Here is a 53,020-nt window from a genome sequence, read left to right on the forward strand (position 1 = left end):
GCACGATTCCGGGCCGCTGGATCGCCTCCATCGTCTATCCCGATGCGAAGCCCATGGAGACGTTCACCGCAACGGCCGGATCGGACCGCCCGCCGCCGGTAAAGTTCTGACGGAATGAGTGGCAGTACGGCATGTCCCCTCCCCTTGCGGGGAGAGCCAGCCGCAGCAGCGGCCGGGTGGGGGTGCCGGCGATGAACTGGACCAGGGTGGCACTCTCACCTCCCTCTCCAGCTCTCCCCCACAAGGGGGAAGAGGGCAGCACAGCGTTTCTCATAGCTGTCATCGCGCTCTTCACCCTCCTCTCCTCCTTTCCCGCCCTCGCCCAGACCTTCCCGCCGCTGACCGCCCGCGTGGTCGATGCAGCCAATCTCCTCAAGCCCGAGGAGCGGGCAGCGCTTGAAGCAAAGCTGAAAGCTCATGAGGACAAGACCACGGATCAGGTGGTGGTCGCGACCCTGCGCTCGCTGGGAGGCTATGAGATCGAGGATTACGCCAACCGCCTGTTCCGGCACTGGCAGCTCGGCCAGAAGGGGAAGGACAACGGCGCGCTGCTTCTCGTGGCGCCGCAGGAACGCAAGGTGCGCATCGAGGTGGGTTACGGGCTGGAGGGCGCTCTCACCGATGCCCTGTCGAAGATCATCATCACAACGGCCATCGCGCCCCAGTTCCAGAAAGGCAATTTCGCGGGTGGCATCGATGCGGGAGTCGACGCCATGCTGTCGATTCTCACGGGCGATGCGGAGGAATGGCAGCGGCGGGCGCAGGTGCGTGAGGACAGCACCACCGCCATCGATCCGGTCATCGCCTTCGTCATCCTGCTGATCCTGTTCTTTCTGATCGCGCGCCAGATGGGGGCGGGCCGCAGGCGCGGCATCCGGCGAGGCCGCCATGGTCCTTGGATCGTCACCACCGGCGGGTGGGGAGGTGGCGGTGGAGGATGGTCCGGCGGGAGCGGCGGCTTCTCCGGAGGAGGTGGCTCGTCAGGCGGCGGCGGCGCTTCGGGGAGCTGGTAGATGATTTCAACCGACGAACAGGCCCGTCTGGCCGGGGTGATTGGCGACGTGGAGCGCGAGACCTCCGGCGAGATCGTGCTCGTGATTGCCGAACAGGCCGGGCACTACCGCGCCATTCCCCTGCTCTGGGCAATGCTCGCGGGGCTTGTCACGCCCTGGCCGCTGATCTGGCTCACGGGCATCAGCACCTCGCGCATCTTCCTGATCCAGCTTGGGGTGGCTCTCGCATCGAGCCTTGTCCTCTCCTGGCCGAAGCTGCGCTTCGCCCTCGTGCCGCGCTCGATCAAGCATGCCCAGGCCCACGAGGCGGCCTCGCGCGAGTTCCTGCGGCGCGGGATGACCCGCACGCGGGAGAAGACCGGGGTGCTGATCTATCTGGCGCTGGCCGAGCACCATGCGGAAATTCTGGCCGATACAGGGGTCGCGGATCGGGTCGATCCGAGCATCTGGGCCGGTATCGTGGCGGACCTGACGGCCGCGATCCGCAACGACCGGATGATCGAAGGCTTGGAGGAGGCCATCCGGCGCACGGGCGCGATCTTGGCCCAGCATGCTCCTCCCCACCTCGACGACGTGGACGAGCTGCCCAACAAGGTCATCCTGCTGGATTAAAGGCCTGGGCCCTTCGCGGCCCCCAGGATAAGGCCGGGCCGGGCTGCATCGGTGCCTTGCAGGAGCACCACATAGGCGTCGCCGCCCTTGCGGGCCATGTCGAGCGGCACGTCGAAGCGGGCGGAGCCGCCGCGCCATTCGCCGACCCGGTTCAGGCCGCGCACCACATTAGCGTAGGTGATGGTCTTGCCGCGGTTCTCGCCGCGCTCGATCGGCACCGTCTGCGATCTCAGCACGGGCAGGATCCAGATCTCGGCCTCGCGCTGGGTGGTGTCGGGCGTCTCCTCGACGGTGATGGTGACCGTGTCGTTCTGCTCATCGATGACGACATTCACCGGCAGGGTCTTGCGCCCCTTCGTGGTGACCTGAATGGCCTTCTCGACCTGAGCCCGGTCGGACCCGATGGAGGACTTCTTGCCGTTGACGATCATCTGCGGCGTGAAGACCTGCCGGTCGCTGCGGGAATGGGCATAGGCCTTCTGGCGCTCGGTGAAGGCCACATGGGCGAGCGTGTCCTTCCAACCCAGATAGTCCCAGTAATTGACCGGCAGCGACAGGGCGACGATGTCCGGCTGGCGGGAAAATTCGACCAGAAGCTCATCCGCCGGCGGGCAGGAGGAGCAGCCCTGGCTCGTGAAGAGTTCGACCACCGCGCGGGGTGGCTCCGCCCAGGCGGGCTGCAGGAAAGCGGCGAATGCAAGGGCCGCCAGGGTCGCTTTCAATTGGGATACCATGATGCCGCCATGGAACATGAATTCCGCCTCAAGGTGAACTCACGTTACCTTGAGCGGTTGCAGGCACCCGCCAACGACGATGCATCCACAGCCATTGTTCCGGGTATTCCCGCACCCATTCCTCCACAACGGAGGTCATGGCCTGCATGGCGCCCTGCACGTTGATCTGGCCGTCCGGGTCGCGCGGCAGATCGAGCGGCGGCGTGAGCTGCAGGCGGAAGCGGTGGTTCGGCAGCCGGATCACCCGCACCCCATGAACCGGGCAGTCGAAGCGGCGGGCGAATTTTCCCAGGATCGGGTTCACCAGGGCCGGGCGGCCCATGAAGTTCACGATCACCCCGCGGGTGAAATGTTGGTCGATGAGCATGCCCAGATGCCCGCCCTTCTCCAGCGCCCCCTGCATAGCGAAGGCCGCGCCCTGGCGGGCCGCTTCGAGATTGCCCATGGTCTCGCTTCGGATCTCGTGCAGCACGCGGGCGATGGCCGGATCGTTGGGTGCCCGGAACACCGCCGTGGTGTCGAGCCCGAAGCGGGCGGCGCAGATCGCCGGCAGTTCCCAATTGGCAAGATGGGCCGAGAAGATGAGGCCGGGCTTGCCGTCGTCCCTCAGGCTGAGGAAGTGGTCGATGCCGTCGACCTCGGTGCGGCCGGGGACATCGCTCTCCGGATCGAAGTCGAACAGGCGCCCGAGATGCGGGTATTCGCCGGCCGTGCGTCCAAGATTGTCCCAGGCGGCCATGGCGAGCGCCTTAACCTCAGCCCCGGACTTCTCTGGATGGACCGCACGGATGTTGTTCAGCGCAGTCTTGTGTGCCTTGAGAAGGGGGCCGAAGGTGCGGGTGATGGCAGCGCCCACCGCGCCGGAGCGTTCGGGACCCAGGGCGCGCGCCAGGCCGAAGACGCCGCGCACGACGCCGACCATGATCGTCTCCGTGAGGCGTGAGACGAGGCTGCGGGGGCGGTGGGGCTGCTGCACGTTGTCGGGATCCTGGCCTGAAAAGAAGCTCCCCGGGTCTTTTCGCGGAGAGACGGTTTCGTCAAGGTCTGCGGTCGCGGCTCATTGGCCGAGCGGCCGGCTTCCGGCTCAGAACGTCACGAGCACCTTGCCGAAGACCTTGCGGCCCTCGAGCCGCTCGAGGCCTTTCTGGAACTCGTCCAGGGGGAAGACCGCGTCGATGACCGGGCTCATGCCTTGGGCCATCTTGTCGAGCGACTGGCTGATGTTCTCGATCCGGCAGCCGAAGGACCCGAAGATCCGGTATTGCTGCTGGAAGAGCTGCATCAGATTCATGGTGGTGGAGACGCCCGAGGTCGAGCCGCAGGTGACGAGGCGGCCGCCACGCTTGAGGCAGAGCAGCGAACCGTTCCAGGTCTCCGCGCCCACATGCTCGAACACCACGTCGACGCCCTTGCGCTTGGTCAGTCGCCGGACCTCGCCCTCGAAGCGCTCGGTGCGGTAGTTGACGACGTAATCGGCGCCCAGGGCCTTCGCCTTCTCGCCCTTCTCGTCGTCGCCCACCGTCGTGTAGACGGTGCAGCCGATGGCCTTGGCCATCTTGATCGCCGCCGTGCCGATGCCGGAGCCGCCCGCATGGACGAGGATCGACTCGCCGGGCTCGAGCTTGGCGTTGTCGAACAGCATGTGCTGCACCGTACCGAAGCCGATGGGTGCGCAGGCCGCCTGCTCGAAGGAGACGCCCTGCGGCACCGGGATCACGAGGCGCTCGGGCCGGTTGATCAGCTCGCGGGCGAAGCCGTCGATGTGAAAGCCCATGATGCCGGCGACGTTCTCGCACAGATTGTCCCAGCCCTTCCGGCAGGCGCTGCAATGGCCGCAGGTCTCGGCGCCGTACATGGTGACCGGGTCCCCCGCCTTGAACCGGGTGACGCCCTCGCCGACCGCCGCGATCTCGCCGGAAGCCTCGACGCCCACGGCCTGGGGCATCTTGCGCTTGGCGAACGCCATGCCGCGAAAGCCCCAGACGTCGAGGAAGTTCAGCGCCAGCGCCTTCACCCGCACCTGCACCTCGCCGGGCGCGGGCGGCGGCGGGGCGTCGATCTCGGTGAGGCGAAGGTCACGGTCGCCGAAGAGCTGGAGGGAGCGCATAAGCTGAAATCCTTGTCGTCGTCATCCCCGGACCTGTTCCAGGGATCTCCGTCTTGCTGGACAAAGACGTGGATGGCCGGGACAAGCCCGGCCATGACGTGGAGAAACTGTTTGCGGGGGCTTAAAGCGCGCTGGGGCGGATGGCAAGGTCCGTGGCCTCGACGCCCTATCGACCTGCTCAGTCACGGATCGCAGCCAAGTATCGCTCGATGGAGCGGGTCATCGCCCCCTTTCCGTCCTGTGAGATATGCCGCTGTGCGGAGGTCCCGAAGATCCGCTCGAACGGGTAAGGAGCGACGGCCGCGCCGATCCGCTCCACGGCGGCGCGATTGAGCGGAATGGCGTTGGGATAGCTGCGCATGAAGCTGACGTGGCGGCGATCCTGGAGAACCGAGATGCTGTCCCCCACGAACAGATCGCCCCGGCCCTCCGCGCCGCCTGCATGATGCAGCACCGTGCTGCCCTCGAAATGTCCGCCGGTGCGGATCAACGTGAAGCCTGATGCGATCTCCAGGGCTTCGCCCGACCAGAACCGGATTGCCTGGTGCCGATTCATGACCCACGACCGGTCATTCTTGTGCAGATAGACCGGCACACCGTCGAACGCTTCGCTCCACTCGCCCATCGCGGAGTAGAAATGCGGGTGCGAGATCGCAATGGCCTTGAGGCCACCCATGCGGCGGATGCGCTCGACCGCCTCCTCCGTCACGAGGGATATGCAATCCCACAGGATGGCGCCACTTCCCGCGGGTATCGCGAGCGCCCGTTGCCCAATGGCGAAATCAGGCTCGATCCCGATGCCGACAGGTCCTCCCTCCTCGTTGAAGACGTTGCGATGCCTCGCCCGCAATTCCTCGCAGGTCGTCCATTTCTGTCCGGACCAACGCACACACTGGCGCTCGTCCTCGCAGATCGGGCAGGACGGTGGTGGCGCGGCCGTCTCGGCGAATTGGGTGCCGCACTGGATGCAGATGAACCGGGTCATGGAGACTCCTGCAGAGCACGAGGTGAACTGCTTGACACTCAAGGGGCACGACCAGGAGTGACAAGCCGGATGAACGTTTCCTCGGCCTTTCCGGAGAGATATAACGATACAGGATTTGCACCAAGGATCAGCACATGCGTTCAGTCTTGGCAATACTTACCGGAACCCCCTCGTGGGTTTGGGGCGTCCTCGTGCTGATTGTCTACCTGGGCATGACGGCCTTGCACCCTGGCAGGAGAAGCCCTGTCGGTCTCAGCCTTGCGCCAGGGATCTTTCTGACGGTGGCGCTCGGCATGCTCCTCAGTTCGACGCGTCTTGGCGATATTCTCCCGCTCTGGCTGACGGGATGTCTCCTGGGCATCGGGATTGGCGCCGCCTGGGCCATGGTTTTGCGGATCGGCATCGACCGGTCGCAAGGGATCGTCAGCATGCCCGGCACCGCGTTCTGGCTCGTGACCGGCCTCATCCTGTTCGGGATGCGCTATTCCATCGAAGTCTACTTGGCTCTTAACCGCAATCTAACCCAGGAACCCCTTTGGATTCTTATGCCCTACATCATCGTAGGTCTCGGAGCCGGAATGAGCGTCGGCTGGTGGGCTGCCCTGATGACGCGCTATTTCCGCACCACTGGAGCGTGATGGAAAAGGAACCATTCCTGTCTAGCGATCCCGGGTCGGCTTTACCGTCCGGGATGACCGGGTTCTACCGGTGCACGCCCAGCATCGAGGTCAATCCGCCGTCGATGGGCAGCACCGCGCCGGTGATGTAGGCGGCGGGCTCGCTCAGGAGGAAGGCGGCAAGGCCTGCGATCTCCTCAGGCTTCGCGAAGCGCCCGGCCGGGATCTGCTTTTCCATGTTGTCGCGATAAGCGGCGTAAGGCGCCATCATGTCCGTGTCGATGAAGCCGGGTGCGATCACATTCACGGTGACGCCGCGCTTTGCGGTCTCCACCGAGAGCGTGCGGCAATAGGAGATCAGCGCGCCCTTGGAGGCCGCATAGGCTGCGTTGCCCGGATTGCCCTGGAGCGCCGCCACCGACCCGATGGCGACGATGCGCCCGGCCTTGGCGCGGATCATGCCGCGCATGAGCGCCTTGGCGATGCGGGTGAGGGACCAGAAGTTCACCTGCATGGCGGCTTCGGCCTTGTCCTGCTGCATCATGGCGGCGAGCGCGTCATAGGGCTGGCCGGCATTGTGGATGAGCCCGAAGAAGCTCTCGCCCTCGATGCTCTCGCAGAAGGCCTCGAGGGCCGCCTTGTCGGCGAGATCGATCTCATGGGCCGTGATGGTGCGGCCGGCATTCGCCTGCATCAGCTCGTCGGCGAGTGCCTTCGCGGCCTCGCCTGAGGAGCGGTAGGTGAAGTCGACATCGTGGCCGGCCGCCACCAGCGCCCGCACGATGGCAGCACCGACGCCCTTGCCGCCGCCCGTCACCAGAACCCGTGTCATATCTCAAGCCCCTTTCGGCTCGGCCCCGAAGACGAGGCAGGTGTTCTGGCCGCCGAAGCCGAAGGAGTTCGAGAGCACGTAGTTCACTCCAGCATCGCGGGCGACGTTCGGCACCACGTCGAGGGGAATGGCCGGGTCCAGCACCTGATAGTTGATCGTCGGCGCGATACGGCCGGTGCCGATAGTCATGAGCGACATCACGGCTTCCACCGCGCCGGCGGCCGTGAGCGTATGGCCGATCATCGACTTGTTCGACGAGATCGGAAGGTTCGCCATGCGCTCGCCGAACACGGCGGTGCAGCTCATGGCCTCCATCTTGTCGTTCTCCGGCGTCGAGGTGCCGTGGGCGTTGATGTAGTCGATGTCGTCCGGCGCGAGGCCCGCATCGGCCAGAGCCTCGCGGATCGCCGTGATGGCCGGCATGCCGTCGGGCGAGGAGCGGGTGCGGTGGAAGCCGTCGCCCTTCTCGCCGCAGCCGAGCACATAACCGAGGATTTTTGCGCCCCGCGCCTTAGCAGACTCCGCATTCTCCAGCACGAGGGCCGCGCCGCCCTCGCCCATGACGAAGCCGTCGCGGTTCTTGGAGAAAGGTTTCGAGGCGCCTTCCGGGTTCTCGTTCTGGGTCGAGAGCGCCGAGAGCAGGGAGAAGCGGATCAGCGATTCGGGGTTCACCGAGCCGTCCGTGCCGATGCAGAGCGCGGCATCGGTCTCGCCGCGGCGGATTGCCTCGACGCCGAGCTGGATCGCCGTGGCGCCGGACGAGCAGGCAGTCGAGAGCGAGATCGGTGAGCCCCTGGTGCCGAAGCGGTCAGCCACCCGGTCGGCCACCGTGCCGAAGATGAAGAGATCATGCCACGGCCTGAAATCGCCCGATGCGGCTGCCTTCAACAAGTCCTTGTAGGTGACGTCGCCGTCCTGGCCGGAAGCCTTGGCCAAAGCCTCGCGCTGCGGCCATTCCATTTCCACCGGCGGCACGGCGATGAACAGCGCGCCCGGGAAATCGCTGGACGCCAGACCCGACTGGCCCACCGCTTCCTCGGCCGCCAGCATGGCGAGCCGCTCGGACAGCATGGGGGCGCAGAAGGGCTCCACATCGACCGAATCGATGGTGCCCGCAATGGTGGTGCGCAGGCCTTCCGTCGGGAAGCGCTCGATGCGGTGGATGCCGGATTGTCCGGCCGTCAGGGCGGCCCAGGTGTCATCCTTGCCCTGGCCGAGGGACGTGACCACACCCATGCCGGTGACGGCGACGAGCGGGCGGCCCTGTTTGTCGCGAAGCGCCATAGCCTTCTCCTCAAGCCTTGGTGAGCCGGATGGCGCCTTCGCCGCGCCAATGTCCGATGGAGGTGACGAGCGCCTCGCTCGGTCCGCCCCCGGCGATCAGGCCGGCGGCCAGCGCGACGCCGATGGGCGCCTGGGCTTCCATGGTGTGGCCGACGAGATCGCCGGTCGCATGGATGGCAGCGCCGGGCGCGATGTCCTTGAGCGCCGCCCGTTCCTCGTCGGTGATGCCCTTGATGCCGGTGGCGCCTGAGATCACCAACTCGGGCCTGGCACCGAGCTGCCGCGACAGGCCATGAAGCGCGCCTTCGACGCTGCCCGGCTGACGGCGGCGGCGGTCGGAGGCGACGCCCGCGATGGCAGCGAGCGGCTTTGCGCCGCGCGCGGCGGCGTGTTCGCGGGATTCGAGCACCAGGAAGCAGCCACCGCTGCCCAAAATCATGCCGCCCTCCGCGGGGCGCTCCCAGACGGGAGCATAGGGCTTCTTCCAGAGGAAGCCGCCCATCTCGTAGATGAGGAGCACGTCGGGGCGCTCAGCGTTGTAGGAGCCGCCGACGAGGAAGATGTCGTCCTGGCCCGACGCGATGCGCTCGCGGGCGATGCGGATGGCATCGACGCCGCTCGATTCCTCGCCCATGAAGGTGCGGGAGGCGCCTGTGACGCCGTGTACGATGGAGATGTTGCCGGCGAGCAGGTTGGAGAGCTGGGCCAGGAACAGGGTCGGACGCAGGTCGCCCATGAGGCGCTCGTTGAGGAACACGCCGGGGTTGTCCGCCTGGCGCAGCCCGGTGAGGATCTGCCCGTCGACGGCATAATCCCGCTCGCCGCCGCCGGCCGAGACGATGAGCTGCATGCGGCTTTTCAGAGCCGCATCCTCCTTGGCGCCGGCCGCGTCGAGGGCGAGGCCCGCCGCATAGCAGCCGAGCTTCTGCCACGGCTCCATCTGCCGCTGGTCGGATTTCTTCGGGATCTGCCGGTCCCATTCGAGCGGGATCGCCGGGTGAACCGGGAAGGGCTCGAAACTGGCCGCATCCGTGTTCGGGGCACCGCCGGCAAGCGCCGCCAGGTGTGCCTCCAGGCCTTCTCCGGCCGAGGAGACGAGGCCCACTCCCGTAATGACGACATCCCGCATCAGACACTCTCCTCCAGGAGGCCGATGCGCTTGGCTTGTGTGCGCATCAGGCCGTCCATGCCTTCCGGGAAGGGCATGATCCGGAAGCGCAGCTCCGCATCGCAGATCGGCTTGCCCTCGGCCGTGATACTGGCCTTGGTCACCGCATAGCCCGAGCCTTCATGCTCCAGCTGCGCCGTGACGCTCAGCACCGTACCCGGTCCGACGAAGGTGCGAAAGCGCGCCTTGTCGACGCCCATGAGGAACGGCATGTGGGTGAAGCCCATGAGACCCAGCACGAGATAGCCGGAGGCCTGGGCCATGGTCTCGGTGAGGAGAACGCCGGGCACGAGGGGGTGGCCGGGGAAATGCCCTTCGAAGACGGGGCTTTCCTGGGGAACGACGGACGATACCTCGATCCGCTTGGTCTCGCGGTCGAGGCTCGTCACCTGGTCGATCATTTCAAAATATTCGAGGCGCATCCGGATCCCCTACCCTATCGCCCGGGGCGAGTTCAATGGGAAGAGAATCCATGAGGCGGGGCGCTTGATGGATCGCCTCTTCGACTGGGCCCGCCTCGGTATCGTCGTTCGATCAGGACTGCTTGGCGGCCACCAGCGCGTCGATGCGCGCCACGAGGTTCTTCAGGACGAAGTACTCCTCGGCGGGAGCCTTGCCCTCGTTCACTTCCTGGGTCCACTGCTCCAGGGGCAGCTTGATCCCGAACGCCTTGTCGATGGCGAACGCGATATCGAGGAAGGCGAGCGAGTCGATGCCGAGGTCCTCGATGGCGTGGCTCTCGGGGGTGATCTGCTCGCGCGGGATATCGGCCGTTTCTGAAATGATGCCGGCGACGGTCTCGAAGGTGGACGCCATGACGCCGCTCTCCTGAAATGCTTGTTGGTCTCAACGATGCGGCGCCGGCGAGCTTGGGAGGGCCGGTGTCCAGACGCTCTTGTCGTTGACGAGGGTTGTTTCGAAGCGCACCCCTTACACGACAGGCGCCGGACCGGCAACCGATTGGTTGCATCGGGCCGAATCGGCCTTAGCCGAGGAGCAGGAACTTTCCCTGCGGCAACGGCATAGGAAGCAGCCGATTGATTATTCGGCCTCCATCGTCGATAAGGGCCGCCTTCGGGCTTGAACCGAATGATCTTACATCAGAAGCGATTGCTGGATCGACGTGCTCAACAGGTTCCTCAAGCCTGAAGTCCGCTATGCCCGCCGCATGGCCCGGATCGCCCGATGGGACAGACCCATCGAGGGCCTGTCCGGGCGCTTGCGCGCCTGGGCCCATATGCTCATTGCCGATCACGGCGTGTTCCGGCTCTTCTACCTGAACAAGCACCCGGTCACGGACCGGCTCTGGCGCTCGGCCCAGCCGGCACCGCACCAGATCGCCGCCCTGAAAGCCGAAGGCATCAAGACGATCATCAACCTGCGCGGCGGCCGGGAGCACGGCTCGTGGCAGCTCCAGAAGGAGGCCTGCGACCGGCTCGGCATTCATCTGGAAGAGTTCGTGGTGCGCTCCCGCGGCGCGCCGGACCGCGAGACCCTGCTCTCCGCCAAGGAATTCTTCGACACCATCGAATACCCGGCGGTTCTGCACTGCAAGTCTGGGGCCGACCGGGCCGGCTTCGTGGCCGCTCTCTACCTCGTGGTCTACGAGGGCAAGTCCATCGACGAGGCCCAGCGGCAATTGTCCATGCGCTACGGGCATTTCCGCTTCTCGAAGACCGGCATCCTGGACGCGTTCTTCGACCTCTACCGCCGCGACGGCGAAGCCAAGGGCATTCCGTTCCTCACCTGGATCGAGACCCGGTACGACGCAGACGATCTGGAACGGAATTTCCGTTACGGCTTCTGGTCCCATCTCCTCGTCGACAGGATCATGCGGCGCGAGTAGGGCCGTCCGGCGGCCTCGCTGACCCGCTCCCGTCTCTGGGCTCTCACTCTGGAAGAGCCGAGGTCAGGACACTGCCAGGCTGGCCTCGCTGTCGTCGGACAATTGCAGGCGATGCAGCCGGGCATAGGCTCCCGCCTTGGCGATGAGGGCCTCGTGCGAGCCTGTCTCCGCGACCCGGCCTTTGTCCATCACGACGATCTTCTCCGCATTGCGGACCGTCGAGAGGCGGTGGGCGATCACCAGGGTGGTGCGGCCCTTCATCAGCTTGCGGATGGCATCCTGCACCAGCCGCTCCGATTCGGAATCCAGGGCGCTCGTCGCCTCGTCGAGGAGCAGGATCGGCGCGTCCTTCAGGAAGGCGCGGGCCAGCGAAATGCGCTGGCGCTCACCGCCCGACATGCGGCCGCCTCCCGGCCCGACCACCGTGTCGTAGCCCTCCGGCATTCTCATGATGAAGTCGTGGGCCGCCGCCGCCTTGGCGGCATTCACGATCTCCTCGTCGGAAGCACCGGACCGTCCGAAGGCGATGTTGGCCCGGATCGTGTCGTCGAAGAGGATCACGTCCTGGCTCACCACCGCAACAGCCTGCCTAAGGCTCGCCAGGGAGACGTCACGCACGTCCTGCCCGTCGATCAGCACGGCGCCCCGGGTCGCATCGTAGAGGCGCGGCACCAGGGACAGGAGCGTCGACTTGCCCGAGCCGGAGCGGCCGACCAGGGCCGTCGTCTGTCCGGCTTCGGCTAAGAGACTGACATGGTCGAGGGCCGCCGCCTCTCCGTCATAGGAGAAGGACAGGTCGGCAAACCGGATCTCGCCGCCGGTCAGCCGCAAGGGCTCGGCCCCCGGCTTGTCCTGGATCCGGGGCGCCTGATCCATCACGTCGAAGGTGCGGTGAAGGGCTGCCGCCGCCTCCTGAACGATGGCATTGAGGTTGCCGAGCGCCCGGACCGGATGCGCCGCCATGACGAGGGCGCTGACGAAGCCGGTGAAATCGCCCACGGTGCTGGCGCCGGAGAGGATGCGCTGGCCGATCAGCATCAACACGATGGCCACAGCAAGGCCGCCGCCCGTCTCCAGCACCGGATCCATCCGCCCGCGGGCATTGGCCGCTTTCATCTTGAGATCGCGGACGTCGTCGAAGGTCGTGGCCGCCTTGGCTTTCAGGTAGCGCTCCAGTCCATAGGTCTTGGCAATGCGGGTGCCGGCGAGGCTCTCGGTGATGAGACTCGCCATCACGCCGGTCTGCTCCTGGGTCGAGGCGGCGACCCGGCGCAGCCTCCGGCCGATCTTGTTGACCGGGTAGGCGAAGAAGGGCGCGATCACGGCCGCCACGATGGTCAGAACCGGGTCGATCCAGAGCATGGCGGCGATCAAGGCGATGAGGGTCGTCGTCTCGCGCAGGAACACCGTTGACAGGCGGGTGAGCGCCTCCCGGATGAAGGAGAAATCGGTGGTGAAGCGCTGGGTAAGGGCCGCCGGGCTCTCGCGGTCGATCTGAGAGAGATCGGCCTCGATCATGTGACCGTAGAGAGCCGTCTGCATGTCGGCCTCGATCCGTGTTACCACCTTGTTGGTGAGCACGGTGAGCGCGAGCAGCGAGAAGCCCTTCACGGAGGTCACGGCGATTACGAAGAGCGGGGCCAGCATGATGGCCCTGGCGTCCTTGATGTCGAAGGCGTCGAAAGCCGCCTTGATCAGGACCGGGTAGAGCCCCGTCGCGCCGGACACCAGGGCCACCAGCACGAGCACCACGGCCAGCGTCTTCCGGTGCGGACGCATCCAGTCCCGCCAAAGACGGCTGATCAAGGGAAGGGTGTCCCCCCGAAGGATGTTCTTGGACGCCATGGACTCTGCGAAGTTCCCGATTGGAGGCTCGCGGTTAGCATGTGAACCATTCGGCCGCAAATCATTCGAAATGCTTGCAGGGCCTCAGCGCTGCTTTGCCGCTTCCAAGTCCCCTTCGCCTGCGCGCCTACGGGCGCGCAGGGCGGTTCGGATTGGCCTCTCCGCTCCCGCTAGACCGCCCGCAGGTGCCGGATCGGTCGTCCTGGGGCGATCATCTCGGCGGCCGCGATGATGCCCTGCGCATCGATGCCGAAATGGCGGTAGAGGTCCTTGACCGTGCCGGTCTGGCCGAAATGCTCCACGCCCAGCGAGCGGGTGCGGTGGCCCATGACCGAGCCCATCCAGGCCAGCGTCGCCGGATGGCCGTCGATCGCCGTCACCAGACCGCAATGGGGCGGCACGTCGGCGAGCAGGCGCTCCACGTGGGAGCGGGCATGGACGAGACCGCGCTCGCGGGCGCGCTGCGCCGCCGTCCAGCCGGCATTGAGCCGGTCGGCCGAGGTGATGGCGAGCAACCCGATGTCGCGCCGGTCCTCGGCCATGAGACCCACCGCCTCAATGGCCTCCGGCGCCACGGCGCCCGTATAGGCAACGACCACCTGAGCATTCGGGCCGGGCTTCCGCAGCCAATAGGCGCCCGCCATGATGTCGTCGGCCAGCTCCGTGGTCATCTCGCGTTGCGGCTGTTCGAGGGGGCGGGTGGACAGGCGGAGATAAACCGAGCCGCCGGTCTCGTCGCGCAGCCAGGTTCTCTCGTCAGGCTCGCCGCCCTCGCGCTGCATGTAGTCGAAGGCCCAGCGCATGATGACCGCAAGCTCGTCCACGAAGGCGGGCTCGAAGGAGGCCAAGCCATCCTGGGCCATGCCGACCAGCGGCGTGCCGATGGACTGGTGCGCGCCGCCCTCCGGCGCCAGCGTCACGCCGGAGGGCGTCGCGACGATCATGAAGCGGGCATCCTGGTAGCAGGCGTAGTTCAGGGCATCGGCGCCGCGATAGATGAACGGATCGTAGAGGGTGCCGATGGGCAGGATGCGCTCGCCGAAGAGGGAGTGGGACAGGCCTAGGGCCGACAGCACGATAAAGAGGTTCATCTCGGCGATGCCGAGCTCGATATGCTGGCCCGACGGCGAGAATTCCCAGTTGTAGGTCGAGGGAATCCGCTCCTTCTTGAAGGTGTCGACCAGGCTCTCGCGGGCATAGAGTCCGCGCCGGTTGACCCAGGCGCCGAGATTGGTCGAGACCGTCACGTCCGGCGCCGTGGTGACGACCCGCGAGGCGAGCGGATTGTCCGAGCGCGCCAGCTCGTTGAGGATGAACCCGAAGCCCTGCTGGGTCGACATGGTCAGATTGGCCGGAAAGGCGAGCTTTTCGGGCACCGGCACCTGGGGCGCCGTATAGCGGCGGGTGCCCTTCTGGATGAACGGAACCCCGTTGAGGAAGCGCTCGACCTCGGCCTGCGGCGTTTTCAAGCCTTCGAACTTGTCCCATTCATGGCCGGGGCGCACCCCTTGCGTCTTCTGCCAGGCCTCCATCTGGGAGGGCGTCAGCATGCCGGAATGGTTGTCCTTGTGGCCGGCGAGCGGCAGGCCGAAGCCCTTGATCGTATAGGCCAGGAAGCAGACCGGCCGGTCGTGCTGGCGCGCTTTCTCGAAGGCGTCGAGCAGGCTCGGCAGGTCGTGGCCGCCGAGATTGGCCATGAGCTCGGCCAGCTCCTCGTCCGAACGTTTCTCGATGAGGCGGGTGACCGGCCCCTGGTCGCCGAGATCGTCGAGCAGGCGCTTGCGCCACGCGGCGCCGCCCTGATAGGTGAGGGCGGAATAGAGCTGGTTGGGGCAGGAATCGATCCAGTCGCGCAGTTTCTCGCCGCCGGGCTCCTTGAAGGCCGCCTGCATGAGCGAACCGTGCTTGAGCACCACCACGTCCCAGCCGAAATTGCGGAAAAGCGCCTCGAAGCGCTGCCACAGGCCCTCGCGAATCACCGCATCCAGGCTCTGACGGTTGTAGTCGATGATCCACCACGTGTTGCGGATGCCGTGCTTCCAGCCCTCGAGCAGGGCCTCGAAGATGTTGCCTTCGTCCATCTCCGCATCGCCGACAAGCGAGATCATGCGGCCTTCAGGCTTGTCCTTCATCCAGCCATGGGCCTTCACGTAATCCTGCACGAGGCTGGCGAACAGCGTTTGGGCGACGCCCAGCCCCACCGAGCCGGTGGAGAAATCCACATCGTCGATGTCCTTGGTGCGGGACGGATAGGACTGTGCGCCCTTGTAGCCGCGGAAGTTTTCGAGCTTCTCGCGGGTCTGCCGGCCGAAGAGATACTGGATGGCGTGATAGATCGGGCTCGCATGGGGCTTCACCGCCACCCGGTCCTCAGGGCGCAGCACTGAGAAGTAGAGGGCCGCCAGGATGGTCGAGAGGGACGCGGAGGAGGCCTGGTGCCCGCCGATCTTCATCCCGTCTTCGTTGGCGCGCAGGTGATTGGCGTTGTGGATGGTCCAGGTGGACAGCCAGAGCACCTTGCGCTCGAGTTCCTTCAAGATGCTCAGGTGCCGCGTATCCGCCATGTCGTCCCTCCCGGTTCTTTCGAGATATATGCCGGAAGCTTTTCCGACGCGAGGCCTAAGGCTTGGGAGCGGCTGGCAGGAGGTAAAAAACGAAAAGCCCGCCGATTGGCGGACCTTCGTATATCTCTCGATCTTGAGAGAAATTGGAGCGGGCGAAGGGATTCGAACCCTCGACCCCAACCTTGGCAAGGTTGTGCTCTACCCCTGAGCTACACCCGCGCTCCGCGATGCCGAAGCATCGTTGCGAGGCCCGTGATGTGCCCCAAAACGACGCGCTTTGCAAGAGGGTTGGGGCGATCTTTTCGAAGGAAGCCTTGAGCCTGCTTCATCCGGTCGCTAGAAGCCAGGCAGGTTACGGAGGCTTGCTTGTCCCATCTCTCCCCTCAAGAACTCCTGAAGCGCCTGCAGGAACTCGGCATCGAGGCCGAGACCGTTGAGCACGAGCCCGTGTTCACGGTGGCCGAGTCGGCCTCCGTCAAGGAACGGATTCCGGGCGCCCATTCCAAGAACCTGTTCGTGAAGGACAAGAAGGGCCGGTTCTTCCTGATTTCCGCCAAGCACGACACGGCCATCGACCTCAAGCGCATGCACGAAGTCCTCGGCGCCTCCGGCCGCCTGTCCTTCGGCTCCGCCGAGCAGCTGCGCGCGCTATTGGGAGTGGAGCCCGGCTCGGTCACTGCTTTCGCCGTGGTGAACGACACGGACGGCAAGGTCACGATGGTGCTCGACGCCAACCTCATAGAGCACGAGCGGGTGAACTTTCACCCCCTGGTCAATTCCATGACCACGGGCGTGTCGCGGGAGGATCTGGTCGCGTTCCTGCGCGCCACGGGCCATGATCCGCTGATCCTGCGCCTGCCGGAGCCGCCGGCGGAATTGCCAGACAACGCTTAAGCTCCCATTTAAGGGAAGTTCTTCTTCCGCCTCCACCCTTCGAGGATCGCATGCTCTCCGACAACCCCGCCCCCTCCGACGATCTGGTGAAGGACACCACCACGGCTAATTTCCGCCAGGACGTGCTGGCCGAGTCCATGCAGCAGCCGGTGCTGGTGGATTTCTGGGCGCCCTGGTGCGGCCCCTGCAAGCAGCTGACCCCCGTCCTGGAAAAGGCCGTGCGCGCGGCCGGCGGCAAGGTGAAGCTCGTAAAGATGAACATCGACGAGCATCCGCAGATCGCCGGCCAGCTCGGCGTGCAGTCGATTCCCGCCGTGTTCGCGTTCCAGCGCGGCCAGCCGGTGGACGGCTTCATGGGCGCCCTGCCGGAGAGCCAGATCAAGGGCTTCATCGAGCGCCTGGTCGGCCCGCTCGGCCCCAGCGCCGTTGAAGAGATCCTGGCGGAGGCCGACCGCCTGACAGCCGCGGGCGACATGGGCGGAGCCGCCGAGCTCTACGCCGCCGTGCTCTCGCAGGATCCCGAGAACGTCGCGGCGCTCGCAGCCCTCGTGAAGCTCCATGTGGAGGTAGGCGATCTCGAGGGCGCCAAGCGCTTCCTCGCCATGGCGCCCCAGGCGAAGGCGGGCGATCCGGCGATTGCCGGCGCCCGCGCGGCCATCGAACTCGCCGAGCAGGCGGGCTCGCTGGGGGACCTTGCGGACCTGCAGCGCCGGGTCGAGGGCGATCCCATGGATCATCAGGCGCGGTTCGATCTCGCCATCGGGTTGAACGCCCGCGGGCGGCGCGGAGAAGCTGTCGACCACCTCCTTGAAATCGTCCGGCGCGACCGCAATTGGAACGAGGACGGCGCGCGCAAGCAGCTCGTTCAGTTCTTCGAGGCCTGGGGCCCGATGGACAAGATGACGCTGGCAGGGCGGCGGAGGCTCTCCTCGCTCCTGTTCTCCTGACGCGTCCCACAGATTGGGGAGATCGGAATGGGAATGAACGCGGCGTACCGAGGGCCGGAGGATTGCCCGTCGGTCATCCCGGTCTTTCCCCTTCCCGGCGCGCTTCTTCTTCCGCGCGGGCAGATGCCGCTCAACATCTTCGAGCCGCGCTATCTGGCGATGGTGGATGAGGCGCTGAAAACCGACCGCATCATCGGCATGATCCAGCCCGATGCGGACAACGATCCCAACACGACGGTGCCGAAGCTCTATCGGGTCGGCTGCGCCGGCCGGATCACCCAGCTGGCGGAGACCGGAGACGGGCGCTATCTCATCACGCTGATCGGCATCGCGCGGTTCCGCATCGACGAGGAACTGCCGCCGATCGATCTCTTCCGCCGCTGCCGCGTGAATTTCGAGCCCTTCGCGTCAGACTTCACGGCCCGCGCCGGCGAGAACGAGGTCGACCGGGCCGGCGTGGTGAAGGCCCTGCGGGACTTCGTCGATGCCGTGCATGTGAAGGTCGATTGGCGCGGGATCGAGGAGGCGCCCAACGAGGCCCTCGTGAACGCTTTGTGCATGATGAGCCCGTTCGGCGTGCGCGAGAAGCAGGCGCTGCTGGAAGCGCCCAATCTCAAGTCGCGGGCGGAGGTGCTTATCGCGCTGACCGAGATCGAGCTCGCCCGCAGCGGCGCCGGCTCCGACTCGACCATGCAGTAGGAATTTCAACGATGGTTCCCGATACACCCGAGACGCCCCAGGCAGACACGCCACCGGCCGTGGAGGCAACGCGGATCGACCCCAAGCTCCTGGAGCTTCTCGTCTGCCCGCTCACCAAGGAAACGCTGGAATACGACGCGGCCCGCCAGGAACTCATCAGCCGCCGCGCCAAGCTCGCCTACCCGATCCGTGACGGCATCCCGATCATGCTGCCGGAAGAGGCGCGGCCGCTGGGGGATTGAGGCCCCAAGCCTTGTTCATCGAACACGGTGGCGCTAAGGCTGCGAGAGCAATCAATCCTGGCCGGATCGCGGAACCGCAATGCCTCATCTGACGCTGGAATTTACAAGAAACCTGACCGGGTTCGATGCCCAGAAGGCCTTGCTTCACATGAACAAGGCAATTTTCGGCTCAGGGCACTTTGACGAAGTCGACATCAAAAGCCGCGCAATCCCGATCGACTGCTTCGTGATCGGAACCTCGCCAGAAAACCGAGGGTTCATTCATGCAAGGCTGGCTCTCATGAGCAACAGGCCTCCAGCGGTCAGGCACGCCTTGTCGACGATGCTGTTGCAGGAATTGAGCGGCCTCGTGCCTGAACATCCAGGACTTCATGTTCAGATTTGCGTCGAGATTCTAGAGATCGAGAGGGATACCTACTCCAAGCATGTCTTGGAGGCATCGTAGAGCAGGCTTCTGGCTTAAACATGATGCCCTGAGCGATCCGACACCGCCTCCGCCAGCGCCAGAACGCGCCTCGCCATCTCGGCATGCAGCCGCTCCACCATACGACCGTTGAGACTGATGGCCCCCTTGCCCGCATTCTCCGGCCGCTCGAACGCCGCTACGATGGCGCGGGCGCTCGTGACCTCGTCCGGTGACGGCGCGAAGATGTCGTTCGCCGCTGCGATCTGATCCGGGTGGATCAGCGTCTTGCCGTCGAAGCCGCAATCGCGGCCCTGCCCGCACTCTGTGCGAAAGCCGTCCGGGTCGGACAGGCTGTTATAGACCCCGTCGAGGATGTCGATGCCGTGCGCCCGCGCGGCGGCGAGCGCCGTCATGAGCCAGGGCAACATCGCGGCCCGTCCGGGCAGCAGGCGCGCACGGGTGTCCTTGGCGAGATCGTTCGTGCCCATGACGAGGCAGTCGAGCCGCGTGTCGACGTCGCGCGCCGCACTGGCAATCGCCTCCGCATTCAGGATCGCAAGCGGCGTCTCGATCATGGCCCAGACGCGGATGTGCTCAGCGGCGCCCAGCCTGCGCAGACGCAAACCCACCGCAGCGAGCGTTTCAGTGGACGACACCTTCGGCACGAGGATCGCGTCGGGCCCCGCCGCAACGGCCGCCCCGAGATCGGCCTCGCCCCACGGCGTTTCGAGGGCGTTGACGCGGATCACCAGTTCCCGCTTCCCATACCCGCCCGCCTGCACCGCCGCGCAGACCCGCTCGCGCGCCTCCGCCTTCACGTCCGGCGCCACCGCATCCTCGAGGTCGAAGATCACCACGTCTGCGGCGAGCGTCTTCGCCTTCTCGACGGCTCGTGCATTGGAGCCCGGCATGTAGAGCGCGCTGCGGCGCGGGCGGATGGCGGTCATGGCTTTTCCCCTGAACGGCAGATCGGTTGTAATCATGGCTGAACGTGAAGAACAGTGTCATTCCCGGCCGGAGCGCAGCGGAGGGGAAGGTAATCCATAGCTGCAGCGCGTATGAGTGGATCCCCTTCCCTCGCTTCGCTCGCCGGGGATGACAAGTGGAGCAGAAAGAATGTGGGTTGCAGGTGTCGACGGTTGCCGGGCCGGGTGGATCGGGGTGCTCATGCGGGCCGACAATCCGTATGAGCACCGCATCATGACGGCGCCGACCTTTGCCGCTATCGTCGATGCGCCCGAAAGGCCCGAGGTGATCGCCGTCGACATGCCCATCGGCCTGCCCGAGCGCACGGAAGGCTCGGGGCGCCTGCCGGAGCAGTTGATCCGCCCGCTGCTTGAGCAACGGCAATCCTCCGTCTTCGCCATTCCCTCGCGCCGCGCCGTGGAGGCCGAGGATTATAGGGAAGCCTGCGCGATCGCCGCCGCCACGTCCGAGCCGTCGCGAAAAGTCTCGCGCCAGGGCTTTGCGATCTTTCCCAAGATCCGTGAGATCGACGCCCTGCTGCGCGCCCGGCCCGTTCTGATGACGCGCATCTACGAAGTGCATCCGGAACTCGCCTTCTGGGCCTTGAACAACGCTCAAGCCCTCGACCAGCCGAAGAAGGTCAAGGGCACCCCCTATGGGCCGGGCATGGACCTGCGACGCAGGCTTCTCAGCCGATCCGGCCTCCTGCCCGAGAGCCTGATCCACGCATCACCGCCGCGCTGCGCGGCCGCGGACGACCTGCTCGATGCGCTGGCGGGGTTGACCGTGGCGCTGGATATCGCGAGAGGTGGAGGACAACCCTTTCCCGACCCGCCCGGCCGCGACGCCCACGGCCTGCCGGTCGGCATCTGGACCCTGCGCAGATCATGACCATCACCCGCGCCGAGATCGAAGCCGCCCATGCCCGCATTGCCCTGCACGTGCGTCGCACGCCCGTCCTGAACCAGACGGGGGCCTTCGGCCATGACGGGCCGGTGAGCCTGAAGCTCGAATTCCTGCAGCACGCCGGCTCGTTCAAGACGCGCGGCGCCTTCAACGCCCTCCTGTCGCAGGAGGTGCCGTCCGCCGGCGTGGCGGCCGCCTCCGGCGGCAACCACGGCGCCGCGGTAGCCTATGCGGCCAAGCAGCTCGGCGTGAAGGCGCGCATCTTCGTGCCGGAGATCTCGAGCCCCGCCAAGATCGCCGTCATCCGCTCGCACGGCGCCGAGGTGGTGATCGGCGGCGCACGCTACGCCGATGCCCAGGAAGCCTGCGACCGCTTCGTTGCGGAGTCAGGCGCCCTGCGCATTCATCCTTTCGCCGCGGAAAGCACGATGATCGGCCAGGGCACCGCGGCGCTGGAATGGGAGCAGGACGGCCCCGCCCTCGACACGGTGCTCGTGGCGGTGGGCGGCGGAGGCCTCATCAGCGGCGTCGCCAGCTGGTGGGCCGGCCGGGTGAAGGTGGTGGGTGTGGAGCCGGAAGGCTCGCGGGCGCTGCATGCGGCGCTGGAAGCCGCAGGGCCGGTCGACGTCGATATCGACTCGGTTGCCGCCGATTCGCTCGGCGCCAAGAACACGGGCGATCTGGTCTATGCCGTCTGCCGCGAGGCGGTCGATCACGTGGCCCTCGTCGGCGACGCGGCGATCCGCGATGCGCAAAGGCTGCTCTGGCGCGACTACCGCATCGCGTCCGAGCCCGGCGGTGCGGCGGCTCTGGCGGCGCTGATCTCGGGATCCTACAAGCCGCGCCCGGGCGAACGTGTCGGCGTGCTCTTGTGCGGCGCCAATGTCGAGCTCGCCCGCCTCGCGGAGATCGCTTCCTGAGGAGCCGGGTCTTCCCCCGCAATCGTCTCTCATCCGCAGGTCTGTTGCCGTGAACCTTGTCGACCTTGCCGCCCAGAATCTTCTGTCGCCGATGGTGCTGTTCTTCGCACTAGGCTTGGCGGCGGCGCTTGCCCGTTCGGACCTGACGATCCCCGAGGCGGTGGCCAAGACGCTCGCGCTCTACCTGATGCTGTCCATCGGCTTCAAGGGCGGGGTGGAAGTGGCGGCGAACGGCATCACCCTGCGCATGCTCGGCGTGATGGGCATGGGCATCGCCCTGTCCTTCGCCCTTCCCGTCATCGGCTTCCTGGTTCTGCGCGCGGTCTCCAGCCTGTCCAGGGTGGATGCGGCCGCGGTGGCGGCCCATTACGGCTCGATCTCCATCGTCACCTTCATCGCGGCCACCGAGATCGTGCGCGGGCAGAACCTGCCCTTCGAGGGCTACATCGTCGCCGTGGCGGCCGTCATGGAAACGCCCGCCATTCTCTCCGCCCTGCTGCTGGCCCGCAGCGGCCAGCCGGCCAGAAACGGGAACGAGGGGCTGGGGTCCCTTCTGCATGAGGTCGGCCTCAACGGCTCGGTGGTGATGCTGGTGGGCTCGTTCCTCATCGGCTGGGCCACGGGCCCCAAGGGTTTGCAGATGATCGCTCCGTTCATCGTCGATCCGTTTCGCGGCGTGCTGTGTCTTTTCCTGCTCGACATGGGTCTCGTGGCAGGACGCGGCATGCGCGAAGGGGCGCGCCATCTCTCGCCGCCGGTCCTGGGCTTCGGCATCGTCATGCCGCTGATCGGCGCGGCGCTCGCCACCCTGGCGGTCTGGCCGCTGGGCCTCTCGCTGGGCGGCGCAGCCCTGTTCGTCACGCTTGCGGCTTCGGCCTCCTACATCGCCGTCCCGGCCGCCATGCGCCTTGCCCTGCCGGAGGCGAAGCCCGCCATCTATCTCACCCTGTCGCTCGGGGTGACCTTTCCCTTCAATCTGTCCATCGGGATTCCTCTCTATCTGGCCCTGGCCGGACTCGTGACAGGGTAGACATCTTCTCGAAGGAAGAAACGGCCATGCAGACCCATCCGAAGAAGCGCATCGAAATCGTCGTCGAGTATCCGGCCCTGCGGCGGCTCCTGGATCGCCTCGACCGGTCCCAGGTCACGGGCTACACCGTGATCCCCGCGCTGGCTGGCCGCGGACATGACGGCCCCTGGAGCAGCGAGGGGCTCGCAGGCGATGCGGGCCGCATGATGATGGTGATCTGCATCACCGATCCCGCCCGGCTCGACCCGGTCCTGGAAGAGGTCTATGCGGTGGTGGCCCGCCACATCGGCATCGTCACAATCTCCGACGTGCAGGTCATACGTTCGGATCATTTCTGAAAACCCCAGCCGGTTGAGGCTTCGGGCCCAGGGGCTTATAAGCCCCCGTCCCATAGGAGCGACCACATGTTCCCGACCCGCCTGACCGAAGGCTACCGCGCCTTCCTCGACGAGCGTTTCCCGCGCGAGAAGAACCGCTTCGAGGCACTCGCCGAAAAGGGCCAGTCGCCGGAGGTGATGGTGATCGGCTGCTGCGACAGCCGCGTGTCGCCGGAGGTGATTTTTGACGCGAGCCCCGGCGAGCTCTTCGTGGTGCGCAACGTGGCCAATCTGGTGCCGCCCTTCGAGACGGGGGGCGATTATCACGGCACGTCGGCGGCGCTCGAGTTCGCCGTGCAGGCGCTCAGGGTCAAGCACATCGTCGTCCTGGGACACGCCCGCTGCGGCGGCGTGCGCGCGTTTGCCGACGAGACCGCGCCGCTCTCGCCGGGCGATTTCATTGGCCGCTGGATGAACCTGATCAAGCCCGCCGGCGAACGGCTCGGACCTCCCAATGGCGATCTCGACGAATACCTGCCGCGGCTCGAACTTGCCGCCATCGAGAACAGCCTCAAGAACCTGATGACGTTCCCGTGCGTGCGCATCCTGGTGGAGCGCGGCAAGCTGCAGCTCCACGGGGCCTATTTCGGCGTGGCCACCGGCGTGCTGATGGTGCGCGATCCCGAGACCGGTGAGTTCAGGCCGGCGGTGGAAGACATGCCGGAGCGCGTGTCGATGTTTTCCGCCCGCGAGGTCAAGGGATAAAGACCGTCTCAAGTCTTCTCAGGGTAAAATGAGCCCGTTGCAGTGCGCCTGTTACGTGGTATCAGGCATGTGTGTCGGTGCACCCCATGGCAAAGATCATCCGTGGCGCCATCTATGATGAGGCACAGGTTCCTGGAAGGAGCGATCGCACAGTGGGCAAGCCCGTACCGTTTCCGGAAGAAGGATGGATTCGGACGGTCGCCCGCCAAAGCCTCCCGACGCTGCGCTCGCGCCTGATCCTTCTCACCCTCGTCCTGCTGATTCCGGCGCTCGCGACCGCGGGCTTCATCGTCTATGCCGGATATCGTCATGATCGCGAGGAGGTCGAGAAGCATCTTCAGGAAACCGCCAGAGCCCTGTCCCTCGTCGTGGATCGCCAGTTCGGGCAGGCGGAGGCTCTGCTCTGGGCCCTGTCGACATCGCCCCAGCTCATCGAGAAGGACTACGCCGAGTTCGATGCCCGGGCACGGGCGGCGATCCGTCTGCCGGGCACCTGGATCGTCGTTGCGGATGACCGGGGCCAAGTCGTCAACACGCTGCTCCCGCCCGGCAGCCCTCTGCCGGTGATCGAGAGCAAGGATCATCGCAAGGGCCTGACAGCCGGGACGGTGAGGATCAGCAATCTGTTCACGGGCTTCATGGCGAAGCAGCCGACTGTTGCCCTCGACACCATCGTGACGGCCAGGGACGGGTCCGAGCTTTACGTCAGCATCAACATGCTGGCCGGCTCGGTCAGCCGGATTCTCGCGGACCAGAATCTGCCTCCCACATGGATTGGCGCAATCATCGACCGTAATGGGATGGTGGTGGCACGGAGCCGGGATGCCGATCGGTTCGTGGGCAAGCCGGCCACTCCGGATAATGTGAAGCGGGCTGGGGCCGGGGTGCCGCAGGGTGTCTTCGAGAGCGTTTCCCTGGACGGGGTCTCGACCCTGCTGGCCCTGTCCCGCTCCCCCGGCTCGGGATGGTCGACGATCCTGGCGGTCCCCCGGTCGGAGATCACGGCAGCCCCCTGGCGCTCGGCCCTTTACCTCGCCGGGGCCGGTGGGTTCCTTCTGGCCCTCGGAGCCATCATGGCGTGGCTGGTCGGCCGCAGCATCGCGACCCCGGTCGAGGGGCTTGTCGCGCAGGCACACCGTCTCGGACGCGGCGAGCCGATCACGGCCGATGAGAGCGGAATCGCGGAGACCGACCGCGTCAGCAAGGCGCTCGTCTCGGCCTCCTTGGAACTTCGGGAGCGTGAGGCGGCCCTGCGGGAGAGCGAAGCCCGCCTTCGCGCCACCCACGAAAACGCAGCCCTGGGCATCGCCGAGATCGACCGGGACGGCCGGTTCATCTCCGTCAATGAAGCCCGGTGCAAGCTCACGGGCCACTCCCGCGAGGAGCTGATCGGACAGCACTTCGCCTATGTCACCCAGGCGGGCAGCCTGAAAAGCGATCTGGACCTCTTCGCGCGCCAGGTTGCGGGCGAACTGGACACCTATACCACCGAGACCCAGTTCACCCGCAGGGACGGCAGCCGCCGCTGGGCCCGCGTGACCAGTACGGCTCTCAAGGACGCATCGGGCAATTTCCTCTACGCCGTGCGGGTGGTGGAGGACGTGACGGAACGTCGGGAGGCCGACAGGCGCCAGAAGCTGCTCATCGACGAGTTGAATCACCGCGTGAAGAACACGCTGGCGACAGTTCAATCGCTCGCATGGCAGGCCCACCGTACGGGCATTTCGCCTCAGGAGGCGCAGGAGCGCTTCCAGGAGCGCCTGCTGGCGTTGTCACGCACGCACAACCTTCTCAACGAGACGCACTGGGAGGGAGCCTCCCTCAGAACCATCCTTGAGACGGAACTCAGACCCTACATGACGGCTCCGGGGCGCATCGGGATCGCCGGGCCGGAGGTGCATCTTGCGCCGAAGGAGGCCGTGGTCCTGGGCATGGCGTTCCATGAGCTCAGCACCAACGCCGTCAAGTACGGCGCCTTGTCGACAGCTGCCGGCAGAATACAGGTTGACTGGAGGATCGACGGGTGGGGCGAGGAAGCCGTCCTGACGGTGGACTGGTGCGAGCTGGATGGGCCCGCGCTCAAGATCCAGCCGAGTCCGGGCTTCGGTTCACGCCTGTTGCGGCAGACGATCACCCGGGAACTCGCAGGGCAGCTGGATCTGCGTTTCGAGCGGGAGGGAGTCTGCTGCACGATCGCCGTTCCGGTCGGATCGGCCGACCAGCAGGCCGCCTGAGCGACGAAGTCCGCCGGCTGAAAGAACCTGAAACAAAAAGGCCGCCCGAAGGCGGCCTTTCATTTTGATGTGCGGTCGGATCAGGCCGCCTGCTTCTTGGCCTTCAGCAGGCCGCGATTGACCATGGATTCCGCGATCTGGATTGCGTTGAGCGCCGCGCCCTTGCGCAGGTTGTCGGACACGCACCAGAACGACAGGCCGTTCTCCACCGTGATGTCCTCGCGGATGCGGGAGATGTAGGTGGCGTCCTCGCCGGCGGCCTCGTGCGGGGTGATGTAGCCGCCGGGCTCGCGCTTATCGACCACCATGATGCCGGGCGACGACCGCAGGATGTCGCGGGCCTCGTCGGCGGTGATCGGGTTCTCGAACTCCACATTCACGGCTTCCGAGTGGCTGATGAAGACCGGCACGCGCACGCAGGTTGCGGTGAGCTTGATCTTCGGGTCGAGAATCTTCTTGGTCTCGACCATCATCTTCCACTCTTCCTTCGTGTACCCGTCCTCCATGAACGTGTCGATGTGGGGGATCAGGTTGAAGGCGATGCGCTTGGGAAACTTCTTCTCCTGCACGTCCTGCAGGGAGTAGAGCGCCTTGGTCTGGCGGTCGAGCTCGTCCATGCCGTCCTTGCCGGCGCCGGAAACCGACTGGTAGGTGGCGACCACAACGCGCTTGATCGTGGCGCGGTCATGGAGCGGCTTGAGGGCCACCACGAGCTGGGCCGTGGAGCAGTTCGGGTTGGCGATGATGCCCTTCTTCATGTCGCGAAGCGCCTCGGCGTTCACCTCCGGCACTACCAGCGGCACGTCGGCGTCGTAGCGCCAGGCGGAGGAGTTGTCGATCACGACCGCGCCTTGGGCTGCGATCTTGGGCGACCACTCCTTGGAGACCTCGCCGCCGGCCGACATGAGGCAGATATCGACGTCGGAGAAGTCATAGGTGTCGAGGGTCTTGGTCTTGAGGGTCTTGTCGCCGTAGGAGACTTCCGACCCCTGGCTGCGGCGGGAGGCCAGCGCCACCACCTCGTCGGCCGGGAAGGCCCGCTCGGCAAGGATGCTCAGCATCTCGCGGCCCACATTGCCGGTCGCACCGACGACGGCGATCTTGAAACCCATGTGACTTCTCCTGTTGCGGCTCTCCCCGGAAAATTTGAAGACCCTGCTCGGGTGCTGCCTCTCGCCCCGTGGGAGAGAGGACCGGGGACGACGAGGCTTATTCGGCTGTTTTCACAGCCGTCGTGGCGGTTTTCGTTTTGCTCGTCGTCAGGGTGAGCAGCGCCATTGCCATCGTCCATCCAAAGCCTGGTTGCGGCTTTGATCGCGCCAGAAACACACCAAAGACACGCTTTCGTCAAGCGTTTCCTTGGGTTCGCCGCGTTCAATCGCCCGTCAGCACCTCGGTCGAGAGATTGAAGCGGTAGAAGACCTTGTTCATCCGCTCGGCCCCGAGGCGCTCGTAAAACGCCTGAGCGCCCGTGTTGGTGCCATCCGTGGTGAGGTCGATGCGGGTGACGCCCAGCTTGCGGGCGTAGTCCGCCAGCCAGCGCATCAGCACCATCCCCACCGCTTGGCCGCGGGCTTCGCCTTCGACGAAGAGTTCCTTGACGAAGAGGAGCCCCGACAGCTTGAAGCCGGGCCGCAGCACGGCGAAGCAGGCCAGTCCGACGGCACGCCCTTCGTGATAGGCCAGAGCATAGCGGGTGCCCTCCTGTTCGCGCATCGAGCGCTCGACCATGGTTTGCGTCGGCTCGAGAGGCTGAGCCACCTCGGGGCCGACATAGTGCAGATCCAGCGCGCGAATCAGCGCCGCGATATCGGCCGCATCTTCAAGGGTGGCGAGGCGGACGATAGTCTCGGGCATGCAGGCTCTGCTGGGTTAACCTTCGGTTTACCTTGCTTAGCAAAACCTTTCGAACCCTGGCCAGTGTCACGGTAGAACATGGGGATGACGTAATCCGTAGACGTGAGTGGTGGCGCGATGCCGAGGGCAGGCTATGCTGAATGGGACGAGGAGGATCTCGCCGACTGGGTCGACGAGCGCCCGGCCCGGCGCCTGAGGCGCAGGCGGCCGTCCTGGCTGCGGGTGATCCTGATGTCCCTCTGCAGCATCGCAGGGCTTGCCTACTTGGCCCTGCAGCTGGAACCGGCGCGCCGCCCGACTGAGCGCGCAAAGGAGGTGCCCTCCTCCGTTCTGGTCGCGCCCGCGCCGGCCTGGACGCCGGTCCCCGCCTCCCCGGCTCTTTATGCCCTCGCGGGCGCCTCAGGCCCTGTCGCTACGGAGGCGCGCCAGCACACGAACGGCGCGCGGGAGGATACCCTGATCCTCGGCCGCTTCGGCGACTTCCGCTACGCCCAAGTGTCCCTCGTGCAGGGTGCGCCTGAGACAGCGGGCAGCTTCTACATCGACATCGTGCGCCGGGCCGCCCGCGCGGGCCTAGCCGTCGCGCATCAGGGCCAGGGTCGGACGGTGGCGACGAAGTTCGGCACCCTCGAGGCCGCTCCCCTGACCTTGGCGGCCAAGGGCGAGCAGGGCTGCCAAGCCTTCCGCTTTTCCGATGGGAACGCCGATTTCAGCTTCCAGGGCTGGCTCTGCGGCTCCTCCGCGCCTGACGACGCGCAGCTGGCCTGCTTCATTGATGGGATAACCTTGGCCGGCGCAAGCAGCCCGTCCCTGAAGGCGGTCTTTACTAAGGCCGACCGCAGCCGGAGCGAGGCTTGCGGACCGAGCGCCCGCACCGCTTCCGTGGCCGTCAAGCCTCCGGCCCGACCGTAACCGCCACCCGGTGCATCACGTTGCAGCCGTAGCCATTCGGGTTCCAGTTCGCGGCCCGGAAGGGCTGCGCGCGTCCTGCCGAGTCCATGGCTCGGGCGAAAATCTCGTAGAAGCCATCGCTTGGCAGGGGGAGAGACACCTGCCAGCGCGTCCAGTCGTAGCGGTTGCGCGGCGGGATCATTGCCGCCTCGACCCAGGTCGCGCCGGCGTCGAGGGTCACCTCCACCCGCGCCACCGCGTCGTCCCCGGCCCAGGCCGCCCCGCGAATGTCGAGCGTTCGCGTACCGGCCGGATAGCGGGTGCCATCGGCCGGCGCCGTGACGATGCTGCGCACCGGCATCGATTCGAGGATGCGGTTCTCCACGTCCCTGCCATCCGCCCCCGGCGCCAGGGGGCGAACCGGCAGGCGATAGGACAGGCCGGTCATCCCCGGCCCGTCATGCTCCCGGTCGCGGATCCAGATGCGCTTGAGCCATTTCTGGCTGAGCGAGCCGGGCCAGCCCGGCACGATGAGGCGCAAAGGACCGCCATGAATGAAGGGCAGCGCCTCGCCGTTCATGGCCCAGACCAGAAGCGTGTGCTCTTCCAGGGCCTTGGCGATGGGCACGCCGCGCGACATGGCCTGATGCTCGAAGCTACCTGACTTGTCCGGATCAGCGCCGAAATGGCCGGTGAACTGGGCGCTGTCCTTCAGGCCCGCCTCGCGCAGCACGTCGCCTAGGGACACGCCGGTCCATTCCGCGCAGCCGACGCCGCCATTGGTCCAGGGATTGCCCTCCGCCTTGGGTTCGAAGAAGGAGCGGCCGTTGCCGCCGCATTCGAGCACCATGCGGAACGTCTTGTGCGGGAAGCGATTCTTCAGGTCGGCAAGCGTCAGGTGCAGCGGGCGCTCCACCTCCCCGTCGACCGTGAAGGTCCAGCCATCCGCATCCGTCATCGGTTGCGGCAGCAGGCCGTTGTTGCGCACGAAGAAGCGCGCGATGGGCGTCGTCTCGTCGTCGAGAAGCTCCTCGGGCGTCTCGGCCACGAGGGGCACGTCGCCCAGCAGGCTCAAGCCGTCCTTGCCTTCGAGGCCTTCGCGCTCGTTACGCCTGTGCTGCATTGCTCACTGTCCTTTTCACCTGTCGGTGAACCCGGTGGTTTGACGGAACCATTTTAGCGAGGTCGGCTTGTTCTGACAGTCTTCACACGTACAGACGGCGCCCGGCAAACCGATCCGGCGCGCCGCCCCTGGAGGTTTATCCATGCGCCGCTTCGCCCTTCTGGGTCTGGCTTCATTGGCTGCGCTCACGACCGTCCCGATGGTGGCGGACGCGCAGGCTCAGGACCGTCCCCTCGTTCTTCGCGTTCAGCCCCGCAGCTTCCTCGATCCCGGCCCCGTGGCCCAGCCGGGCACGCTCAACCGCTACGTCACGGCGCCGATGATCTCCTCCGTGGCGAACCCGCCCTGGAGCCATCAGCGCGACCGCTTCGGCGAGGGCTCCCTGCCCGATCCGATCGGCGGACCGTTCGTGGGAGCGCGCAACCCGTTCTCGGACATCGAGACGACCGGGTCGATCCGCTGACCCCTTCAAGAAAAAGCCCCGGATCGCTCCGGGGCTTTTCGTTTGCGCATCAAGCGAGCGCTTCCAGCTCCTTGACGATGGCGTCGCCCACATCCTGCGTGCCCACCGCGTTCATGCCGGGGCCGGCGATGTCCTTGGTGCGGGTGCCGGAGGCGAGCACATTGGCGATGGCCCGGTCCAGGCGGTCCGCCTCGTCGAGGAGGCCGAAGGAATAGCGCAACGCCATGCCGAAGGAGCCGATCATGGCAATCGGATTGGCAAGCCCCTTGCCGGCGATGTCCGGCGCGGAGCCGTGGACCGGCTCGTAGAGCGCCTTGCGCTGGCCGGTGGTCGGATCCTCGGCGCCCAGGGACGCGGAGGGCAGCATGCCGAGCGAGCCGGTGAGCATGGCGGCGATATCCGACAGGATATCGCCGAACAGGTTGTCGGTGACGATCACGTCGAACTGCTTCGGATAACGCACGAGCTGCATGGCGCAGTTGTCGGCGAGCACGTGCTCAAGCTCGACGTCGGAGAACTCCGCCTTGTGGATGCGCGTGACCACCTGGCGCCAGAACACGCCGGTCTTCATCACGTTGAACTTCTCCGCCGAGGAGACCTTGTTGCGGCGCTTGCCTGCTAGGTCGAAGGCGACGCGCGTGATGCGCTCCACTTCGTGCGTATGGTAGATCTGCGTATCGACCGCGCGCTGGGAGCCGTCCTCCAGGGTGACGATCTCCTTCGGCTCGCCGAAATAGACGCCGCCGGTGAGCTCGCGCACGATCATGATGTCGAGCCCTTCCACCACCTCGCGCTTGAGCGAGGAGGCATCGGCCAGCGCCGGATAGCAGATCGCCGGGCGAAGATTCGCGAACAGCCCGAGATCCTTGCGCAGGCGCAGCAGGCCGGCTTCCGGGCGCACCGCGTAAGGCACGCTGTCCCACTTCGCGCCGCCGACCGCGCCGAAGAGCACCGCGTCGGCGGCCTGAGCCCGCTTCATGGCGTCCTCGGAAATCGCCGCCCCATGGGCGTCATAGGCCGAGCCGCCGACGAGGTCGGTCTCCGTCTCGAAGCCCACGCCGCGCTTGCGGAACCAGCCCACAATCTTCTCGACCTCGCGCATGACCTCCGGACCGATGCCGTCGCCGGGGAGAAGGAGAAGCTTGTGCGTTGCCATGGGAAGACCCCTGTTCTGCTGTGATCGAATGCCCGGCTCTTAAAAGGCCGAACAAGCCGATTGGCAAGCGTTCATCGCGTTGGCAGTTAGGCGGAGCCTTTCAAAGCCGTCACCTCGATCTCGATCTTCATCTCGGGGAGGACAAGCGACTTGACGACCAGAAAGGTCGTTGCCGGACGGATATCGCGGAGAACCTCCCCACAGATTGCGAGAATAGCCTCGGCATCGTCCGTATCGGTCGCATAATAGGTCACGCGGACGATATCCTCGAGGCCGGACCCTGCCTCTTTGAGGAAGCGCTCGATTGTCTGCCAGCAATTGCGCGTCTGCTGCACGACATCGTCCGGGACCTGCTTGGTCTCATAATCGTAACCGGTCGTACCGGCCATGAAGATCCAGGGATCCAGCACAACGGCGCGCGAGTACCCGTAAACCTTCTCCATGGGAGAGCCGGAGGAAAGAAGCTGGCGTTTCATGAAGGTTTTCCTGATGTCGGGGAAAGCGTAGCAATGGGCATGCGTGATCGGCAAGACACTGCACAATGGACACATCGTGAAAGTTGGACACTTTGCACGGAAAGCCGGTCAGCCGTTCTCTGCGCGGCGGTCCTTCGCGGTCCTCACCACAGTGACCGAGCACGGTGCCTCCGCCACCACCTGGGACGAGACGCTCCCCAGATAGCGCCTGAGCGCCGAGGAGGCTCGCGCCCCGATCACGATGTGGTCCACATTGTTGTGGCGGGCATAATCGACGAGGGCCGCCGCCGGATCGTGCGCCTCCAGGACGCTGTAGGAAATCCGCTCCTTCGGGATTTCCAGTGACGAGCCCCAGTGCTTGAGCTGAACCAGGCGCTGCACGTGGAGGCTGTTGCCCTCCGCGTCCTCCAGGATGTCGACGGCGATGCGCGAGGTCTTGAGGATGTTGACGCAGGCAATGCGCGCCTCGGTTTCGAGGGAGAGGACGCGCTGCACCATCAGGCGCAAGGCATCGGCGAGATCCTCGCTGCCTGGCGATAGATCGACGGCGGCAAGCACGATGGGCGCGCGGGAGAGCTGGCCGGCGATGTTGGGCGTCTCCAGCGGCTGGGCCTTCCGGGCCTTGAGCCAGCGCCGAAACGTCTTCATCCCGCTGTCCCGGGCCAACCGCTCGGCGCGCTCGGTGAGCTTCACCTGGTCGGGGTTGTCCAGGTCGAGGGCGAGTTGGGCAGCGGTCGCGTAGCGGTCCTGCGGATCGACCTCGAGGCAGCGCAGGATGATCTCCTGCAGCCAGGGCGGGCAGTCGGGGGCAAGGGCCCGCGGCGGCATCGGATCGCGCCACAGGCGCTTTCGGATCTGGCCGCCCCGCGGGTTGCCGAAGGGACGCTCGCCGGTGACGAAGAAGTACAGCATCACGCCGAGCGCAAACAGGTCGCTGCGCGGATCGGCGCGGTCCTGCAGCACCTGCTCGGGCGCCATGTAGGGCGTGGTGCCGAAGGGCTCGCGGAACTCCTCGGCCAGCAGATCGGGCAGTTGCTCATGCCGGGCGAACCCGTAATCGATGAGCACGACCTCGCCGGTCTCGCGGATCATCACGTTGCTCGGCTTGATGTCGAGATGGATGACCTTCTGCAGATGCAGGTCGTGCAGGGCCTTGGCCACCTTCGCGCCGACGGCAACCACCTCCGGCCAGGGCAGCGGCACCTCGTCGAGGCGGATTTTGAGCGACTCGCCCGGGATTTTCTCCATGACGATATAGGGCATCGGGTCGAGGGGTCCGGCCGCCACGAAGCGCGGCACATGCGGCCCGGCGAGGCGGGGCATGATCATCTGCTCGGTCTCGAAGCAGACGATGGGCAGCGGATCGTCGCTGTCGAGGAGCAGCGGGATCTTCATGACGAGCGGCGTCGGGTCGTCTTCGCGGGTCACGGTCCAGAGCAGCGCCATGCCGCCGGTGCTGATGTGCTCCTGCAGCGTGAAGCCGTCGATCACCATGCCGGGCTCAAGACGCCAGCGCATGCGTCAGCGGCCCTGTTCGAGGCGAAGCGCGAGCTTCTCGGGCAAGCCCGCCTCCCTCACCTTTTGGGCGGCGGTGGCCGTGTCATAGGGCACGCGCAGGTAGCGCAGGGTCTGGCGGGCCGTGTCGAAGACGGCGTAGTTCGCCGCCGCGACTCCGTCTCGCGGTTGCCCGACAGCGCCGATGACCGCAAGCCACGTGCGGGTCGGCAGCAGCGGGATGTCGTTGTTCGCCACCGGCGAGAAGGTGCCGACCTTCGCGGTGGTGCTCATATGGTAGAGCATGGGCACATGCACATGGCCGCAGAAGGTGATGTGGGATTCGACCCGGGAAAAATGCCGGATCGCCGCCATCGGCTCATCCATGTAGTCCCAGTTGCGCGGGGCATAGCCGTTGGCATGGACATAAAGAACGTTCCCGTCCTCATGGACCAGCGGAAGATCGGCCAGAAAGCGGCGCTGCTCGGGCCCGAGCTGGCCCCGGGTCCAGCGCAGCGCCTCGCGGGCCGTGCCGTTCATGTCCTCGTCCGGGCCGTCGATGGCGGCATCATGATTGCCGAGGAGCGCGACGGCACCCTGGTCCACCAGGGTCCGGATCGTGTCGACCACCCAGGCCGGATCGGCGCCATAACCGACATAATCGCCCAGGAAGACGAAGCGGTCGACCTTGAGCAGGCGCGCATGGGCGAGGCAGGCCTGGAGCGCTTCGCGGTTGCCGTGGATGTCGGTGAGGATGGCGATGAGCATGGAAGCAGTTCAACTCCAAACGCATCGCCACCGCAAGCCAGCCAATGGATGGCGTGGTTAAAGTAGACGCATCAGACGAATCCCAGAAGTGGACACCACTTCTGGGTCCGATGCTTTACCCCCGCAGCGCCTGCAGCACCTTGCCGCCGGGCCTTCCGCGCGGTTCGAGGCCGATGCGGCGCTCCACGTCCTTGATTGCCTCGCGGGTCTTGGAGCCGATCTTGCCGTCCGGTTCGCCCACATCGTAGCCGCGGGCGGTGAGCAGGGTCTGCAGCTCCCGGCGCTGGGCGCGGGACAGCGGCGGATCGTCCGTGGGCCAGGCGGTCTGGATGCCAGGGAGACCTTTCAGCCGGTCGCCGAGGAGCGCGATGGCAAGCCCATAGGACTCGGCAGCGTTGTAGGAATAGACCGCGTCGAAATTCTTGGTGACGATGAAGGCCGGGCCGTTCACGCCCGCCGGGATGATGATGCCCGCGGCGTAGCTGCCTTCGAGGGGACGTCCGTCGACGCGGCGCACGCCCATGGCGGCCCAGGTGCTCAGCGGCTTCTTGTTCTTGCGCCCAGCGAGGCCCTGGTTGAAGTTTGCCGGCAGGCGCACCTCGTAGCCCCAGGGAAGACCGTTCACCCAGCCGGCCTTCTTCAGGAAGTTCGCCGTGGAGTGAACCGCGTCCGGCACGGAGTTCATGATGTCGCGACGCCCGTCGCCGTCGCCGTCCACCGCGAGCCGCTGGAACGTGGAGGGCATGAACTGGGTATGGCCGAAGGCCCCGGCCCAGGAGCCCCGCAGGTTCGCCGGGTTGATGTCTCCATCCTGCACGATCTTGAGCGTCGCCATCAGCTCGCCCTTGAAATACTCGTTGCGGCGGGGCGCATAGCACACGAGCGTCGTGAGCGACTGCACCAGCGGCCGGCCGCCGATATCCTTGCCGAAATTCGATTCGACGCCCCAGACGCCGGCAATCGCATGGCGGTCGACGCCGAAGCGCGCTTCGGCCGAAGCCAGGGCCTGTCCCCATTGCCGCATGGCGGTGCGGCCGTCCTGCACCCGCTCGTCGTCCACGAGGGCCGCGAGATAGTCCCAGATCGGCGTCTTGAACTCCGGCTGGTTGCTCATGAGGTCGAGGATCGTCAGATCCGGCGTAATGCCGCGGGTCGCGACATCGAAGGCCTGGCCTGAAATGCCCTTGGCAGCGGCCTGGGATTTCAGGCCGGCGAGGCAGGAGCCGAAATCGGCCTGGGCCGCAGCCGGAGTGGCGAGGCCGAAGCCGGCGAGAGCGAGCAGAGTGGGGGCAAGAAGATTCTTCATGCGCCGCACCTTGCAGGGAATTTGGTTAATCTTGTGAAAACGGGGCCGTGCCTCACGCTTTCGTCATCGCTCAGCCTCGGCTCAGCCGGCCTCGATCTCCGGATCGGGAAGATTGCACTGGATCCAGCGGTCGTTCACATGAACGTCGGTGGTCTCCAGTCGACCCGGGCCGAGGTTGACGAACTTGTGCGGAACATGGGCTGGTCCAAAGACGACCTGGCCCTTTTCACATTCGAGGCGCTCGTCGCCTACGGTGAAGAGCGCCCGCCCCTCGCGGATGATGAAGATCTCGTCATAAGGGTGGACGTGCCATTTGGGCCCGCCGCCGACTTCTTCCGTGGAATAGAACAGCACGGTCACGCCGGTGCCGAGGGTGTACCCCTCGACATGGCCCTTCCAGAATAGGTCGGGATGGGTTGTCCAGTCGGCGCGGTCAAGAACCCGTGGCTTGGCTTTCGTCATCGCTCATCCTCGTGAAGTGGATAGATTACGAGTTGCTTTCGGCTATGCTGCTGAAGGCGAAACCGAACACAATGAGAAGAATAATGGTACTGGAGGAGCACACCACGCCCGACGGTCTTCTGACACTCAGCGTCCATAAGTTTATTGATGGTATCGCCATCGGCTTTGATGGTCTAGCTTGGCATACCCACCCAGACCTCCTCGTCGGATCTTATGGCGACGACGAGGAGAAGGCTTTGAGAGGCTTCATATCGGCGATTCTCAATGACAAGCTCCTGATCGTCTGCTTGACGGCGGGAGACGGCCTGGAAGCGGCATGGGTCGAGGACGACTTACATTACGCCCTTGACGCTGCCGTGGAGAGTAAAGCCATAAAGATCAGGTATTGGAGCGGCTGGTTACCGAGCCATACGAACGCTTCCGCACAGGCCTGAGCTTCTCGGCCGCTGAGCGGCAAAGGAGCGAACCAGTCCGCCGAACCTCACCCCAAATTTTCTAAGCCCAAGCCCGCTCGCCGAGCTTCTTCTCGAAGCTGTCGATGGCGGAGGCCTTTTCCATAGTCAGGCCGATGCCGTCGAGGCCGTTGAGCATGCAGTGCTTCTTGAACGGGTCGATGTCGAAGGTGATGGAGCCGCCGTCGGGGCCGCGGATCTCTTGCCGTTCCAGGTCGACCGTCAGCGTGGCGTTGGCGCCGCGGCTGGCATCGTCGAAGAGCTTCTCCAGGTCTTCCGGCGAGACCTTGATCGGCAGGATGCCGTTCTGGAAGCAGTTGTTGTAGAAGATGTCCGCGAAGCTCGTTGAGATCACGCAGCGGATGCCGAAATCGAGCAGCGCCCAGGGAGCATGCTCGCGGGACGAGCCGCAGCCGAAATTGTCCCCCGCCACCAGGATCTTGGCATTGCGGTAGGCCGGTTGGTTGAGGACGAAATCCGGGTTCTCCGACCCGTCCTCGCGGTAGCGCATTTCCGAGAAGAGGCCGGTGCCGAGCCCCGTGCGCTTGATCGTCTTCAGGTACTGCTTGGGGATGATCATATCGGTGTCGATATTGATGATCCGCAGCGGCGCCGCGACGCTTTCCAGCACGGTGAACTTGTCCATGGTCCTCAATCCTTCAGGCGGCGCCTGAGCCGCTTTTCAGGTGCCTCATACCAAAGGCTTCTGGGGTCGGCTAGGGCAACCATGTCGCGGCGCGCAAAGAATTGTCGCCGGGCGGGCTCCCAACGCAATTTTATGAGGCTTAAGAGGCCGCCGTCTCGATGGCCTCCATGTCCTCGTCCGAGAGGCCGAAATGGTGGCCGATCTCGTGGACCAGCACGTGAGTGACGATGTGGCCTAGGCTCTCCTCGTGCTCGGCCCAGTAATCGAGGATCGGGCGGCGGTAGAGCCAGACCATGTTGGGGAACTGGCCCGTCTGCATCATGGCGCCGCCCTGGGCGAGCCCGATGCCGCGGAAGAGGCCTAGCAGATCGAAGGGCGTCTCGCAGCCCATCTCCCGCAAGGTCTCGTCATCGGGAAAATCCTCGACCCGGATCACCACGCCCTCGCACAGGGCGCGGAATTCGGCCGGCAGGCGGGCGTAAGCGTCCTGTGCCAGGGCTTCCATGTCGTCGAGGGAAGGGGCCTGGAGGGTGGCGAGATCGGTCATGGTCTTAAAGGACGTCGAGCTGAACGAGGAGCCAGAAGCCGAGGATGACGACGCCGATCAGGGACAGAATGCGCCCGATGCGCCGGCCCCAGAGCTCGATCGGGTCGGTGCCGCCATCCGGGTCCGAACCCATGGCATCCTTGGCGCCGAAATGATCGCCAGCCCGCCGGCCCATGCGGGCGAGCGCGGAGGAGCCCAGCGTGTCCGTGTCCCGCTGCACGCGCTCCAGTGCCTCGCGGGCCTCGGAGGCCTCGCGCGCCTCGCGCTCCCGTTCATTCATCACTCGCCTCCCGGCTTAACGTCGACTTCACCATGGCGCCTGAACGGCAGCTTCGCAACGGAACGCCTCTGCAGCTCAGCCGTTAACAGCCCCGGATAACCAATTCTTGAAGAGGCAACAATGCGTACGATTCTCGGTGTCCTGGCTGTGGCCGGGTTGACTTTCCTCGGCGCCGGCACGGCGTCGGCCCAGGGCGTTGATGTGCGGATCGGCCCGAACGGCGTTCGCCTCGAGCAGAACCGCCCGGCCTATCGCGAGCGTATCATCGAACGCCGCGTGGTGCGTCCCGCCCGCACCCGCACCGTGTGCCGCACGGTGATGGAGGAGCGCGTCCGCCGGAACGGCGTCATCGTCCGTCGCCCGGTGGAGCGCTGCCGTCAGGTAGTGGCCGGCCGCCGGGTGTATGTGGACTAAGGGCGAAAAATTTTCCGCATAAGAAAGGCCGTGACTCGCGCGAGTCACGGCCTTTTCGTTTCTTGCGAGGCTGTGGATCAGCCGAAGGTGCGGATGTCCACGAAGCGGCCCGCGATCGCCGCCGCCGCCGCCATGGCGGGCGACACGAGATGGGTGCGGCCCTTGAAGCCCTGACGGCCCTCGAAATTGCGGTTGGAGGTCGAGGCGCAGCGCTCGCCCGGAGCCAGCCGGTCGGCGTTCATGGCCAGGCACATGGAGCAGCCGGGCTCGCGCCAGTCGAAGCCGGCCGCCTTGAAGATCCTGTCGAGCCCCTCAGCCTCGGCCTGCATCTTCACGATGCCGGAGCCGGGCACGATCATGGCGCTGACGGTCTCGGCCACGCGCTTGCCTTCGACGACCTTGGCCACCGCCCGCAGGTCCTCGATGCGGCCGTTGGTGCAGGAGCCGATAAACACGCGGTCGAGGGTGATGTCGGTGATCTTCGTGCCGGGGGTGAGACCCATATATTCCAGCGCGCGCCACTTGGAGCGGCGCTTGTTCTCATCCTGGATGTCATCCGGGTTCGGCACCACGCCAGCCACCGAGATCACGTCCTCGGGGCTCGTGCCCCAGGTGACGATGGGCGGCAGGCTGGCGGCATCGAGGCGGATTTCGGAGTCGAAGAACGCGCCTTCGTCGGTGCGAAGGCTGTCCCAATAGCGCACGGCCGCATCCCAGGCATCGCCCTTGGGAGCCTTGGGGCGGTCTTTCAGATAGGCATAGGTCTTCTCGTCGGGGGCCACCATGCCGGCCCGGGCGCCGCCCTCGATGGCCATGTTGCAGACCGTCATGCGGCCTTCCATGGACAGGGACCGGATGGCCTCGCCCGCATATTCGATCACGTGACCCGTGCCGCCGGCGGTGCCGATCTCGCCGATGATGGCCAGGATGATGTCCTTGGCGGTGACGCCGGCGGGCAGCTGCCCGTCCACGGTCACGCGCATGTTCTTGGCCTTCTTCTGGATCAGCGTCTGCGTGGCGAGGACGTGCTCCACCTCGGACGTTCCGATGCCGTGGGCGAGCGAGCCGAAGGCGCCGTGGGTCGAGGTGTGGCTGTCGCCGCACACGATGGTCATGCCCGGAAGCGTGAAGCCCTGCTCCGGGCCCACCACGTGGACGATGCCCTGGCGGGTGTCGAGCTCGTTGTAATACTCGACGCCGAAATCCTTGGCATTCTGGGCGAGAGCCGCGACCTGGGTGGCGGCTTCGGGATCCTCGATGCCGTGAGAGCGGTCGGAGGTCGGCACGTTGTGGTCGACCACGGCCAGGGTCTTGTGCGGCTGGCGCACCTGACGGCCGGTCATGCGCAGGCCCTCGAAGGCCTGGGGGCTGGTGACCTCATGGACGAGGTGGCGGTCGATGTAGAGAAGGCACGTCCCGTCATCCTGCTGATCGACGACGTGATCGTCCCAGATCTTGTCATAGAGGGTGCGGGCTTTGGCCATGGTTCTCTTCCAACGGTCTCGACAATGGTAATTTCAGCGTGTTTAGCGGCTTGAGCCGTCCAGGAGAAGATGCCCTGAGCGCACACCGCATTGAAACGATCGCATAGCAGAGATGACAAAACGCGCAATTATATTTTTGTCGCGCCGCATTGTCCGCAAAGCTTCCCCCATCAGCAAAAAAGCGCGGTTTGCACCGCGCTTTTGAAAAACTTTGCCTGAGAAGGGGAGCCTTACTCGGCTGCAGCCTGGGTCTTCTTCTCGGCGCGCTCGGTGATACGGGCCGACTTACCGCGACGGTCGCGCAGGTAGTACAGCTTGGCGCGGCGAACGGCACCGCGGCGCACGACCTTGATCGAGTCGACGTTCGGCGAATAGATCGGGAACACGCGCTCCACGCCTTCGCCGTAGGAAATCTTGCGGACCGTGAAGCTCTCCTGGAGCCCGCCACCCGAACGGGCGATGCAGACGCCTTCATAAGCCTGGATACGCGAGCGCTCGCCTTCCTTCACCTTCACGTTGACGATGACGGTGTCGCCGGGCTGGAAATCGGGAATGGTCTTGGCGAGCTTGGCGATCTGCTCTTGCTCGAGCTGCTGAATGATGTTCATGGTCTATACTCCTGCCGTTGCGCGGCCTCAGGGCAAGCCCCGGACCCGCTGGATTTCGGCGTCCTGTTTTAAGTTGAGGCCGGGCCTATACAGGAGTTCGGAGGGGTTGTCGAGCCTATGGCCGAGCGGCAGGCTCGACCTCTGCAAACAGATACCGCTCGAACCAGTGCGGGAACGCCTTGGCGAGTTCCCGCGGTCCTTCCACCGTCAGTCCTGTCCTTTGCGCCTCGGCAAAGTTCACGTCGCCGCGCCACCAGGCGACCAGCGCCGGCAGACGGGCGCGGATGCGCAGCGGCTCAGGGAAGCCGGGATTCTGGGTGCAGAGCGAGACCTCGGCTTCTTTCAGCAGCAGGAAGCGCGGCTGGCGCTGCCCCTCGACCTCGAAGCGGACGACGAGGGGCTCCTTCGGCAGGGCCTCTGGGCGCACCCGCCGCTGCATGTCGACGAGAACGGGTTCGAGATCGAGATCCTCATCCGCGGCGTGCCGCGGCAGCCAGCGCTGGCCCCAGGTGCCGAGCGCGCTCACGATGCCCATCAGCTCCCGGCCGGCCTCGGTGAGTGCATATTCGGGGCCATGCTCGCCCTCCATGCGCGACACGGCGCCTGCCTGCACCAGCGCCTGCAGGCGCTCGGACAGCATCGTGCGGGAGATGCGCGGGATGCCGCGGCGGATGTCGTTGAAGCGGCGGCTGCCGCACAGAAGCTCGCGCACCACGAGAAGGGTCCAGCGCCCGCCGATTGCCTCATGGGCGCGGGCCACGGAACAGAACTGACCGTAATCTGCCATGGGTCTAGCGCTACCATGACGGCCAGAGGTCGAGAAGTCCGGATTCCGGACCTGACGGGTTGCCCGCCCAAGGCTACCGAGGTGGCAGTTTTTCGGACAGCACCCATGACCGCACAGCCCCGCAGCATTCTCGACCGCATCGGCAACACATCCCTCTTTGCCCTGCGCCACATCGTGCCGCCCAACGGCGCGCGCATTCTGCTGAAACTGGAGAGTGAGAATCCCACCGGCAGCATGAAGGACCGGATGGCGTTCGCCATGATCGAGGCGGCAGAGGCCGATGGGCGGCTCAGACACGGCGGCACGGTCGTCGAATATACCGGCGGCAGCACGGGGGTATCGCTGGCGCTCGTCTGCGCCGTGAAAGGATACCCGCTCGACGTCGTAACGTCGGACGCGTTCTCACAGGAAAAGCTCGACCACATGCGCCTGCTCGGCGCGACGCTCCACATCGTGAAGAGCGACGGCGGCCGCATGACGGAGAAGCTCACCAGGGACATGATCGAGCAGGCGCGCATCATTGCGGAAGAGAAAGGCTCGTTCTGGACCGACCAGATGAAGAACCGGGACCAGATCGCCGCCTATCACCGGATGGCGAACGAGATCTGGGAGCAGACGGACGGCCGGATCGACGGGCTCGTTCAGAGCGTCGGCACGGCGGCTTCGTTGCGCGGCATCGCTGAGCGCCTGCGGCATCATCACGACGGTATCAGGATCGTGGCCGTGGAGCCTGCCGAGTCGGCGGTGCTCTCCGGCAGTCCATCGGGCGCGCACAAGATCGACGGCATCGGCGCGGGCTACGTGGTGCCGCTCTGGCAGCCGACGCTTGCCGATTTGATCGAGCGCGTCTCGACCGAGGAAGCCATGGCGATGGCGTTCCGCCTCGCCCGCGAGGAAGGCCTGTTCGCCGGCACCTCCACGGGCGCCAATGTCGTCGCGGCTCTGAAGCTCGCCGAACGGCTGGAGCCAGATGCCACCATCGTGACGGTGATGTGCGACACAGGCATGAAATACCTCAAGACCTTCGAGGCGAGGCTTGCAGCAAACCCGCGTGCCTGATGCCGAAGCCGCGTCAGGGAACCGGCGGCAGGCGGCGCTTGACCGGCGAGGCCTTGACGATGGACGTGCTGGTCTGGGCGCGTTGCGCAATCCGCTCCAGGATCGGATCGAGCTCGTCGATGGAGCGCAGGAGATAGCGCGCCACGAAGCAGTCGTCCCCGGTCACCTTATCGCATTCGATGACCTCGGGGCTCTCGATGAGAAGCTTCTCCACGTGGTGCAGCTGTCCCGGCAGGGGCCGGATGCGCACGATGGCGGTCAGGGTGTAGCCCAGGGCCTTCGGGTCGAGTTCGACCGTATAGGCACTGACCACGGTGCCCTCCTCCAGCCGCCGCAGCCGCTCGGCGACGCTCGGAGGCGATAGACCCACGCTGCGGGCGAGTTCCGCGTGGGACAGCCTGGCATTGCCGCTCAGGAGCCCGATCAGCGCCTGGTCGATCTCGTCCAGAACGGCACTTCTGCTTCTGAGGTTCTTTGCTGAAATCGCCATTGCTTCGAAGGCCAAAAAGGTTGAACCGCTTTCGATCCTGAAAGTACGCCGATCCCGGCAAAAGATAAAGTTCTGCCTTCATCACAGGAGGCGCAGCCATGGGATTGCAAGTCAAGTTGTCGGGACGGCTGGAGATGATCGCCGCGATGGCGCTCTCGGGCACCATCGGGTACTTCGTCGTCGAATCCGGCCAGAGCGTCTGGAACGTGGTGTTCTTCCGCTGCCTGTTCGGGGCTTTGAGCCTGCTCGCCTATTGCCAGGTCAAGGGGCTTCTGGCGCCGTGGCCGTTCTCGACCCGGACGCTGATGCTCGCGATTTTAAGCGGCGCGGCCATCGTGCTGAACTGGGTGCTGCTATTCTCGTCCTACGGGCATGCATCGATCTCAATCGCCACGGCCGTCTACAACACGCAGCCGTTTTTCCTGATCCTGCTCGGGATGATCCTGTTCGGCGAGCGGCCGACGGGAGACGCGCTCGGCTTCATCGCGCTCGCGTTCCTGGGGCTCCTCATGGTCACGCAGGTCGAGGCCGGCGGTCTCTCATGGAGCAGCGGCTATGGAGTCGGGCTTCTGCAGGCCTTGGGAGCAGCCTTCCTCTATGCGGTGGCGTCCGTCATCGTGAAGCAGCTCAAGGGCATCCCGCCGCACGTGATCGCGCTCGTGCAGGCCATGCTCGGCACCCTGATGCTTCTGCCGCTCGCCGACTTCTCCAGCCTGCCGACGCATTCCCTGCAATGGGGATACCTCGCGGTGCTCGGCGTGGTGCATACCGGGATCATGTACATCCTCCTGTATGCGGCGCTCCAGAAGCTGCCAACCCCAGTGATCGCCGTGCTGTCGTTCACCTATCCGGCCGTCGCCATTCTCGTCGATTACCTGGCCTATGGCCGCGACCTGTCGCTCGGCCAGTGGAGCGGCATCGGGCTGATCCTGCTCAGCAGCGCCGGGGTGAACCTCAAGTGGCGCCTCGGGCTCGCCCGTCCGAGGATCAGTTCCGCTCGGACGTGAGCAGATCCGGCCTTCTCTCACGCGTGATGCGCTCCGATTCCTCGCGGCGCCAGCGCTCGATCATGGCATGGTTGCCGGAGAGCAGCACGTCGGGGATCGGCCGCCCTTCCCACTCCCGGGGACGGGTGTAGTGCGGGTATTCGAGGCGGTTCGACTCGAAACTTTCCTCGGTGCCCGACGCCTCCTTGCCCATGACGCCGGGGAGCAGGCGCACGCAGGCATCGAGCACGATCATGGCGGCCATCTCACCGCCGGAGAGCACGTAGTCGCCGATGGAAACTTCTTGCAGACCGCGCGCCTCGATCACGCGCTCGTCCACGCCTTCGAACCGGCCGCACACGATGACGACGCCGGGGCCGGCGGCAAGCTCGCGCACATAGGTTTGCGTGAGCGGTTTTCCGCGCGGGCTCATGAGCAGCTTCGGGCGCGGATCGTTCTCGGGAACGTTCGCATCGATGGCGGAGGCCAGCACGTCGCAGCGGATCACCATGCCGGGGCCGCCGCCCGCCGGCGTGTCGTCGACGGTGCGGTGGCGGCCGAGGCCGTGGTCGCGGATGTTCTTCGCCTCAAGCGACCACACGCCACGGCTCAGCGCATCGCCGGAGAGCGACATCCCGAGCGGGCCTGGGAACATGTCGGGATAAAGGGTCAGGATAGTGGCGGAAAAGCTCACGCCTCATCCTCGGAATCAGGGGAGGATTTCGCCGGCTCGAACAGATCGTCGGGTGCTGCTGCCACGACGCGCTTGGCGGCAATATCCACCACCGGCACGAAAGCCTTGGTGAAGGGCAGGAATGCGGTGGGGCCCCTTTGCGCCGGGGCGATTTCGAGAAGATCGCCGCCGCCGTAGTTGGGCACGTCGATGATGGTGCCGATCACCTCGCCGGCTTCGTTCTGAACCGGAAGTCCGATGAGATCGGCGAGCAGGAACTCGTCCTCTTCGTCAGGCGGCGGGAGCTTGTCGCGTTCGACAAAGAGCTGCACGCGGTTGAGCGCCTCGGCGGCCTCGCGCGTGGTGATGCCGTCGACGGCGGCGATGAGAAGGTCCGGCGTACCGCCCGGGGCGGAGCGGACGGTCTTGAGGGAATAGGTTCGGCCGTTGGAGGCCTGAAGCGGCTTGTAATCGGCGATATCCCGCGGATCGCCGGTATGGGACTTCAGCCGCACCTCACCTTTCAGGCCATGAGCGCGACCGAACTCGCCCACGAGGACGAGGTTATCTCTCTCTCCCAGAACGGAGCGGCTACCCTCCCCTCGGATATCGGGTGTTCCCGATATCCGTTCCTTATCGCGCAAGTCGGGAACACCCGACTTGCTTGGGGGAGGGTCGGACCGCAGGTCCAGGGTGGGGTGGGAGCGCGACCTTGCAGGACGAGGTGTTTCCACCCCACCCCGCAGCTGCTCACGCAGCGTCGACCCTCCCCCTCCAGGGGAGGATGGATTGCGCCCCCGCTTCATATCGAAGCTTACGCAGCCTCGCCTTCGGAGCCGGCGGCAGCCGCGGCAGCCTTGGCGTCGGCGCGCTCCTGGGACTTCTTGCCCGGGACAGCCTTCTCAGGGTTGTTGCGGGCCGGACGCTTCATGAGGCCGGCGGCATCGAGGAAGCGCAGGACGCGGTCGGTCGGCTGGGCGCCCTTGGCAAGCCAGGCCTGGATCTTCTCGGTCTCGAGAACGATGCGGCCGGCGTCGTCCTTCGGCTTCATCGGGTCGTAGGTGCCGACCTTCTCGATGAAACGGCCATCGCGCGGGGAGCGCGAGTCGGCGACGACGATGCGGTAGTAGGGGCGCTTCTTCGCACCACCACGGGTGAGACGGATCTTCAGGGACATGGGATACTCCTTTTGGTGTCCTGTGATCAAACCTTGTGCCGCTCCAGATCAACCCGGAGCGACAAAACCTATTTCTTCTTCCCGAATGGGAAGCCGCCGATGCCCGGCAGGCCGGGAATCTTGCCGCTGCCCAGACCGGGCAGGCCCGGCACGCCCTTCGGCATCGCCGGAAGGCCGCCCGCATTGCCGGGGAAGTCGGGCAGCTTGCCGCCCATCTGCTTCTGCAGGGCCTCGATCTGCTCCGGCGTCGGCTGGGGCATGCCGCCCATGCCGCCGCCGAGTCCGAACATCTTGCCGAGCTGGCCGGCCATGCCCTTGCCCTTGCCGCCGCCCATCATCTTCATCATGTCGGCCATCTGGCGGTGCATCTTGAGGAGCTTGTTGATGTCCTCGACCTTCATGCCGGCACCGGCGGCAATGCGCTTCTTGCGCGAGGCCTTGAGGATGTCGGGGTTGCGGCGCTCGGCCGGGGTCATGGAATCGATGATGGCGCGCTGGCGCTTGATGACCCGGTCGTCGAGATTGGCGTTCTCGAGCTGCGACTTCATCTTGGCGATGCCGGGCAGCATGCCGAGCATGCCGCCGATGCCGCCGATCTTCTCCATCTGGGCCAACTGGTCGCGTAGATCCTCCAGGTCGAACTTGCCCTTGCGCATCTTGTCGGCCATGCGCTGGGCTTTTTCGGCGTCGAAATTCTCGGCGGCCTTTTCCACGAGCGAGACGATGTCGCCCATGCCGAGGATGCGGTTGGCGACGCGCGACGGATGGAATTCCTCCAGCGCATCCACCTTCTCGCCCGTACCGATGAGCTTGATCGGCTTGCCGGTCACGGCGCGCATGGACAGAGCGGCACCGCCGCGGGCGTCGCCGTCCATTCTCGTCAGCACGATGCCGGTGACGCCGAGGCGCTGATCGAAGGCCCGCGCGGTGTTGACCGCGTCCTGACCGGTGAGCGCATCGGCCACGAGCAGAACCTCGTGCGGGCCGGTGGCGGTGCGCACTTCGGCTGCCTCCACCATCAGGGCCTCGTCCACGGTGACGCGGCCCGCGGTGTCGAGCATGACCACGTCGTAGCCGCCGAGGCGGGCTGCCTCCATGGCGCGGCGCGCAATCTGCACGGCCGACTGCCCGGCGACGATGGGCAGCGTGTCGACGCCCACCTGCTTGCCCAGCACCGCGAGCTGCTCCATGGCGGCCGGGCGGCGGGTGTCGAGGGAGGCCATGAGCACCTTGCGGTTCTCGCGATCCTTCAGGCGACGGGCAATCTTGGCCGTGGTCGTGGTCTTACCCGAACCCTGGAGACCGACCATGAGGATGCCCACGGGGGGCACCGCGTTGAGGCTGATCACCTCCGCGTCCGCGCCCAGCATTTCCACGAGCTGGTCGTGGACGATCTTGACCACCTGCTGGCCGGGAGAGACCGACTTGACCACCTCGGCGCCGACCGCGCGGGCGCGCACCTTGTCCGTGAACGAGCGCACGACCTCGAGGGCGACGTCCGCCTCGAGCAGGGCGCGGCGGACCTCGCGCAAGGCCGCGTTGACGTCTTCCTCGGTGAGAGCGCCGCGGCGCGTCAGCCCGTTGAGGATATTGGAAAGCTTATCGGACAGGCCTTCGAACATGATCACTCAATTCCTCTTGCGATGAGAGGTACATCGCGATCCTCGATGGCTTTTTCAAAGTGGCGGATGGCCGCCTCGAACGTGTCGCGGCAGCCAGGATTGCAGAAGCCGACCACCTCGCCGCGATAGAGGGTGAGCGAATCCGCCGCGATCGGCTTCCCCGACCACGGGCAGGTCTCGTTGATCGCGTCCTCGATGCGCAAGGTCTTGTCCGACATCAGCTACCATCCCAACGCGAAACCCAAATGAAAGCGCGCCCGAGGGCGCATCGCGCTGTCGGACGTTGACCTCCAGCCTCTCGGGCTGGTCGGCGGCTCATAATGGGCTCGCTCTACAGATTTGCGGCCAGCCGATAAGGGAAAAGGGGGGCGGAGTCAAGGAAAAGGGCGGGAGCTGGAGGGTCTAAACTTGAAACCGGGTCCGTTCGACAGCCTATCGAATCCGGTCCTTGCCTCCTATATGCTTGGCACAAAGCATGGGAGACCACATGACGATCACCAAGAAGCTATTCTATCAAACCGCGCAAGGCCTTGGGAATGAGGATTGGTTCTATCTCGCACGGGATACCGGAACCGGACGAACATTCGTAATGCACGATTGGTCTCGCCTTAGCGGGAATAGCTATCAACCTGGATCGGCGGACATCGATCTAGAGGTCTTCCTCTCCGATAGAGGCGCATCTCAGGACAAGCTCCGTGAGCTGATCGGCACACTTGTGACGGAGGAGGCCTGATATCCAACGGCCCTAAGAGCCGAAAGCGCCTCGCTAAAGTGATTGGCAACGTCGCTTGTATTGCCCAGATCGCCATGGGCCAGACTGATCGTTCCCGTGCATGGAGAGCGAATGAAATTGAGACACCGCCGCTGAAGCTGGAGGGTCTCGAAATATCGAAGGACCTTCATCCCCAGTGTTACTGACGGCCGTAGCGAAGGGGAAGGGGATCCACCTGCACCCTCGGTACCACGGATCTCCTTTCCGGTCCTGCGGACCGACGGGGATGACACTCCCACCCTTGCCCACCCTTGCCGATCCGCTTCCGCATCCCCACGCTTAAAGCTTCGCCGAGGATCCCTGCACCGATGAACCGCCGCACCCTGATCAAAGCGCTTGGCTTTCCCGTTGTCGCCGCCACGGGGGCGCTGGGCTGGATGACCGCCGCGCGCTCGAAGAACCGCTACTACGACGGCCCGGTCAGCGATCATTTCGACGGGGTGCGCTTCTTCACGCCGGGCCAGCCGCAGGACAAGGGCTTGCTTGAGCTCGCCCGCTGGCGGCTCGGCGGCGGACGCAAGGACTGGCCGGAGAGCTTCCCGAGCCCGTTCCGGGACAAGCCTCCGGCGGAGGTGCCGGGCCTGCGCAGCGCGCTGATCGGCCACGCGTCGTTCCTGATCCAGGTGGCGGGCCTCAACATCCTCACCGATCCGGTTTTTTCCGACAGGGCGAGCCCGGTCTCCTTCGCCGGCCCCACGCGGGTCAATCCGCCCGGCATCGCCTTCGACGATCTGCCGCCCATCCACGTGGTGCTGATCACGCACAACCACTACGACCATCTCGACACCGAGACCCTAGGCCGGCTCTGGCAGCGGCATCGTCCGAAGATGATCGCTCCGCTCGGCAACGACGCGGTGATCCGGGCCGAGCATCCGGAGATCCCGGTCGAGACGCGGGACTGGGGCGGCTCGGTCGATCTCGGCAACGGCGTCACGGCCCATCTGGAGCCCGCCTATCACTGGTCGGCGCGGGGCATCAACGACCGGCGCATGGCGCTCTGGTGCGCCTATGTGCTCATGACGCCGGCGGGCGTGATCTACCACATCGGCGATACGGGCTTTGGCGACGGCAAGATCTTCCATGCGGTGCGCGAACGCTTCGGCAAGCCTCGTCTCGCGCATCTGCCCATCGGCGCCTACGAGCCGCGCTGGTTCATGGAGCCGCAGCACATGAACCCGGACGATGCCGTGAAGGTGCTGCGCATCATCGAGGCCGAGCAGGCGCTGGGCCACCATTGGGGCACGTTCCGGCTCACCGATGAGGGCATCGAAGAGCCGCCGCAGGAACTCGCGACGGCGCTCCAGGCGGCCGAGATTCCGGGCGACCGGTTCAGGGCGCTGCGGCCGGGTGAGGTGTGGTCACCGTCCGTGTGAGAATCGGCTTCGCGAGGTCCTGCGGAGCATCCACGAGGCAGGCGACGCCTGCTTCAATCAGTTCCTGCCGGGAGCCGTAGCCCCAGGTCACACCGATGCTTGCCAGCCCGTTGGCCTTCGCCCCGATGGCGTCGTGCTTCCGGTCGCCGATCATGACGGCGCCCGTTGGGTCGAAGCGCTCCTGCTCGATGATGTGCCGGATGAGATCGCGCTTGTCGGCGTTGCGGTTGTCGAGCTCCGAGCCGTAGATCTCGATGAAGAAGCGCGACAGGTCGAAATGATCGAGGATCCGTCGCGCGAAGACCTGAAGCTTCGACGTTGCCACATAAAGGCGGACGCCATTCTCCCGAAGATCCTCGAGCAAGGCTGGGATGCCCGCATAAACCTCGTTCTCGTACAGGCCGACATCGCCGTAGCGTTCGCGATAGAGGCGCACCGCATCCTCCACCTGTTCCGCTCCGCCCAGGAGCTGCGTGAAGCCTGCAAAAATCGGCGGTCCGATCATCCAGGTCAGCTCGTCCGCCTCCGGAACGGGACGCCCCAGCTTTTCCAGAGCGTACTGGATCGACCGGGTAATGCCGGTCTTCGGGTCCGTTAGGGTCCCGTCGAGGTCGAAGAGCGCGATCACTGAGGGTATTTATTCTTTGGGCTGAACGTAGATGTTCACCTCGAAGTTAGTGTCCTGCGAGTCCGTGAAGTCGCTCACGTATTCCTCGATGAACGCGTCCTTGGCGACGATCTCCTTGATGTCGAGATAGGCCGTGATGGTCTCGTAGGTGCCGTCGATCTCGTCATAAGCGTCCTTGTGCACGAAGCGGAAGGACTTGCCCGCCGGCGTGCGGCCGAACTTGATCTCCGGGGTCAGCTCGGTCTTGCCCTCCGGCACCTTGGCGACCGGGACCATCGCCTCGTATTTAAAGCCGTTGTCGTCGGTGTCGACGAAGATCGTGAGCGGCCGGCCCGCGGGCGAGATCCCAGCCTTCTTCATCTCGCCGTCGATCTTGGCGAACGCGTTCTTCAGGTTATCGAAGGCCTCGTCCCAGGTGCTGATGCCAGCGAGCATCGCCGTGTCCTTGGACAGGAGCACGCCCTCCTCCACCCCGGTCGGATCGCTCGGGTTCGGGAACAGGGTCGTGCGGCCGGCCTCCTGCACCGGGGCCGGGCTGGCGGGAGCCGAAGGCGTCGCCGGAGCGGGCTGAGCCGTCGCAGGAGATTGGGGCTGGGCCGGGGTGCCCGACGGAGCAGGAGCCGTCTGGGCCTGCGGCGCAGGCTGGGGTGCTGCCGGGGGAGGTGCTGCGGGCGCTGGGGTTGCGGGCGCCTCAGGGGCGGCCGGTGGCGGGCTCGCCGGGGGAGGCGTCTGCGCCAGCGCCACGCCGGAGCAGAGGGCCAGGACGAGGACAGGAAGAGAGAAGCGCAGCCGCATGAGAAGAACGCCTTACCCGCGAATCAAGAAGGGATACCTTGCTGCACCATATTGGGCTTTGAACAATGCTGCGAGAGCATCTCCAGGCTGCTGTGGAGAGACGGATTGCAGCAGGGCTGCACAACAATTGGTCTGATTGACAACCCAATGCCCTGACGGAAGCTGGGGCCGATGGCCTATGCTCAGGCTTCGTCTCCTCACCTCGGGCGGCTTCATGACGGAAGAATTTCTGATCTTTGCGCTGATCGGCTTCGGGGCGCAGCTCGTCGACGGGGCGCTCGGCATGGCCTTCGGGGTGCTCTCCACCACGAGCCTGCTCGCCTTCGGGGTGCCGCCGGCCACCGCCAGCGCCGTGACCCATGTCACGGAGATCTTCACCACGGCGGCCTCCGGGACATCCCATGTGGTCCACCGCAACGTGAACTGGCGTCTCGTCGCCCGGCTGGCGCCGGCCGGCATGATCGGCGGCGGCGTCGGGGCTTTCATCCTGGCCAATATCGACGCCAAGACCATTCAGCCCCTGGTGTCGGCCTATCTCCTGGCAATCGGTCTCTACATCCTCTTCAAGGCGTTCCGCCCCCTCTGGCCGCGGGAGATGCGGGACTGGCTGGTGCCCTGGATCGGGGCGGGCGGCGGCCTGCTCGACGCCATGGGCGGGGGCGGATGGGGACCCATCGTCACGAGTTCGCTGATCGGCCGTGGCCATGCGCCCCGGCAGGTCATCGGCTCGACGAACCTCACCGAATTCCTCGTCACCACGGTCATCTCCGCCACCTTCATCGTGACGCTGGGCTGGTCCGAGCTGAGTTCGGCGGCGGGCCTCATCGTCGGGGGCGTGCTGGCGGCTCCGCTCGGCGGACTGGTGGTCAGCCGCCTGCCGACCCGCCCGCTGATGATCGGCGTCGGCCTCCTCATCATCGCCACCAGCATCCCGCGGATCGTTCAGGCGTTCTGACCTCATTGCCGCAGGGCTTTCCGACCCCTCTCGCGATTTTCGGGATTTTAAGCCATATACGCCCGCATGAGTGCTCTTTCGAACAGCCGCTTCCTGAAGATGAACGGTCTCGGCAACGAGATCACCGTGCTGGACCTGCGCGGCTCCCCCCATCGGGTGAGCGCCGCGGAAGCGCGCGCCATCGCGGCCGACCCGCGCTCGCGCTTCGACCAGCTGATGGTGCTGCACGATCCCGTGACCCCGGGCACCGATGCCTTCATGCTCATCTACAACACGGACGGCTCGGAATCCGGCGCCTGCGGCAACGGCACGCGCTGCGTCGCCTGGGCGATGACGGCCGATCCCATCATGAGCCGCCCCGTGGACCACGACCTCGTGCTGGAAACCAAAGCCGGGCTCCTGCCCGTCGAGCGCGTCTCGGACCGGGTCTTCACCGTCGACATGGGCCGGCCGCGACTCGCCTGGAACGAGATCCCCCTGCGCGATCCCTATCCGGATACCCGCACCATTGCCCTCGACACGAGGCTGCCCAACGCGCCCGAACTGCAGGGGCCGTCGGCCGTCAGCATGGGCAACCCGCATGTGATCTTCTGGGTCGGGGATGCGGAAGCCTATGACCTCGCCGCCATCGGTCCGGCCTTCGAGCACGACCCGGCCCTGCCGGAGCGCGCCAACATCTCGTTTGCCCAGGTGACCGGCCCCGAGCACATCGTGCTGCGCGTCTGGGAGCGCGGCGCCGGGGCGACCCGCGCCTGCGGCTCGGCCGCCTGTGCCACCCTCGTGGCCGCCGCCCGCAAGGGACTCACCGGCCGCAGGGCCGTGGTGGGCTTGCCCGGCGGCGATCTCGTGATCGAATGGCGCGAGAGCGACGACCACGTGCTCATGACCGGACCGACCGAGCTGGAGCACGAGGGCACCCTGTTGCCTGCCCTCTTTTCAGAGGTGGCCTGATGGCGGTGGAGGTCGTCACCTTCGGCTGCCGGCTCAATATCTACGAGTCGGAGGCCATGCAGCGCCACGCGGAAGGCGCGGGCCTCGGCGAGGTCGTGATCGTCAACACCTGCGCGGTCACCGGCGAGGCGACGCGCCAGGCGCGCCAGTCGATCCGAAAGCTCGCCCGCGAAAAGCCCGGTGCCCGCATCGTCGTGACGGGCTGCGCCGCCCAGGTGGAGCCGGAAACTTTTGCCGCGATGCCGGAGGTGTCTCAGGTCGTCGGGAACCACGAGAAGATGAAGGCCGAGACCTGGGCCGGCCTGCGCGATTTCAGTGTGGGCACATCAGAAAGGGTTTTGGTCAACGACATCATGGCGGTGAAGGAAACCGCCGTGCACCTCATCGACGGC

62 protein-coding genes and 1 tRNA gene (2 of these 63 running past the window's edge) are annotated in these 53,020 nt (G+C 65.7%); 27 read left to right on the top strand and 36 right to left on the bottom strand.

The features are described 5' to 3' along the window. The 3 genes in view from MA07_RS02525 to MA07_RS02535 are tightly spaced (at most 21 nt apart) and all read left to right on the top strand, a layout consistent with a single transcriptional unit that may run on beyond the window. Positions 1 to 110, top strand: partial view of a LemA family protein gene (locus tag MA07_RS02525; protein ID WP_244445136.1) — the 3' portion only. The gene continues 454 nt to the left of window position 1, outside the view; 110 of the gene's 564 nt are visible here — the last part of the coding sequence; its start codon lies beyond the left edge, outside the window; it ends in the stop codon at positions 108 to 110. Between the two features lie 21 nt (positions 111 to 131). Next, complete coding sequence (locus MA07_RS02530) at positions 132 to 1,013, top strand: YgcG family protein (protein WP_244445135.1); 882 nt, start codon at positions 132 to 134, stop codon at positions 1,011 to 1,013. Next, positions 1,014 to 1,625 carry a hypothetical protein gene (locus MA07_RS02535; RefSeq protein ID WP_036346538.1) on the top strand — a complete coding sequence of 204 codons (612 nt, stop codon included), beginning with the start codon at positions 1,014 to 1,016 and terminating at the stop codon, positions 1,623 to 1,625. It begins immediately after the preceding gene. Here MA07_RS02535 and MA07_RS02540 read toward each other — a convergent pair. From MA07_RS02540 to MA07_RS02555, 4 genes are all read right to left on the bottom strand, one after another. Then, the gene (locus tag MA07_RS02540; RefSeq protein ID WP_036346769.1) at positions 1,622 to 2,359 is read right to left on the bottom strand and encodes a DUF1223 domain-containing protein; all 738 of its coding nucleotides are present in this window, start codon (positions 2,357 to 2,359) and stop codon (positions 1,622 to 1,624) included. The genes MA07_RS02535 and MA07_RS02540 overlap by 4 nt on opposite strands. Before the next feature lie 28 nt (positions 2,360 to 2,387). Next, entirely contained in the window at positions 2,388 to 3,335 is a 948-nt protein-coding gene (locus MA07_RS02545) for a lipid A biosynthesis lauroyl acyltransferase (RefSeq protein ID WP_036346541.1), read from the bottom strand. A 108-nt stretch (positions 3,336 to 3,443) separates the two neighbouring features. Beyond that, the gene (locus MA07_RS02550) at positions 3,444 to 4,466 is read right to left on the bottom strand and encodes a zinc-binding dehydrogenase (protein WP_036346544.1); all 1,023 of its coding nucleotides are present in this window, start codon (positions 4,464 to 4,466) and stop codon (positions 3,444 to 3,446) included. Between the two features lie 178 nt (positions 4,467 to 4,644). Then, entirely contained in the window at positions 4,645 to 5,451 is an 807-nt protein-coding gene (locus MA07_RS02555) for an MBL fold metallo-hydrolase (protein ID WP_036346547.1), read from the bottom strand. Between the two features lie 134 nt (positions 5,452 to 5,585). Here MA07_RS02555 and MA07_RS02560 point away from each other — a divergent pair, with 134 nt between their 5' ends. After that, positions 5,586 to 6,089, top strand: a complete 504-nt coding sequence (locus MA07_RS02560; protein ID WP_036346549.1) for a hypothetical protein — start codon at positions 5,586 to 5,588, stop codon at positions 6,087 to 6,089. A 64-nt stretch (positions 6,090 to 6,153) separates the two neighbouring features. Here the strand turns inward: MA07_RS02560 and MA07_RS02565 are convergent, their stop codons facing one another. The 5 genes from MA07_RS02565 to MA07_RS02585 form a co-directional block, all read right to left on the bottom strand. Beyond that, a complete protein-coding gene (locus MA07_RS02565) occupies positions 6,154 to 6,900 on the bottom strand; it encodes an SDR family oxidoreductase (protein ID WP_036346552.1) in 747 nt (248 codons plus the stop codon). Between the two features lie 3 nt (positions 6,901 to 6,903). After that, positions 6,904 to 8,184, bottom strand: coding sequence for a beta-ketoacyl-ACP synthase (locus MA07_RS02570; protein WP_036346555.1), 1,281 nt, complete (start codon positions 8,182 to 8,184; stop codon positions 6,904 to 6,906). A 10-nt stretch (positions 8,185 to 8,194) separates the two neighbouring features. Then, entirely contained in the window at positions 8,195 to 9,313 is a 1,119-nt protein-coding gene (locus MA07_RS02575; protein WP_036346557.1) for a beta-ketoacyl-ACP synthase, read from the bottom strand. After that, positions 9,313 to 9,774, bottom strand: a complete 462-nt coding sequence (locus MA07_RS02580) for a 3-hydroxyacyl-ACP dehydratase FabZ family protein (RefSeq protein WP_036346558.1) — start codon at positions 9,772 to 9,774, stop codon at positions 9,313 to 9,315. Before MA07_RS02580 ends, MA07_RS02575 begins: the two co-directional genes overlap by 1 nt. A gap of 112 nt (positions 9,775 to 9,886) precedes the next feature. Further along, positions 9,887 to 10,168 carry an acyl carrier protein gene (locus MA07_RS02585; protein WP_036346560.1) on the bottom strand — a complete coding sequence of 94 codons (282 nt, stop codon included), beginning with the start codon at positions 10,166 to 10,168 and terminating at the stop codon, positions 9,887 to 9,889. A gap of 307 nt (positions 10,169 to 10,475) precedes the next feature. Between MA07_RS02585 and MA07_RS02590 the strand changes: the two genes are divergently transcribed. Then, positions 10,476 to 11,198, top strand: coding sequence for a tyrosine-protein phosphatase (locus tag MA07_RS02590; protein WP_036346562.1), 723 nt, complete (start codon positions 10,476 to 10,478; stop codon positions 11,196 to 11,198). Positions 11,199 to 11,261: 63 nt separating this feature from the next. Here the strand turns inward: MA07_RS02590 and MA07_RS02595 are convergent, their stop codons facing one another. From MA07_RS02595 to MA07_RS02605, 3 genes are all read right to left on the bottom strand, one after another. Then, positions 11,262 to 13,043 carry an ABC transporter ATP-binding protein gene (locus tag MA07_RS02595; protein WP_036346564.1) on the bottom strand — a complete coding sequence of 594 codons (1,782 nt, stop codon included), beginning with the start codon at positions 13,041 to 13,043 and terminating at the stop codon, positions 11,262 to 11,264. Between the two features lie 170 nt (positions 13,044 to 13,213). Then, a complete protein-coding gene (locus tag MA07_RS02600; protein WP_036346566.1) occupies positions 13,214 to 15,607 on the bottom strand; it encodes a transketolase in 2,394 nt (797 codons plus the stop codon). Positions 15,608 to 15,751: 144 nt separating this feature from the next. Further along, positions 15,752 to 15,826, bottom strand: a tRNA-Gly gene (locus MA07_RS02605). 147 nt (positions 15,827 to 15,973) lie between these two features. On the opposite strand from MA07_RS02605, the gene MA07_RS02610 reads away from it, so the two are divergent. The 5 genes from MA07_RS02610 to MA07_RS02630 all read left to right on the top strand — a co-directional run bounded on the left by MA07_RS02610 (position 15,974) and on the right by MA07_RS02630 (position 18,834). Beyond that, positions 15,974 to 16,501, top strand: a complete 528-nt coding sequence (locus tag MA07_RS02610) for a prolyl-tRNA synthetase associated domain-containing protein (protein WP_036346569.1) — start codon at positions 15,974 to 15,976, stop codon at positions 16,499 to 16,501. 50 nt (positions 16,502 to 16,551) lie between these two features. Beyond that, positions 16,552 to 17,448, top strand: coding sequence for a thioredoxin (gene trxA / locus MA07_RS02615; protein WP_036346571.1), 897 nt, complete (start codon positions 16,552 to 16,554; stop codon positions 17,446 to 17,448). A 27-nt stretch (positions 17,449 to 17,475) separates the two neighbouring features. Further along, entirely contained in the window at positions 17,476 to 18,147 is a 672-nt protein-coding gene (locus MA07_RS02620) for an LON peptidase substrate-binding domain-containing protein (RefSeq protein WP_036346574.1), read from the top strand. A gap of 11 nt (positions 18,148 to 18,158) precedes the next feature. Next, positions 18,159 to 18,389: a Trm112 family protein gene (locus MA07_RS02625; RefSeq protein WP_036346577.1), complete on the top strand. Its 231-nt coding sequence runs from the start codon at positions 18,159 to 18,161 to the stop codon at positions 18,387 to 18,389. A gap of 79 nt (positions 18,390 to 18,468) precedes the next feature. Further along, positions 18,469 to 18,834 carry a 5-carboxymethyl-2-hydroxymuconate Delta-isomerase gene (locus tag MA07_RS02630; protein WP_036346581.1) on the top strand — a complete coding sequence of 122 codons (366 nt, stop codon included), beginning with the start codon at positions 18,469 to 18,471 and terminating at the stop codon, positions 18,832 to 18,834. A 14-nt stretch (positions 18,835 to 18,848) separates the two neighbouring features. Here the strand turns inward: MA07_RS02630 and MA07_RS02635 are convergent, their stop codons facing one another. Then, positions 18,849 to 19,742 (bottom strand): CoA ester lyase, encoded by an 894-nt coding sequence (locus MA07_RS02635; RefSeq protein ID WP_036346583.1) that lies wholly within the window; start codon positions 19,740 to 19,742, stop codon positions 18,849 to 18,851. A gap of 169 nt (positions 19,743 to 19,911) precedes the next feature. Here MA07_RS02635 and MA07_RS02640 point away from each other — a divergent pair, with 169 nt between their 5' ends. The 6 genes from MA07_RS02640 (at position 19,912) to MA07_RS02665 (ending at position 25,933) form a co-directional block, all read left to right on the top strand. After that, positions 19,912 to 20,652, top strand: a complete 741-nt coding sequence (locus MA07_RS02640; RefSeq protein WP_036346586.1) for a DUF429 domain-containing protein — start codon at positions 19,912 to 19,914, stop codon at positions 20,650 to 20,652. Continuing rightward, positions 20,649 to 21,587: a threonine/serine dehydratase gene (locus MA07_RS02645; RefSeq protein WP_036346589.1), complete on the top strand. Its 939-nt coding sequence runs from the start codon at positions 20,649 to 20,651 to the stop codon at positions 21,585 to 21,587. The genes MA07_RS02640 and MA07_RS02645 overlap by 4 nt, the downstream gene beginning before the upstream one ends. A 49-nt stretch (positions 21,588 to 21,636) precedes the next feature. After that, positions 21,637 to 22,617 carry a sodium-dependent bicarbonate transport family permease gene (locus MA07_RS02650; protein ID WP_036346592.1) on the top strand — a complete coding sequence of 327 codons (981 nt, stop codon included), beginning with the start codon at positions 21,637 to 21,639 and terminating at the stop codon, positions 22,615 to 22,617. A 26-nt stretch (positions 22,618 to 22,643) separates the two neighbouring features. Beyond that, entirely contained in the window at positions 22,644 to 22,955 is a 312-nt protein-coding gene (locus MA07_RS02655; protein WP_036346595.1) for a DUF190 domain-containing protein, read from the top strand. A 66-nt stretch (positions 22,956 to 23,021) separates the two neighbouring features. Beyond that, positions 23,022 to 23,699, top strand: coding sequence for a carbonic anhydrase (locus MA07_RS02660; protein WP_036346598.1), 678 nt, complete (start codon positions 23,022 to 23,024; stop codon positions 23,697 to 23,699). A gap of 86 nt (positions 23,700 to 23,785) precedes the next feature. After that, positions 23,786 to 25,933 (top strand): PAS domain S-box protein, encoded by a 2,148-nt coding sequence (locus MA07_RS02665; protein ID WP_036346601.1) that lies wholly within the window; start codon positions 23,786 to 23,788, stop codon positions 25,931 to 25,933. An 80-nt stretch (positions 25,934 to 26,013) separates the two neighbouring features. On the opposite strand, the gene MA07_RS02670 is transcribed toward MA07_RS02665, so the two are convergent. Together MA07_RS02670 and MA07_RS02675 are read right to left on the bottom strand one after the other, a co-directional pair. After that, positions 26,014 to 27,045: an aspartate-semialdehyde dehydrogenase gene (locus MA07_RS02670; protein WP_036346602.1), complete on the bottom strand. Its 1,032-nt coding sequence runs from the start codon at positions 27,043 to 27,045 to the stop codon at positions 26,014 to 26,016. A 262-nt stretch (positions 27,046 to 27,307) separates the two neighbouring features. After that, entirely contained in the window at positions 27,308 to 27,790 is a 483-nt protein-coding gene (locus tag MA07_RS02675) for a GNAT family N-acetyltransferase (RefSeq protein ID WP_036346604.1), read from the bottom strand. A 117-nt stretch (positions 27,791 to 27,907) separates the two neighbouring features. Between MA07_RS02675 and MA07_RS27465 the strand changes: the two genes are divergently transcribed. Then, positions 27,908 to 28,702 (top strand): hypothetical protein, encoded by a 795-nt coding sequence (locus tag MA07_RS27465; RefSeq protein WP_052002765.1) that lies wholly within the window; start codon positions 27,908 to 27,910, stop codon positions 28,700 to 28,702. On the opposite strand, the gene MA07_RS02685 is transcribed toward MA07_RS27465, so the two are convergent. Beyond that, entirely contained in the window at positions 28,680 to 29,804 is a 1,125-nt protein-coding gene (locus MA07_RS02685) for a sulfite oxidase (protein ID WP_036346605.1), read from the bottom strand. The two genes, MA07_RS27465 and MA07_RS02685, sit on opposite strands and share 23 nt — an antisense overlap. A 142-nt stretch (positions 29,805 to 29,946) precedes the next feature. On the opposite strand from MA07_RS02685, the gene MA07_RS02690 reads away from it, so the two are divergent. Further along, on the top strand, positions 29,947 to 30,267 hold the full coding sequence (locus MA07_RS02690) for a hypothetical protein (protein WP_036346607.1): 321 nt from the start codon (positions 29,947 to 29,949) through the stop codon (positions 30,265 to 30,267). A 49-nt stretch (positions 30,268 to 30,316) separates the two neighbouring features. On the opposite strand, the gene leuB is transcribed toward MA07_RS02690, so the two are convergent. The 6 genes from leuB to MA07_RS02720 all read right to left on the bottom strand — a co-directional run bounded on the left by leuB (position 30,317) and on the right by MA07_RS02720 (position 35,929). Further along, positions 30,317 to 31,423, bottom strand: a complete 1,107-nt coding sequence (gene leuB, locus MA07_RS02695) for a 3-isopropylmalate dehydrogenase (RefSeq protein WP_036346609.1) — start codon at positions 31,421 to 31,423, stop codon at positions 30,317 to 30,319. Positions 31,424 to 31,509: 86 nt separating this feature from the next. Continuing rightward, complete coding sequence (locus MA07_RS02700) at positions 31,510 to 31,899, bottom strand: RidA family protein (protein ID WP_036346611.1); 390 nt, start codon at positions 31,897 to 31,899, stop codon at positions 31,510 to 31,512. Between the two features lie 108 nt (positions 31,900 to 32,007). Next, positions 32,008 to 33,417 carry a bifunctional serine/threonine-protein kinase/universal stress protein gene (locus tag MA07_RS02705; protein WP_036346614.1) on the bottom strand — a complete coding sequence of 470 codons (1,410 nt, stop codon included), beginning with the start codon at positions 33,415 to 33,417 and terminating at the stop codon, positions 32,008 to 32,010. 3 nt (positions 33,418 to 33,420) lie between these two features. Next, the gene (locus MA07_RS02710) at positions 33,421 to 34,161 is read right to left on the bottom strand and encodes a metallophosphoesterase family protein (protein WP_036346616.1); all 741 of its coding nucleotides are present in this window, start codon (positions 34,159 to 34,161) and stop codon (positions 33,421 to 33,423) included. Positions 34,162 to 34,276: 115 nt separating this feature from the next. Then, positions 34,277 to 35,467, bottom strand: a complete 1,191-nt coding sequence (locus MA07_RS02715) for a lytic murein transglycosylase (protein ID WP_036346622.1) — start codon at positions 35,465 to 35,467, stop codon at positions 34,277 to 34,279. Between the two features lie 81 nt (positions 35,468 to 35,548). Further along, a complete protein-coding gene (locus tag MA07_RS02720) occupies positions 35,549 to 35,929 on the bottom strand; it encodes a cupin domain-containing protein (RefSeq protein ID WP_036346625.1) in 381 nt (126 codons plus the stop codon). Here MA07_RS02720 and MA07_RS02725 point away from each other — a divergent pair. Then, entirely contained in the window at positions 35,911 to 36,363 is a 453-nt protein-coding gene (locus MA07_RS02725; RefSeq protein ID WP_152568695.1) for a hypothetical protein, read from the top strand. The two genes, MA07_RS02720 and MA07_RS02725, sit on opposite strands and share 19 nt — an antisense overlap. A gap of 61 nt (positions 36,364 to 36,424) precedes the next feature. Here MA07_RS02725 and leuD read toward each other — a convergent pair whose 3' ends face one another. The 3 genes from leuD to MA07_RS02740 all read right to left on the bottom strand — a co-directional run bounded on the left by leuD (position 36,425) and on the right by MA07_RS02740 (position 37,854). Beyond that, positions 36,425 to 37,027 carry a 3-isopropylmalate dehydratase small subunit gene (gene leuD / locus MA07_RS02730; RefSeq protein WP_036346631.1) on the bottom strand — a complete coding sequence of 201 codons (603 nt, stop codon included), beginning with the start codon at positions 37,025 to 37,027 and terminating at the stop codon, positions 36,425 to 36,427. 139 nt (positions 37,028 to 37,166) lie between these two features. Further along, the gene (locus MA07_RS02735) at positions 37,167 to 37,574 is read right to left on the bottom strand and encodes a metallopeptidase family protein (protein WP_036346634.1); all 408 of its coding nucleotides are present in this window, start codon (positions 37,572 to 37,574) and stop codon (positions 37,167 to 37,169) included. A 4-nt stretch (positions 37,575 to 37,578) separates the two neighbouring features. Next, positions 37,579 to 37,854 (bottom strand): hypothetical protein, encoded by a 276-nt coding sequence (locus tag MA07_RS02740; RefSeq protein WP_036346637.1) that lies wholly within the window; start codon positions 37,852 to 37,854, stop codon positions 37,579 to 37,581. Between the two features lie 120 nt (positions 37,855 to 37,974). On the opposite strand from MA07_RS02740, the gene MA07_RS02745 reads away from it, so the two are divergent. After that, positions 37,975 to 38,268, top strand: coding sequence for a hypothetical protein (locus MA07_RS02745; protein ID WP_036346641.1), 294 nt, complete (start codon positions 37,975 to 37,977; stop codon positions 38,266 to 38,268). A 77-nt stretch (positions 38,269 to 38,345) separates the two neighbouring features. Here the strand turns inward: MA07_RS02745 and leuC are convergent, their stop codons facing one another. The 3 genes from leuC to MA07_RS02760 all read right to left on the bottom strand — a co-directional run bounded on the left by leuC (position 38,346) and on the right by MA07_RS02760 (position 41,147). Further along, the gene (gene leuC, locus MA07_RS02750) at positions 38,346 to 39,752 is read right to left on the bottom strand and encodes a 3-isopropylmalate dehydratase large subunit (protein ID WP_036346644.1); all 1,407 of its coding nucleotides are present in this window, start codon (positions 39,750 to 39,752) and stop codon (positions 38,346 to 38,348) included. Positions 39,753 to 39,982: 230 nt separating this feature from the next. Next, positions 39,983 to 40,360 carry a 50S ribosomal protein L19 gene (rplS, locus tag MA07_RS02755; protein WP_036346647.1) on the bottom strand — a complete coding sequence of 126 codons (378 nt, stop codon included), beginning with the start codon at positions 40,358 to 40,360 and terminating at the stop codon, positions 39,983 to 39,985. A gap of 115 nt (positions 40,361 to 40,475) precedes the next feature. After that, positions 40,476 to 41,147, bottom strand: a complete 672-nt coding sequence (locus MA07_RS02760; RefSeq protein WP_036346650.1) for a helix-turn-helix domain-containing protein — start codon at positions 41,145 to 41,147, stop codon at positions 40,476 to 40,478. A gap of 105 nt (positions 41,148 to 41,252) precedes the next feature. Here MA07_RS02760 and MA07_RS02765 point away from each other — a divergent pair, with 105 nt between their 5' ends. Beyond that, entirely contained in the window at positions 41,253 to 42,206 is a 954-nt protein-coding gene (locus tag MA07_RS02765) for a cysteine synthase family protein (RefSeq protein WP_036346651.1), read from the top strand. A gap of 13 nt (positions 42,207 to 42,219) precedes the next feature. On the opposite strand, the gene MA07_RS02770 is transcribed toward MA07_RS02765, so the two are convergent. After that, the gene (locus tag MA07_RS02770; protein WP_036346773.1) at positions 42,220 to 42,696 is read right to left on the bottom strand and encodes an Lrp/AsnC family transcriptional regulator; all 477 of its coding nucleotides are present in this window, start codon (positions 42,694 to 42,696) and stop codon (positions 42,220 to 42,222) included. Between the two features lie 98 nt (positions 42,697 to 42,794). Here MA07_RS02770 and MA07_RS02775 point away from each other — a divergent pair, with 98 nt between their 5' ends. After that, entirely contained in the window at positions 42,795 to 43,703 is a 909-nt protein-coding gene (locus MA07_RS02775) for a DMT family transporter (protein ID WP_036346654.1), read from the top strand. On the opposite strand, the gene trmD is transcribed toward MA07_RS02775, so the two are convergent. The 5 genes from trmD to MA07_RS02800 all read right to left on the bottom strand — a co-directional run bounded on the left by trmD (position 43,684) and on the right by MA07_RS02800 (position 47,372). Continuing rightward, positions 43,684 to 44,376: a tRNA (guanosine(37)-N1)-methyltransferase TrmD gene (gene trmD / locus MA07_RS02780; RefSeq protein WP_036346656.1), complete on the bottom strand. Its 693-nt coding sequence runs from the start codon at positions 44,374 to 44,376 to the stop codon at positions 43,684 to 43,686. The two genes, MA07_RS02775 and trmD, sit on opposite strands and share 20 nt — an antisense overlap. Beyond that, positions 44,373 to 44,963: a ribosome maturation factor RimM gene (rimM, locus tag MA07_RS02785; RefSeq protein WP_348270391.1), complete on the bottom strand. Its 591-nt coding sequence runs from the start codon at positions 44,961 to 44,963 to the stop codon at positions 44,373 to 44,375. The genes trmD and rimM overlap by 4 nt, the downstream gene beginning before the upstream one ends. A 206-nt stretch (positions 44,964 to 45,169) precedes the next feature. Next, complete coding sequence (gene rpsP, locus MA07_RS02790; RefSeq protein WP_036346658.1) at positions 45,170 to 45,532, bottom strand: 30S ribosomal protein S16; 363 nt, start codon at positions 45,530 to 45,532, stop codon at positions 45,170 to 45,172. A 68-nt stretch (positions 45,533 to 45,600) separates the two neighbouring features. After that, on the bottom strand, positions 45,601 to 47,154 hold the full coding sequence (gene ffh / locus MA07_RS02795) for a signal recognition particle protein (RefSeq protein ID WP_036346660.1): 1,554 nt from the start codon (positions 47,152 to 47,154) through the stop codon (positions 45,601 to 45,603). 2 nt (positions 47,155 to 47,156) lie between these two features. Continuing rightward, positions 47,157 to 47,372 carry a glutathione S-transferase gene (locus MA07_RS02800; protein WP_036346662.1) on the bottom strand — a complete coding sequence of 72 codons (216 nt, stop codon included), beginning with the start codon at positions 47,370 to 47,372 and terminating at the stop codon, positions 47,157 to 47,159. Positions 47,373 to 47,641: 269 nt separating this feature from the next. Between MA07_RS02800 and MA07_RS02805 the strand changes: the two genes are divergently transcribed. Together MA07_RS02805 and MA07_RS02810 are read left to right on the top strand one after the other, a co-directional pair. After that, the gene (locus tag MA07_RS02805; protein ID WP_036346664.1) at positions 47,642 to 47,887 is read left to right on the top strand and encodes a hypothetical protein; all 246 of its coding nucleotides are present in this window, start codon (positions 47,642 to 47,644) and stop codon (positions 47,885 to 47,887) included. Between the two features lie 416 nt (positions 47,888 to 48,303). Further along, positions 48,304 to 49,299: an MBL fold metallo-hydrolase gene (locus MA07_RS02810; RefSeq protein ID WP_244445138.1), complete on the top strand. Its 996-nt coding sequence runs from the start codon at positions 48,304 to 48,306 to the stop codon at positions 49,297 to 49,299. Here MA07_RS02810 and MA07_RS02815 read toward each other — a convergent pair. Next, positions 49,256 to 49,927, bottom strand: a complete 672-nt coding sequence (locus MA07_RS02815) for an HAD family hydrolase (protein ID WP_081928736.1) — start codon at positions 49,925 to 49,927, stop codon at positions 49,256 to 49,258. The two genes, MA07_RS02810 and MA07_RS02815, sit on opposite strands and share 44 nt — an antisense overlap. A gap of 9 nt (positions 49,928 to 49,936) precedes the next feature. Next, positions 49,937 to 50,722 carry a GyrI-like domain-containing protein gene (locus tag MA07_RS02820; protein WP_036346671.1) on the bottom strand — a complete coding sequence of 262 codons (786 nt, stop codon included), beginning with the start codon at positions 50,720 to 50,722 and terminating at the stop codon, positions 49,937 to 49,939. Between the two features lie 214 nt (positions 50,723 to 50,936). On the opposite strand from MA07_RS02820, the gene MA07_RS02825 reads away from it, so the two are divergent. From MA07_RS02825 to mtaB, 3 genes are all read left to right on the top strand, one after another. Next, on the top strand, positions 50,937 to 51,677 hold the full coding sequence (locus MA07_RS02825) for a sulfite exporter TauE/SafE family protein (protein ID WP_036346778.1): 741 nt from the start codon (positions 50,937 to 50,939) through the stop codon (positions 51,675 to 51,677). 66 nt (positions 51,678 to 51,743) lie between these two features. Then, complete coding sequence (dapF, locus tag MA07_RS02830; RefSeq protein WP_036346673.1) at positions 51,744 to 52,628, top strand: diaminopimelate epimerase; 885 nt, start codon at positions 51,744 to 51,746, stop codon at positions 52,626 to 52,628. Beyond that, positions 52,628 to 53,020 carry the start of a tRNA (N(6)-L-threonylcarbamoyladenosine(37)-C(2))-methylthiotransferase MtaB gene (gene mtaB, locus MA07_RS02835; RefSeq protein WP_036346675.1) on the top strand. The gene runs 861 nt beyond the window's last position, so the window shows 393 of its 1,254 coding nt (coding positions 1–393); it begins with the start codon at positions 52,628 to 52,630; its stop codon lies off the right edge, out of view. Before dapF ends, mtaB begins: the two co-directional genes overlap by 1 nt.

Origin of the sequence: Microvirga sp. BSC39 (assembly GCF_000739015.1) — a bacterium.
Classification (GTDB): Bacteria; Pseudomonadota; Alphaproteobacteria; order Rhizobiales; family Beijerinckiaceae; genus Microvirga.

Excerpts from the sequence above, each read along its gene's own strand:
- MA07_RS02745 (WP_036346641.1), top strand. The coding sequence starts at position 37,975 with ATGCGTACGATTCTCGGTGTCCTGGCTGTGGCCGGGTTGACTTTCCTC.
- MA07_RS02575 (WP_036346557.1), bottom strand. The coding sequence starts at position 9,313 with ATGCGGGATGTCGTCATTACGGGAGTGGGCCTCGTCTCCTCGGCCGGA.
- MA07_RS02635 (WP_036346583.1), bottom strand. The coding sequence starts at position 19,742 with ATGACCGCCATCCGCCCGCGCCGCAGCGCGCTCTACATGCCGGGCTCC.
- MA07_RS02570 (WP_036346555.1), bottom strand. The coding sequence starts at position 8,184 with ATGGCGCTTCGCGACAAACAGGGCCGCCCGCTCGTCGCCGTCACCGGC.
- MA07_RS02810 (WP_244445138.1), top strand. The coding sequence starts at position 48,304 with ATGACCGCCGCGCGCTCGAAGAACCGCTACTACGACGGCCCGGTCAGC.
- rpsP (WP_036346658.1), bottom strand. The coding sequence starts at position 45,532 with ATGTCCCTGAAGATCCGTCTCACCCGTGGTGGTGCGAAGAAGCGCCCC.
- MA07_RS02670 (WP_036346602.1), bottom strand. The coding sequence starts at position 27,045 with ATGGGTTTCAAGATCGCCGTCGTCGGTGCGACCGGCAATGTGGGCCGC.
- MA07_RS02585 (WP_036346560.1), bottom strand. The coding sequence starts at position 10,168 with ATGGCGTCCACCTTCGAGACCGTCGCCGGCATCATTTCAGAAACGGCC.
- MA07_RS02825 (WP_036346778.1), top strand. The coding sequence starts at position 50,937 with ATGACGGAAGAATTTCTGATCTTTGCGCTGATCGGCTTCGGGGCGCAG.
- ffh (WP_036346660.1), bottom strand. The coding sequence starts at position 47,154 with ATGTTCGAAGGCCTGTCCGATAAGCTTTCCAATATCCTCAACGGGCTG.
- MA07_RS02760 (WP_036346650.1), bottom strand. The coding sequence starts at position 41,147 with ATGGCAGATTACGGTCAGTTCTGTTCCGTGGCCCGCGCCCATGAGGCA.
- MA07_RS02715 (WP_036346622.1), bottom strand. The coding sequence starts at position 35,467 with ATGAAGAATCTTCTTGCCCCCACTCTGCTCGCTCTCGCCGGCTTCGGC.
- MA07_RS02540 (WP_036346769.1), bottom strand. The coding sequence starts at position 2,359 with ATGGTATCCCAATTGAAAGCGACCCTGGCGGCCCTTGCATTCGCCGCT.
- MA07_RS02700 (WP_036346611.1), bottom strand. The coding sequence starts at position 31,899 with ATGAAACGCCAGCTTCTTTCCTCCGGCTCTCCCATGGAGAAGGTTTAC.
- MA07_RS02820 (WP_036346671.1), bottom strand. The coding sequence starts at position 50,722 with ATGCGGCTGCGCTTCTCTCTTCCTGTCCTCGTCCTGGCCCTCTGCTCC.
- MA07_RS02690 (WP_036346607.1), top strand. The coding sequence starts at position 29,947 with ATGCGCCGCTTCGCCCTTCTGGGTCTGGCTTCATTGGCTGCGCTCACG.
- MA07_RS02600 (WP_036346566.1), bottom strand. The coding sequence starts at position 15,607 with ATGGCGGATACGCGGCACCTGAGCATCTTGAAGGAACTCGAGCGCAAG.
- MA07_RS02535 (WP_036346538.1), top strand. The coding sequence starts at position 1,014 with ATGATTTCAACCGACGAACAGGCCCGTCTGGCCGGGGTGATTGGCGAC.
- MA07_RS02675 (WP_036346604.1), bottom strand. The coding sequence starts at position 27,790 with ATGCCCGAGACTATCGTCCGCCTCGCCACCCTTGAAGATGCGGCCGAT.
- leuD (WP_036346631.1), bottom strand. The coding sequence starts at position 37,027 with ATGGACAAGTTCACCGTGCTGGAAAGCGTCGCGGCGCCGCTGCGGATC.
- MA07_RS02555 (WP_036346547.1), bottom strand. The coding sequence starts at position 5,451 with ATGACCCGGTTCATCTGCATCCAGTGCGGCACCCAATTCGCCGAGACG.
- trxA (WP_036346571.1), top strand. The coding sequence starts at position 16,552 with ATGCTCTCCGACAACCCCGCCCCCTCCGACGATCTGGTGAAGGACACC.
- MA07_RS27465 (WP_052002765.1), top strand. The coding sequence starts at position 27,908 with ATGCCGAGGGCAGGCTATGCTGAATGGGACGAGGAGGATCTCGCCGAC.
- MA07_RS02530 (WP_244445135.1), top strand. The coding sequence starts at position 132 with ATGTCCCCTCCCCTTGCGGGGAGAGCCAGCCGCAGCAGCGGCCGGGTG.
- MA07_RS02720 (WP_036346625.1), bottom strand. The coding sequence starts at position 35,929 with ATGACGAAAGCCAAGCCACGGGTTCTTGACCGCGCCGACTGGACAACC.
- MA07_RS02800 (WP_036346662.1), bottom strand. The coding sequence starts at position 47,372 with ATGTCGGACAAGACCTTGCGCATCGAGGACGCGATCAACGAGACCTGC.
- MA07_RS02685 (WP_036346605.1), bottom strand. The coding sequence starts at position 29,804 with ATGCAGCACAGGCGTAACGAGCGCGAAGGCCTCGAAGGCAAGGACGGC.
- MA07_RS02630 (WP_036346581.1), top strand. The coding sequence starts at position 18,469 with ATGCCTCATCTGACGCTGGAATTTACAAGAAACCTGACCGGGTTCGAT.
- MA07_RS02665 (WP_036346601.1), top strand. The coding sequence starts at position 23,786 with ATGGCAAAGATCATCCGTGGCGCCATCTATGATGAGGCACAGGTTCCT.
- MA07_RS02655 (WP_036346595.1), top strand. The coding sequence starts at position 22,644 with ATGCAGACCCATCCGAAGAAGCGCATCGAAATCGTCGTCGAGTATCCG.
- MA07_RS02775 (WP_036346654.1), top strand. The coding sequence starts at position 42,795 with ATGGGATTGCAAGTCAAGTTGTCGGGACGGCTGGAGATGATCGCCGCG.
- MA07_RS02580 (WP_036346558.1), bottom strand. The coding sequence starts at position 9,774 with ATGCGCCTCGAATATTTTGAAATGATCGACCAGGTGACGAGCCTCGAC.
- MA07_RS02705 (WP_036346614.1), bottom strand. The coding sequence starts at position 33,417 with ATGCGCTGGCGTCTTGAGCCCGGCATGGTGATCGACGGCTTCACGCTG.
- MA07_RS02640 (WP_036346586.1), top strand. The coding sequence starts at position 19,912 with ATGTGGGTTGCAGGTGTCGACGGTTGCCGGGCCGGGTGGATCGGGGTG.
- MA07_RS02660 (WP_036346598.1), top strand. The coding sequence starts at position 23,022 with ATGTTCCCGACCCGCCTGACCGAAGGCTACCGCGCCTTCCTCGACGAG.
- MA07_RS02740 (WP_036346637.1), bottom strand. The coding sequence starts at position 37,854 with ATGAATGAACGGGAGCGCGAGGCGCGCGAGGCCTCCGAGGCCCGCGAG.
- leuB (WP_036346609.1), bottom strand. The coding sequence starts at position 31,423 with ATGGCAACGCACAAGCTTCTCCTTCTCCCCGGCGACGGCATCGGTCCG.
- MA07_RS02560 (WP_036346549.1), top strand. The coding sequence starts at position 5,586 with ATGCGTTCAGTCTTGGCAATACTTACCGGAACCCCCTCGTGGGTTTGG.
- MA07_RS02620 (WP_036346574.1), top strand. The coding sequence starts at position 17,476 with ATGGGAATGAACGCGGCGTACCGAGGGCCGGAGGATTGCCCGTCGGTC.
- MA07_RS02595 (WP_036346564.1), bottom strand. The coding sequence starts at position 13,043 with ATGGCGTCCAAGAACATCCTTCGGGGGGACACCCTTCCCTTGATCAGC.
- MA07_RS02550 (WP_036346544.1), bottom strand. The coding sequence starts at position 4,466 with ATGCGCTCCCTCCAGCTCTTCGGCGACCGTGACCTTCGCCTCACCGAG.
- leuC (WP_036346644.1), bottom strand. The coding sequence starts at position 39,752 with ATGGCCAAAGCCCGCACCCTCTATGACAAGATCTGGGACGATCACGTC.
- MA07_RS02805 (WP_036346664.1), top strand. The coding sequence starts at position 47,642 with ATGACGATCACCAAGAAGCTATTCTATCAAACCGCGCAAGGCCTTGGG.
- MA07_RS02625 (WP_036346577.1), top strand. The coding sequence starts at position 18,159 with ATGGTTCCCGATACACCCGAGACGCCCCAGGCAGACACGCCACCGGCC.
- MA07_RS02710 (WP_036346616.1), bottom strand. The coding sequence starts at position 34,161 with ATGCTCATCGCCATCCTCACCGACATCCACGGCAACCGCGAAGCGCTC.
- MA07_RS02565 (WP_036346552.1), bottom strand. The coding sequence starts at position 6,900 with ATGACACGGGTTCTGGTGACGGGCGGCGGCAAGGGCGTCGGTGCTGCC.
- rplS (WP_036346647.1), bottom strand. The coding sequence starts at position 40,360 with ATGAACATCATTCAGCAGCTCGAGCAAGAGCAGATCGCCAAGCTCGCC.
- MA07_RS02735 (WP_036346634.1), bottom strand. The coding sequence starts at position 37,574 with ATGACCGATCTCGCCACCCTCCAGGCCCCTTCCCTCGACGACATGGAA.
- dapF (WP_036346673.1), top strand. The coding sequence starts at position 51,744 with ATGAGTGCTCTTTCGAACAGCCGCTTCCTGAAGATGAACGGTCTCGGC.
- MA07_RS02645 (WP_036346589.1), top strand. The coding sequence starts at position 20,649 with ATGACCATCACCCGCGCCGAGATCGAAGCCGCCCATGCCCGCATTGCC.
- MA07_RS02765 (WP_036346651.1), top strand. The coding sequence starts at position 41,253 with ATGACCGCACAGCCCCGCAGCATTCTCGACCGCATCGGCAACACATCC.
- MA07_RS02770 (WP_036346773.1), bottom strand. The coding sequence starts at position 42,696 with ATGGCGATTTCAGCAAAGAACCTCAGAAGCAGAAGTGCCGTTCTGGAC.